A 57,671-nucleotide genomic window follows, 5' to 3' on the forward strand; every position below is an offset into this window, starting at 1 on the left:
GCGCCTAAATCAATAGTATCGCTGTCGTTAAGGGTAACATTTGCGCCACTGGTGACGGCTACTGTGCTGAAGTTATTGGCATTATCTAAGGTGATATTGCCATTGGCATTTAATCGGGTTTCACCCGTAACACTCAAAGCACCACTATCGGTAATCTCACCCACAGCAGTCACACCTAATGTGCCAGTAATACTAGAAGTGCCTAAATCAATGGCATTGCTGTCGTTAAGAGTAACATTTGCGCCACTGGTGACGGCTACTGTGCTGAAGTTATTGGCATCATCTAAGGTGATATTGCCATTGGCATTTAATGTTGTGACACCCGCAACAGTGAGATTCTCCAAGTCGGTGATAGCGCCATTAGCGGTGATGTTAAGAGTACCAGAAATGTTAAAAGGTTGGTCAAAAGGTGCTGATTTTACGGAACTTCCTAGCTGTATTGCAATGTTATCAGGATTATTGATATCGTCTTTGAGTGAGACATTGTTAGCACTGGTAACTAAAACTTCATTAAAGTTATTGCCGTCATTGTTGAGGGTGATGTTATTTGCTGCACCTGCTTCTAACCGGGTTCTACCACCAATATCTAATGTTCCAGCCGTTTGAGTAATCGCACCATTGGCTTCAATTAAAAGGTCAAACCCTCTAGTTGAAATACTTTGATTGAGTTGAACAGCACCCCCAGCATCGAAAACTAAGCTCAATCCATCCTCAGGCGTATTTGCCGTATCGCTATCAAATATCTGCCCGTTGATGATGATATTGTTAGCCGCTATCAAAGTTAGGATCTTAACGCCCTTGGTGTTGAAATCTAAAGCTGTGTCGAGGGTGATATTTCCCTCTTGAGTCCCTGCGGCTCCTGTATCCACAGTGACATTACCCATACTTAAGCCAGCTAAGAGGGTATTAATATTGAGTACGGAATCATTCGCCGCAGCGGTAAAATTAGGCGCGGTGCCACCAATGGTATTAGCCGCCCCACTAATGGTGATATTGTAAGGGTCAATGAGCCAGGTTCCCCCATCCCCTGCCGGTGCGGTGATGTCGGGCGCGAAAGGAACATCCAAGAATCCCGCACTACTGGTTTCGACAAAACCGCCATTGCCCCCACGTTCCCCACCTCTAGCGCTAATATGACCATAAGTGCGAGTCGTCTGATTTGACCAGACAATGATTCGCCCCCCCCTCCCCTTATCTAAAGCATCGGCATTAATCGTCGAGTCTTCACTAATAAAAGTCACATCAGCATTGGGAATCGGTTCTTGACCTTTTTCACCGCCGCCAATTCGTACAGTACCCCCGCCATGGCTTCCTGATGCGTCTATATTGGCGCTAATTAAACCTACCTTATTGCCAATGACATTAATCTCACCCCCAGTTAAGGATGAGGATGAGGGCGCACGTCGGTGCGCCCCTACGCTAGATACATCAATTTCACCGGATACAATAGCCACTCCTGTTTCTTTGGGCAAGGGTATGCCTGTATCTGCTAGTTCGACATCGCCCGATTCGTTAACCTCGACGCCTGTATCAACTTCTTCCCCCTTCCCGGTTAATAATTCAGCTAAATCCCCAGGTTTGACTGGCAATATTGACCCGTCTTTAGCCTTGGATGGTTCAACCTCCAGAGACAATAATCCCCCGGGGCGAGAAATCTTGACTAAATTAGAACCGGGAACCGCTGCTACGGTAATGGTTCCCCCTGGTGCGGTTAGTGTCCCTGTATTAACGACATTTCCAGCGAGTAGAGTTAAATTTTTCCCTTCTGATACCGCTAATTCGCCTGCATTGACAATACTTCCCGCCTCGGATACATCAAAGGCAAATTGGTTGGGTGTCCCGACTAAGTTCTGATAATTACTTGTGCCAATGGCATTAAACCAATTGCCATTGCCAAAACCTATACCTGTGGCGGTGGTGGCGATAAAGTCAGCCGGGACGTTTAATCTAGCATCTGCACCAAAAATCATCCCCGCCGGATTCATTAAATATAAGTTGGGATTGCCCCCGGTGACTTGAATCAACCCGTTAATCACAGAGGCGTCACCACCCACGACGCGACTAAGGATATTGTTTAAATTAGGATTTGCCAGAAAGTTGGCGATTTGGTTGGTATCTAAGCCAAATTGCTGAAAACTGTGGAAGAGGTTTGCCCCATCAGCCGAAAGACTACCACCAGAAATATCGATGCGGTTTCCATCCGGTGTGATAATTGTACCTGTACCGTCTGCGGCTGGGATAATTGGCTGCGCCAGAACTAGGACTTCAGAGGATGTGCCAAGGCTGAAAATCCAAAGCCAAAATCCGGTAACAGCGGCTTTTAAAACATGTACTCTGTTCATGGCTGATTCGTTGACCCAGCGCAGGTTGGGTTTCAAGGGGACTTTTAATAATACTCGCTTCGTTGCCGATCTACATATTGGCTCTAGCACATCTGCTAATCTGCGATCGCGCTCACTCTTTTTACGCTAACAATCTCACCCTACCGGCATGGTACAAAAATAAATTTTACAGGTTTTCTGGACGCTAAACTCTGGGCGTCAACCTTTGGCTTTGGGCGCAAGGATGGTGCCCCTACGAAGTCTCAAATTTTGGTATCACGCCACTCACTAGAGTCTGGCATTAGGCAATCTAGGGAAGCTGGCAACTTTACTCACAATACTCCTTGATGGCATGATAACCGACTTTAGTCAGATTAAACCTGATCGTCAAGCCGAATCGGAAAAGATTAACAATTCTCAAATTAGTCAAGTAACTATGTAACTTTATATTTAGAATGAATAGCAATAGTTGATTGAGATCATCCTAATCGGCACAAAATAAATTAAGTAGTAGAAGCGAGCCGCCCGGAAAAATTAACAACCGGAGTACAATCAATTTGAACTCCGAGCAGTAGGGGTTTGGTAACCAAACCCCTACTGCGGTCACTTGTCCTCAGTTCCCATTTTCAAGCCACCCCCTGACACTATCATAACTATCACCCGGCAACCCATTTGACTGGTCAGAATTCGCTATCATCCAATCATGGCTCTTTATCTGAAGAGAGTTTAATTTGGGCTAGTTATGTTATATTTCTTTACATATATACCCCGACTGTCGCTTACATCAATATGGTTGTGTCTATAAAAAGCCGAAACAAGCTTGATTGGCACTCAAGCGATCTAAAACAGGAGCAATCGGATACCATCATTGCTCAAGGGGTAACGATGGAATATAAGTCAGGCAATCAGCGCTATCAAGTGCTCAAAGGGATTGACTGGCAAATTAAGCGCGGCAATATTCAAATTCTCATGGGACCATCGGGTTCAGGGAAAACGACGTTACTCTCTATTCTGGCAGGACTACTGACGCCTTCACTAGGCAATGTATCCCTACTCGGAGAAGAGATAACAAAAATGTCCAGCGCCAAGCTAGCCCGCTTTCGGCGACAGAAAATTGGCTTTATTTTCCAGCATTTTAACCTGTTTCCGGCGCTAACGGCAGCGGAGAATGTGGAAGTTGTGCTGAATATAAAAGGGATTCGCGGGACGAAAGCACGACATCAAGCGCAGGAGTTGCTCGAACACGTTGGATTAGGCTTGCACGCCAATCAACGCCCTGCTAACTTGTCTGGGGGACAGAAGCAACGAGTCGCGATCGCACGTTCCTTAGCCGGTCATCCTAAGATTATTATGGCAGATGAGCCAACGGCAGCACTAGACTCGACCAGTGGACATCGGGTGATTGAATTATTGCGGCGGTTGGCAAAGGAGGAAGGGTGTACAGTACTTATGGTTACCCATGATCCCCGCATCCTAGATGTCGCTGATCGGGTAACCTATCTCGAAGATGGGATTGTGAAGACATCTGGCATAAGTTGACGCACAATAGTCTTAAGGTGAATGGCAGGCTCCAGTCAGCCCTGAATTAAAGTTTCTAGTCAGCCCTGAACTAAAGTACTCGAAGAGAAGCCGCTTCGCGTCTACGGGCTTAAAGCTTAAACCCGTTAAAACGGGTTCAACGACTGATATCATGTCCTGACGATTACCCATAATTGCAATGCTGTAATAACAAGGGTTTCAGGCGTTTTTATTCGGGGTGTTTGACCGGACATGATATGACCGAGTAAGCTCGATTTTATTTCTTGGCGTTCAAGTTGGCGACATTTCACTTAAGGAGCGTGACATTAAATCACTCCTAGTTCATCGTTGCGCTGTCTTCGCCCTAAACACTCACATCGCTGACTACAAACCTTAAAATAGGTTAGTCCATTTTAATGGACTTAAGCTTTTAGCCAAGAACTTGAGTTCTTGGCTGATACTAACGCTGTACCCTTTAACACACCCTAAGTAAAATTTATGCGGTATCTGATTACAAGTGCGTTGCCCTATATCAATGGGATTAAACACCTGGGCAATTTGGTCGGTTCTATGCTTCCGGCAGATGTCTATAGCCGTTTCCTGCGACAGGAAGGCGAATCCGTTCTATTTTTGTGTGCCACGGATGAACATGGTACACCGGCTGAATTAGCTGCATTAGAAGCCGGATTAGATGTCGCCACCTACTGTCAAAAACAACACGAACGGCAAGCCGAAATCTATCGCGGGTTTGGACTTTCTTTCGACTATTTTGGTCGCACTTCATCCCCAGATAACCACGAGTTGACCCAGCATTTCTATCAGCGCCTCGATGAAAATGGTTTCATGGAGGAACGGGAAATTCGCCAGGTTTACTCTCATGAAGATGGTCGTTTTTTGCCAGACCGATATATTATTGGAACCTGTCCCCATTGCGGATATGATCGCGCCAGAGGAGATCAGTGTGAGAATTGTACCTCGGTGTTAGATCCTACAGATCTAATTGAACCCCGTTCTGCTGTATCAGGCAGTACAAATTTAGAAGTCCGCCAAACTAAGCATTTATTCTTAAAGCTTACCGCCCTTAGCGATCAGGTGCGTTCCTGGGTGGATAATCAGCAAGATTGGACGACTCTGACTAAATCCATTGCCCTCAAATGGTTAAATGAAGGATTACAAGACCGCTGCATTACCCGTGATTTAAGTTGGGGTGTCCCTGTACCCCGTCCGGGATTTGAGGGTAAAGTATTTTATGTCTGGTTTGATGCCCCCATTGGCTATATTTCCGCCACCAAAGGATGGGCAAGTCAGCAATCTGAACCCGATGCCTGGAAACCGTGGTGGTGCGATGCCCAAGATATTTGTTATGTGCAGTTCATGGCAAAAGATAATTTGCCCTTCCACACAATTATGTGGCCCGCGATGATTCTGGGAACGCGGGAACCTTGGACAATGGCGGATGATATTAAGGGATTTAATTGGCTAACCTATTATGGTGGAAAATTTTCCACCAGTTCCAAGCGTGGCATTTTTTCTGACCAAGCCTTAGATAGTTTACCCGCTGATTACTGGCGCTATGCTTTAATTGCGATGGCACCAGAGTCTTCCGATTCGGCTTTTACCTGGGAGTTATTTCAAATTAAGATAAACAAGGATTTGGCAGATACTCTAGGTAATTTTGTTAACCGGACATTAAAGTTTGCCAATAGTCGGTTTAAAGGAGTAATTCCAGAAGGGGGAACGCCAGGAGAGGCGGAACAAAGGTTGCAAGCAAGTTGTGCTAGTTTGACGACTAAACTAAGTAATTGTTTGCAAAACCTGGAGTTTCGCAAAGCCGCAGAAACCCTATGTGCGCTGTGGACAGTGGGGAATCAGTATATTGACGAACGCGCACCTTGGGCGCTGTTTAAGCAAGACAAGGAAGAAGCAGCGTTGGTGATTCGCACCTGTATTAACCTGATTCGGCTGTATGCGATCGCGTCTAATCCTTTGATTCCCTTTACGGCTGAGAAAATCTTTGATGCGTTGCAGTTATCAGACACAGAGAGAACGATAAAGTTAACTCAGGCGGTGGATTTCAATGCATTGGCAGCGGGTCGTTCTTTTGATGTTCCACCTCCTCTATTTCGCAAGTTAGAGGATACGGAAATAGAAGAATTGCGCCAACAATTTGGGGGTGGGTAATTCAGGTTCCAGACGTTGCCTGAAATGTCTAATCATTTTCAGTTGGGGCGGGTTTAGTAGCATCTGGGTAAGGTCAGAATCGATGTTCTAGGATTGAGTTTTCATGATCCTGACAATCTCGCTAAGGGTTTGCGATACCGATCGCGGATTCCAGCCTAAGTCTTGACGTGCTTTGGTTGCATCGACGCGCACGCAACGATCATAGACGTAATGAACCCGTTCCCGACTCAGGGGCGGTTGCCAATTCAACAGGCGTCCGATGGGGTCAAGGAGGTTTCCAGCGAGTCTCACCAAGGGTTTGGGGGCTTCAGCCGGAACCGGAATGCCGGTGTCTTGACTGAGAAGGGTGAACATCTCACGGGTGGAAAGATCACCCGCCGAAATGATATATTTTTCTCCAGGTTGACCCTTTTGTGCCGCCAGAATCATGGCGTTGGCTAAGTCATCGACGTGGACAATCCCGGTAATGCGATCGCCCCCCGCCCATACCTTTAAACCGCCTTTGAGAAATTGCTTGAGTACCGGACCAAAATGGGGATCATCTGCACCAAAGATACCAGATGGGAGGATACTAGCAACGGGTAAACCTTGGGCGGCAAATTGGTCTACAATTTGTTGGGCTTGGTACTTGGTGCTGTCATAAGCGCTAGAAAAGTTGGTTTGCTGGCGTTGGCAGGTTTCATTGACGACTTGACCTTTGGTGTCACCAAAAACGCCAATGGTGCTACAGTAGACGAGTTTCGATACACCAACAGCTTGAGCCACCTCTAAAACAGCGCGGGTTCCATCCACATTCACCCGTTCCATTTTCTTGGCATCAACGAGTCCTAATTCCACATAAGCGGCGGTGTGAAATACCCAGTCTACACCCGTCATAGCTGTTTTCAGGGCGTCGCGATCGCTAATATCGCCGTAAACCAGTTGGACTTGGCAATCCGAGAGACGCTGAAGGTTGCTAGACTTGCGGACGAAACCGACAACGGTATCCCCCCGTTGTTCTAAGGCTTTAACTAAATGAGAACCTGTAAATCCGTTGGCTCCGGTGACTAGGGCTTTCATTACGCCTCCTGGCTTTTAAGTGACATTTAGGCATTCCCCACGACAAGGATTCTATAACTAGACTGGTGTTCTCGATAGTAGCGCTCACTGAGATTTACCGGTATATTAGTCAAAAAGCTCGCCGACTCAGCTATGGTTGCTCCTATCCCAGACAGTACTGAAATCGAGCGTCATAGGGCTGCAATAGTCCGCACTAACTTGTCGAAGCCAGTGCGATTAGCCCTAGAAAGTGCAATTCTAACTAAAGATACTTCCTTTTTTGACTACGGCTGCGGTCGTGGTAGTGACATTAACCGTCTGCGTCGGCAAGGCTATACCTGTGCAGGTTGGGACCCCTACTACCATGGCGGCAATTCTCTAGTCCCCTCTGATATCGTTAACCTGGGCTATGTAATCAATGTAATTGAAAAGCCAGGAGAACGTCGCCAAGCCTTACTGAAAGCCTGGGAACTCACCCAAAAGGTGCTGATTGTCTCTGCCCAAGTTTTAATTGATGACCGTAATTGTGGGCAAATTGCTTATGGTGATGGTATTGTCACCCGCCGCAATACATTTCAGAAATACTACGAACAAGAAGAGCTCAAAGCCTATATTGACCAAGTATTAGGTGTTGATGCCATTCCCGTTGACTTAGGCATCTATTTTATCTTTCGGGATTCCACTCAAGCTGAAAGCTTCCGGGCATCCCGCTTCCGTTCTCGCACAACTATCCCCAGAATCCGCCTCAGTGTGAAGCGGTTCGAGGACTATCAAGACATGCTTACCCCCCTGATGGCATTTATCACCGAACGGGGACGCCTTCCCAGCCCCTTGGAACTCCCCAATACTGAAGAAATTATAGAAGAATTCGGCAACCTACGCCGTGCCTTTAAGGTTATTTTACAAGTGACTGAGCAAAACGAATGGGATGCGATCGCAGACAAACGTCGCCATGATTTCCTTGTCTATCTCGCCCTGGCTAAATTTAATGATCGCCCCAAGTTTGGTCAATTAGATCCCTTAGTCCAAAATGATATTAGAGCCTTCTTTGGTAATTATCAACAAGCCTGTGCTGCGGCTGACTTAATCCTCTTAAGTGTGGGCAATCCCAGCTTAATTGCCAATTGCTGCCAGCGCTCTCGAGTCGGCAAACTCCTCCCCACCGCCCTCTACGTCCATGTTTGTGCCCTCGAAGCCCTCGAAGCCCCACTCCGACTCTACGAAGGGTGCGCCAGCCGTACTGTTGGTCGCTTAGAGGGGGCAACATTAGTCAAGTTTCATATTAATCAACCCAAAATCTCCTACCTGTTCTATCCCAATTTCGACACTGAACCGCATCCAGAACTACACACAAGCATGAACATTGACTTGCAGGATTTACAGGTTACCTATCGCCACTACGACACCTCGAAAAATCCCCCTATCTTGCACCGTAAAGAAACCTTTGTCACCCCAGATTATCCCCTGTACGAAAAATTTGCCAAACTTACTCGTCAGGAAGAAGATTGGGGACTGCTCGATAATACCCAAACTATCGGTACGCGCAAAGGCTGGCAACAATGTCTCCTCGACCATTGTGTCCAACTCCAAGGTCACCGCGTCATCTGGCGCAAAGATGCTGATCCTTACCGCCTTAAACTACGACAAGCAGCACGCCGTCAACGGACTAAACATAAGGTGTGATATCAAGTCCGGTAGCATCGGAGTCGTATAGTGACCAGAGGGTAGAAGGGTAATTCTTCCTTCGCCAATAACTATGGGTATGATAAATTCACTTTGTTATAGCTGTGTTGTTGTCAACAATTTTGCCCAAATTTCCGGAGTTTTCGCGAAAACCCTTGAATAAGGGTATTACACGACATTTTATTGATGCCGATGATTGAGCTGTAAAGCCATGGCATCTGTATGGGTCTGTTTGCCAGGTATCTTAGGGTCAAAACCTTATACCGTTTAAGTCAAGTCCATAAACAAGATGAGTGATTACTGTGGCAATTTCATTAATTTTCTATGCCATTTTATGGCTAATATTACTACTCGTATTTTGTTTAAATTTAAAAAATAATCATTAAATTGAATCCACAAAAAATATTAATTGGCTGCCAATATATTTCTATTCAATAAACTATCCGACCAGATTAGAATTGAAAAGTCTAAAAAGTAATTTTATTCTCCAATAATGTTATGTCTAATCAAGGTGTATTTTTCTTTGTCCAGATAAAAAACAGGTGCGGCTTCATTGAAAAAATACAAGATTTGGCTGATTTATTTGATAAATTTAGTAGCTATACTAGATCTTTGATACTTTCACTCATTTTTAGATTGGAATATAAAAATATACCCATCTTTCAAGAGTGATTAGATACTTTCTTTTCAAGAGATTGAAGCCACTAGAAGTCGGTAAAAGGTGATCATTTATATCTGTGGAAAACCTTATGAAATTAGCCCCAGTCCATATCTCAAACCTTGAGAGTCAAGAATTTTTACAAGAATCGTCTGAGAGGGTAGAACTGATTGAGCAGTTACTGGCAATTGGTACAGCCCTTTCGAGTAGTAATGATTTGGATGAATTACTCAAACTGATTTTATCCAAAAGCCGGGAAATTACGTTTAGCGATGCAGGTAGTCTTTATCTGATTAATCACACTCAGGCGGAACCGAGATTGTTATTCAAGGTGGCACAGAATGATTCGCTACCCCACAAGCCCTTCAACGAGTTTGTAATGCCTCTGAACCGTAAAAGTTTGGCGGGGTACGTAGCGCTAACGGGTGAAAGCTTAAAATTAGCGGATGCGTATCAATTGCCCCCCAACGTACCTTACGCCCTTGACCGCAGTTTTGACACAAACATGCCCTATCGGACTTGCTCGGTACTGGTTTTGCCGATGCAAAAGCCAGACGGGGAAATTATTGGCGTATTACAACTGATTAATCGCAAGAGTCGCCCCGATGTCACGCTCACACCAGAGAACGCTGTAGACGTGACCCAGCCCTATTCAGACTGGGAGGAGCGGATTGTGCGATCGCTGGCATCTCAGGCGGCGATTTCCATTGAACGCCATCATCTCCAAGAAAGTATCGAAAATCTGTTTGAGGGCTTTGTCAGAGCCTCTGTGCAAATTATTGAGACACGAGACCCGACAACCTCCGGTCACTCAGAACGGGTGGCAGAACTCACCGTGCGACTGAGTGAAGAGGTTTGTGCAATCACCCACGGTCCACTGAGTAAAGCCTATTTGAACGATCGCCAAATCCGAGAACTTCGCTATGCTGCCTTATTACATGACTTTGGCAAAGTGGGAGTCCCAGAAGCCATTTTGGGCAAGCGCAAAAAACTCTATCCCTCACAGCTAGAGGTAATTCTCCATCGCTTTGCTCTAGCACAGCGCACTCTGGAAATGGAATGCGCTCAAAAGAAGTTTCAGTATTTACTCGAACATCCTGACCATCGCCATAACAAGAATAGCTCAACCTCGATCTGTCCTCACTGCCACAAACTCGAACAGCTTGATACACAACTGGCTCAAGCTATTGAAACAATAAAGCATTATCGGGAATTTGTGCAAAAACTCAATGAGCCAGAGGTGCTGCTCACTCGTGATTTTCAGGCATTTACAGAGGAGACATTAACTCAACTGACCGCTCTGTCTCAATACACCTATCGAGATGTGGATGGTCAAATCAAACCCCTGATTACCAAGGCAGAAATGGTTCAATTGCTCGTGCCAAAAGGGAATTTAACCCCCGAAGAGCGTTTGAGTATTGAATCTCATGTTATTCACACCTACCACTTTCTCCAACGCATTCCCTGGACAAAGCATCTCAAAGGCGTTCCGATGATTGCCTATGGACATCACGAGAAACTAGATGGCAGCGGCTACCCTAGAGGCTTAAAGCAAGATGAAATTCCACTGCAAACCCAAATGCTCACCGTTGCCGATATTTATGACGCCCTCACCGCCAGCGATCGCCCCTACAAGCGTCGGCTACCTATTGAAACAGCCATGAAAATCCTGCGACAAGAAGCTGCCAAAAACAAAATTAACGGCGACTTAGTGGAGTTATTTGAGCAACGCCAGGTTTTTAGCGTTTTGGGTCATTCCCTCAACGTTGACTCTGTGGCTTGACCTAGGAAAATTCCAGAGCAATGTAAGTAGAGACGTGCCATGGCACGTCTCTACGGCTAACTGGGGTTACTGGAGCAACGCCCTAGAGCTGATCCTTTGTAGTATTGATCCATAGACGATCAAACAATTTGCAATTCTTATCTTTTAGCCGAGTTTTCCCCACTAGATTCCCCAGTATTTCCACATGAGATTTCCTAGTTTTCCACAAATTACCAACAGTTTTCCACAGGGATGAACGGCGGGATCGAGCCTATCCCTTCATGTTGGGGATTTTCCCTACCCAGGATTCGGAGGCGATCCTTGATGATATTTATGTGAACTTATGTAACAAATATCGGGTTCAAAGGCTGATTTTATCGTTAGCATTTAGGCAATTTGAGTGACCTTGCAATATTTCGTATCATTGACAACCCCACCCCATCTCAGTTGAGAATAGTGCGACCTACCCATAAAAAAACTTGAGACATCTCAAAGCGGCAAGAGCAGTGGGTGCTGTGTCTTTCGTCTATTTGCCGTAAGGTTTTAGCTACAGTAGCCGATTTCCACAGAAACGTAGAGAGCGAGCAAGGTGGCTTTTGTCCCAACACGCTATTCGATAGAGAGGTAACTATGAACGCAACCGTAAGCATTTTGGCAGAAATCCCTGAAGACCTACACGAGTCTCTCAAGCGCTACCTAGAAACCCATCCCACTTGGGATCAAGATCGGGTGTTTGCCGCAGCGCTATCGCTGTTTCTGCTTCAAAATGGTAGTGGCAAGACAGCCGAAGCCTCCCAGACCTATCGTGCTTGCGCTCGTGTCTACCTAGAATCCCTATTTCAGTCTCCTGCCTGATTGAAGCAGGGAGCAGTGTAGAGACGTGCCATGGCACGTCTGGGAGCTGGGGAGGACAAGGGAGAATTTCTCTACTCACCAATGAAATAAGATCATAAGCTGTTCCCTATTCCCTATTTCCTTTTCCCTATTCCCTGTTCCCTAAAAAATGAAAAATGACACATGACACATGACGAATGACACTTTAGTGATTCCTCAACTAATTGTAGGTTTGGGTAATCCCGAACCAAAATACGACAAAACCCGTCATAATATTGGTTTTGAGGTCGCCGATGAGTTAGCCCGTCGGGTGCAAATTTCTTGGAGCGAAAATCGTCGATTCCAGGCGTTGTTGGGGGAAGGACGTGGCTTAACAGGTGACAAACTACGTTTACTCAAGCCCCTAACTTACATGAATCGTTCTGGGCAAGCAATTCGTGCCGCGATAGATTGGTATAAAATTCCCCCAGAGTCAGTTTTCATCGTCTATGATGAGCTTGATTTACCCGTCGGGCGGCTACGTCTACGCCTGTCTGGTTCGGCGGGAGGGCACAACGGCATGAAATCCGCGATCGCGCATCTGGGGACACAAAATTTCCCCCGCCTACGCCTTGGGATTGGCAAGTCTGACCCCGACAAGAACACCGTCGGTCACGTTTTAGGCAAATTCTCTCCGGAAGAATCTAAGATCATCTCCGAAGTCATCCAACTCGCCGTTGACGCCATAGAACTCTCGCTTAAGCAGGGAGTCGAAAAGGCAATGAGCCTCTACAACAGCCGCATAATTTAGTTTTGAGTTTTAATTTTTCAGGTTTGTGTAGGGGCTGGTTTTACTACTATCGTTTCCTTTTCACAAGAGATTTGGAACAGTGACAAATGACGAATGATGAATGACGAATTTACATAATTTGATTCAAACAGGACAGATCAGCTCTGCCAAAATGAATACTAAAGGCAACATTCAAGTTTTCCAGAGACTTAATTAACCAGGGTACACCGTCTCTAGTTGAAGACTCATAATGATTGAACAAAATGGAAAATCGCTTTTCCAAATAGGGTTTAACTTTACGACACAGCAACACAATCTTGAGTAGCAACATAGTAGTAACCGTTGCGCCTAAATTCGTAATTAGATCGACAAAAACAAAATGTTTAGGGCGAACAGAACTCTCAACAACGAGAAAATTTAATAACTGGCTACAGGTTCTCAAAATCAGAAATTCGCTGGGCTTCTGATTATCGCTGTCAGGTAAGGTATTTTTCAGATGCTCATGCAACCGACTATTAAACTGCCGTTTTCCGTAGGCTGGATCAATGGAAGCCGTCAGATACTCATACAAATCGTCCTTAAAGTCTTTGTAGCAAGGCGCCTGACTGCTATGGGTTAGGAAACTTTGAGCCACATCCCGGCAAGTATGAGAGCCTTGGACTTTGCCAACAAACTGTTTAAGAGCCGTTCCCAACTCATGATCCGTTAAAAGGGTGGGATTTTTGACAGGCTGGATAATTTTGGTTGAAGCTTCTTTCTGGTTCCTACGTTTCAGTTGGGCGCATCGCACCTGATAAGTAACGTACTGTGATAAATCTAGCTCGAAGCGCCGCTGGAGCCGGGATTGAATTTGCCGCACGGTTTGCCGATGTTCGTAACTACTATCTTCACTCAGCAAACAGTGTTCGTACAAATAGGGGTATCGCTGAATGAGAGTTCCGACTTCTTTAGAAGTGGTGGATGTTTCACCAACCACCTGAGATAAGCGATGCAGGGTGAGATATTGCTCAGTCTCTTTGAAAATCTGTAGCAGGTGTCGTATACGCCTAGAACCGCGCGAGTAAACCCCGGTTGCTGGTGGAATATCATCAAGTAATGCCACCAACTCAGGAATAGCACCTTGCAGTTGCGGTTGTATTTGCCAACGGTTAATCAGGATGTGGCAACAACGATTCAGGATAAACTTGAACTCTTGCTCAGCCTGCTTATCCATTGCCAGCTTTTCCAATACCATCCAGATTTCGGGCTCTGGATATCGAGAGCCGTCCATGAATAGCTGTTTGAAGCGTTCGAGCGTCTGCGTCGGAGATTCTATCTGTACACAATACAGAAAATGATCGTACAGTTGTTGCTCTTGTGAGCTAGTTTGTCTGATGTCGGAATTTGTCCAAGTACTATTAGTCACTTCAGTCCGCCTCCCTACGCGCAAACGCCGTGGGCTGATCGATTTGAATGGAATGTGGCAGATCTAAGCTCAAATTTGACTTGCCCTGTACCGCAACAACCAAAAACCCTGATGTCCTTTATCAATTACCCCGCCTAAATGAGCTTGGTCAAGGATTGCTTAAATCTAATGAATTATATTATCTCTATATATAAGCATAATAAACTAAGTATGGATCATTCTGTAAAATTATGCCGCAAAAGTGTGAAGATTAGGTGAATATAGCGAAAAAACGCCAATTAGATCCCCGACTTGTTGAAGAAGTTGGGAATTGGGTAGGGGATGAGTGTTGCTCGCCCACTCCCACCACCATAACTAGCCACAACGTATTCACCACCCTGGAATTATGCCTTGTCAGCTTTCTTTAACTCAATTCGTTGAGGTACTCGCTGCTACCCCGGTTAATCTGTCAGCGCAGATGAGTGTTAACCCAGTCTGCGGTATAACCACTGATACTCGTCACCTCGAACCGGGTCAAATCTTTTTGGCGCTGCGAGGGGAAACCTTTGATGGGCATGATTATGCTGGAGTAGCGATTGAGAAAGGGGCGATCGCGGTGATTACCAACCGTGACCAAGCTCGCCAACTTCCGGGCATACCGCAGCTTCAAGTCGATGACACTCTACAAGCCTATCAGCAAATTGCTCGATGGTGGCGTGATCAGTTTGATATTCCGGTGATTGCGGTTACGGGTTCTGCTGGAAAAACGACGACGAAGGAATTAATCGCGGCGGTTTTGTCTACTCAAGGTAATGTTCTGAAAACCCAGGCGAACTACAATAATGAAATTGGTGTGCCAAAAACGTTACTGGAATTAAACTCAGACCATGATTATGCTGTGATTGAAATGGCGATGCGGGGTTCTGGGCAAATTGCCCTGTTGACCCAAATTGCCCGTCCGACGATTGGTGTGATTACAAATGTGGGAACGGCGCATATTGGGCTGTTAGGATCTGAGGATGCGATCGCAAAAGCTAAGTGTGAGTTATTGGCGCAAATGCCTGAGAGCAGTGTAGCTATTCTCAATCATGATAACCAACGGTTAATGGATACGGCGGCTACGGTTTGGCAAGGGGAAACCCTGACGTTTGGTTTAAACGGTGGCGATGTACAAGGGAAACTTATTGACCTGTTTCGCCTAGCAGTAGATGGTATGATGTTTCCCTTACCCTTACCGGGTGAACATAATGCCCTCAACTATTTAGCCGCATTAGCCGTGGCAAAACATCTCCAGATTGACTGCACACCCCTAACTCAAGGATTAGCGGTTCAGATGCCTGGGGGGCGATCGCAACGCTATGAGTTACCCAATGATATCGTGATTCTCGATGAAACCTATAATGCTGGATTTGAAGCTATGATCGCGGCGTTGCACCTCCTCGCCCAGACGCCCGGTAAGCGACGCATTGCTGTTTTGGGTTCAATGAAGGAATTAGGAGATCATTCGCAACAACTACACCAGCAAGTTGGACACATTGCCCAGCAACTCCAATTAGATGCGGTGTTGATTACTCTTAAGGATCAAGAAGCCGAAGCAATTACTAGGGGAATCTCTACATTACCCAGCCAAGGCTTTGCCCAGGATGACGCTTTGGTGCAACATTTACAGGAATTGGTTCAACCGGGCGATCGCATACTATTCAAAGCCTCGCGTTCTGTTGGTTTGGATCGGGTTTTGCATCAGTTTCGAGAGTTGATGTCTGGCTAATTGAGTCAGGAATCACCCCGAATTTCGGAAAAATTCTACATTCAACTCAAACGAGGCTTGGCGGCAAATTTTAGTTCTAAGGTTAAGCGATCATTGCTGCTAGGAGAGATTTTTTTATGGAAGCAACGGGCATCTTCCACAAATCCAAAACCCGCCTTACCGCAAATAGAGGTTATATTGGGATAGCCATAATACTTGCTGATTTCTTGGAGTGAATAGTCTTTCTTCACAAATCGATAGGCAAGTTTTTTCTTCCGGTGACTCTCCAGCACACAAACGTGAGGATTACTGCACAAATCCACATCTGTTAAATAAAAGTAAAAAGTTAAGCTTCGAGGGGTATTAGTGCCTCGATAAAACCTCTGAGTCGCTTGGCGTCGCTCATAGAGAGTTGACTCTACAGCAAAACTCCACCAAAGCTGAGTGTTTTGGTGAATCGGTTCGGCGTTTAGATAGGTTGCGGCAATTGCTAATAGTATTGGATCGCTTTCTAGTTTCTTAATCGTTGGCTCTAAACATATACTAGGGTTATAAATACCCCGAACTAATGGTTTCTCAGTTTGCATCATGACTTGTTTCTTTTCAGATGCATAAAAACTGCATTGGGTATTGTTGGGTTCATGGCAAGGACTTGCCAGCGCTAAGTTTTGGATTTCTTCGATAACCTGTAAAGGAAGGTTAAGGTTTAGGGAAATTCCTTTCTGCGTGAGTGAGTAAATAGTCTCATTCAAATCAATATCATTAAAAATTGAATTGTGATAATTTTTAGACTGAATTTCAAGCCAATTATTGGTATTAATTACACTTTTGAAAAGACGGTGCAGGCTAATACCATTAATAGGATTTTTGTCTTTTATAGTTTGAATGTAGTCTGAAAAAACTCTGAAATCTTTGAAAGGATTAGAACTTACATCAATTACCATTATTTTTGGGTATATCTTTCAATCCGAGGTCACAAACAATATAGGCTTCCGAGGAAATAAATTGGGGATTGATGCATGATACACCCTTAAGGGTAAATCCTGGTCAGTCATAAATAGTCACTCTAGCGAGATTAAAGAAATGAAATTTTTTGTCGCTAATATTGAGGATTTTTATGCCTATGTCATGGTAACCAATTACCCATAAAAAGGATAGATATTCGATTCTAGTTAGTCAAATCTTTAATTATCCGCAGAGAGTTTAAAGTTTTAGTAAAGCAGTTATCCCAGATAAGCAAGTCGTCCAATAACAAAGGACAAAGGACAAATGACCAATGACTTATTGCTTGTGGGCAAATAGCAACAATCCTGCAAGTAGTGCCACAATTGCCGCCGCATAGAACACCCACTGTAAACCGCAATAAGCTAACACCGGTCCTAACAAAATGGGGGATATAAACTGTCCCAAAAACCCCGCGCCTGTCCCAGCAGCGAGTACACTAGATTTCAAGTCTGGGGGAGCTAGATTCGCTAGAGTGCCGTAAAGTGTAGGAAGTACCAAACCAAATCCCACGCCAAAGAAGATAGCCGTAACCAAAATCCAACCCAGTTGATGCAGTACGGGAATGGTACTTAAGGTTAACGCCATCAAACCCAACCCGATCGCAACCGTCGTGCGTTGTCCCAAACCCTGGGCGAGTCTTTTGGCGCCAAATGCTGATATAACAGCCGCGCCTATTGCCCGTGATGCTAGAACGACGCCATTCACCACGCTCGTGGCGTCAATGGTTTGTTTGAGATATTGTGGTGCATAAATGACCACCGCGTACATAGCAATGGATACCAAACTGAGTGTACATAAGAGGCGTAGGGTGTAGGGGCGTCCTAAAACCTGACGCAGTTTACTTCCAGCATCTTTAGCGTCTCCCTTGGTTTTTGGGGAGGATTTTTTCGGTAAGAACCGTGCGGCTAAGATTGCCATAGGTAGTCCTATCCCATACAGACCAAATGCCCATTGCCAGTGAAATGAACCCACCCAACCCCCAAGTAGAGGAAAAGCAATGCCCATAATGGTCAGTGTACTGGTTGCGTACCCCAACGCCTGCGATCGCGCCTCACCTTCATACATATTCCCCAAAATACCCAAACTCGCCGCCGCAATACCGCCACTGGCGGCGCCTAATAGTCCCCGCACCACTAACAACGGCATCAGTGAGTGCATAAAGGCTCCAGCTGTGCCAAATAAGGCGTAGAGAATTAACGATGGGATCAGCACCCGCAGGTGCCCCATCCGATCTGCCAAGATTCCTAGCGGCGGACTAAATAGAGCAATGGTTAAACAATGCAGGCTGACCAAATTCCCCGCCAATGCCGGATCGAGGTTAAGTTGTTGGATCATCTCTGGCAAAATTGGCGCCACCACTCCCCCAGCCATGGTGGTGAGAGAGCCGGCGATTAGCAGCACGAACAGCCGAGGATCACGTAACATAACTTAAAATACCTAAATAGTTTGACAACTATAGCGCAACTAAACACTCAGACCTAGCCGGCTAAGTCTGGAACCTGCTCACCCTTCTCCCCCTATGCATTGACTGCCAAAAAATAACAGGATAGATATGTCAAATGAATCGACAACAGAGGCTCCGATATGGAACTGGCGACAACCCTAACCAGCCAAAACGTTCAAAACGCGATTAGAGAAGTAGGGATTAACCCCAACTACTGGTATCCAGTGGCTTGGGCAAATCAAATCAAACCCGGTCAAATATTGCCTGTCAAGATTTGGCAACAATCCATCGCCGTTTACCGGACTCCCAAGGGTCAACTCCATGGGTTAGAAAATGCTTGTCCTCACAAAGGCGTGGAACTGCACAAAGGCATTGTTCAGGATGAATATTTAGCCTGTCCTTATCACGGCTGGCAGTTTGATGGTGCGGGCAATTGTGTAGGCATTCCCTACTTTCCCCCACAACAGAAACTGCCCTGCGCCCAAGTCCGTACCTACCCGATTCAGGAAAAATACAAGCTAATTTGGATCTTTGCGGGAAATCCGGCATTAGCAACAACCTGCCAACCGCCAGATATGCCAGAATTTGACCATCCGGATTGGTTTATGGTTCCCGTGAGTGCCAGGATGAAGTCTCATTTTTCTATCTGTAATGAAAATACCATGGATGTTTTTCATGGATTTTTGCACCAAAACCTTCAAGGATGGTTTGATCCGGTTCTTAAACGTTTGCAGGAAACGGAAAATACTGTCTGTGCGGAGTACGATGTCTCCTATAAAGGGCGTATGGCTCAATGGTTAGGGTTGAGCGATCGCGCGGATCAAGTGACTCGGCGCACCATATCGGTACAGTATCGCTATCCCCATTATTACAGTTCTCTAGAAGGCGTCTCCAATCTCTACCTGATGCGCCTCCCCATAGGACTTACAGAAAGTCGCTCCTTTGCTCTATTCTTTTTTAAGGTTCCCCTACCCCAATGGTTCCGCCAGCTCTTTGCTCCCATCTTGTCTACCGTACTGGAACGGTTTGTATTTATGCGATTTCTCAACCAAGATATCGAAATGATGGAAAGTGAGCAGCGAACCTATCTGGCAAATCCCCAGCGTCGCTACGTGGAAGTCAATCCCGCGATCATTGCCATACAGCGGCTGATTATGCGTCAATTTCAACAACCCTGACTTAGCTATCGCTTGAAGTCAGGGATTGTCGGACAAACGACAATTTAAACCGTTGAATATCCGCATAGAGTCTCGGTTTGGTACGGCAAGATTTGACATCTATCCCTCTCCGGGTTGCTTCGCGCTCACCCGGAGTCTCACGAGGTATACGATGAACGGGCTTTAGCAACCAAACCCTAGACATGGAGCTGGAGATGAAAACAAATCCAGCAGGGGGTTGAATTTTATGCTACCCTGCTAGAGCAGAAATTAAAAACGCACCAACAACAGCGTTCGCCAATGTGCCAGCGTTATTGTCTGTCATAAGCCGCTCAGTCCAATCACCATGTATTATGTAGGATTACCGTGTACTCTATAAAACCGCCAACATGGAGCTTGCTATTCAGTCGGGATAATCACTTAAATTTAAGAGAAAAACACACGTTTTTATCTAGAAGCGGTAGTCTATCTAGGAAAAGGTGAGAGGAGTAAGGTTGTGGAAGTTGTCAAAGAGTACGTTCAGCGGTGGTACGAAAGTGGATTAGCGCCCGACGAATATGTCTGTCATCAAAAGCAAGGTAATTTAGTCGAGATAGAATCAGTCGCCACAGGAAAGCGTCAGACGGTTCTAACGTTCTGTACGAATGATGTTTTGGGTTTGGTTCAGAACGAGGCGGTTCGCCAAGCAGCGGTTGATGCTATCTTTCAATACGGTACGTCCAACAGTTCAACCTCAGTCCTGAGTGGTCGCATTGATTTACATCGACAGCTCGAACAAGAGATTTCTGAGTTTAAGCACCTGCCCCATACCCAACTCTTTTTAAATGCTTGGATGGCGATGCAAGCCTTGATGGATGCCTTCTGCCATCTAGCTATCCCGGTTGCTGGTTTTCAGCATACCCGTGAGACGCTGATTTTGACCGATGTCCTTAACCATGGCTGTATTCTCTCAGCAGTCGTCAATGCGGGAACTCGTTCAGGAAAGTTATTTGGTCATAGTCCGCGTGTGCGGGTGAGAGCCTATCGCCACTGTGATACAGAGGACTTATCCCGTAAACTGCGTCGTTATGCTCGCCCCCATGATCGGATTATGGTGATTTCTGATGCAGTGTTTTCCATGGATGGGGATATTGCCCCACTCCCCGATATGATCGAGGTGCTGCGAAATTACGAAGGCAGTGTCTTGGTTATGGATGAGGCACATGCAAGTGGGGCGATAGGGGCGACGGGTGGCGGTGTTTACGAACATTTTGGCATCCTACCACAATACGCGATTGAGCAAGGTGTTGTGCCGCTGATTATGACTACATTCTCTAAGTTTGCCGCGTCAGCGGGGGCAGCAATTAGTAGCCATGTGCCAGAATTGATTCCTCTGTTAAATGTTTCTCCCACGTCTATCGGCACCGTTTCCTTGTCGCCACCCCTAACAGCCGCTGCTTTAGAGAGCGTTCGTCAGGTGCGCCGTCATCCCGATATGGTGAAAAAGCTTCAGGCAAATACTCGCTACTTGCGATCGCGCTTAGTTGAAGCGGGATTTGATGCCATTGGTGAAACTAATGTTATCCCGGTAATTTTACCCTCAGAAATTAATCCAAAATTATTTGGTCGTTACATGTTAGAGAACCATGGGATTTGGGTGTCACCCATCTGGTTTATTGCCAAACCTCGCATCCGGATGACGGCAAATGCCCTGCATACCAAGGAGGAAATGGATAAATTAGTCGCCGCGATGGTGGCAACACGGGATTTATTATATAAACCCATGATTAGTGCCTAACTTGTCCTGGGACAAATGAAAAATGACAAAGGATAAAATTCGGGCTGTAGCAACTCCAGCAGACCAGGAATTGTTTCTGGATGTACCCGCACGAGTCTATGGGAATGACCCTAATTGGGTGCCACCCCTGCGTAGCGATGTGGCGAAGCAGTTTGCCCCCGATAATCCTTTTTTTAGCTACGGAAAATTACAGCAATTTATTGCCATGGACTCGTCCCACCCTTCCCAAGCGGTGGGACGAATTGTGGCGGCGGTGAATCAACGGTTAATTGAACGAGAGGGCAAAAGGGTTGGTTTAGTTGGGTTTTTTGAGTGTGTCAAAGATTTTGCGATCGCGCAATCTCTCCTAAATGCGGCTTGTCAGTGGCTGCGGGAACAAGGGATGACTGTGGCGCGGGGACCGATTGATTTGTCAACCCACAATAATTGTTTATTTTTGGTCGATGGCTTTGATACACCGCCCATGGTAATGATGCCCTATAATCCCCCCTACTATCCCGAATTTTTGGAAAAAGAGGGCTGGCAGAAAGCTAAGGATACTTATGCTTATGATTTTCCCCTAGATAAGCCTTTATCGGATAAGTTCAAGAAAGCCTATCAGATTGCTTGTAAATCGGGTATCACCTTTCGTCCAATTAGAACCAAAGGCGAAGGATTTGAACAAGATTGTAGCAGCCTTTATCACCTTTTTAACCGTGCCTTTGCCAACAACTGGAGTTCTGCGCCGAGAACGGAAGCCGAATTTTTAGAAGAAGCCAAGTCATTACAGAGTTTAGTTGATCCAGATGTTTTTCCCATAGCCGAAGACAAGGGTGAAATGATCGGCTTTTTTATGGGATTACCGGACTATAATATTCCTCTAAAACAGGTTAAGGGGAAACTAAACTGGCTAGGAATTATTAAGTTTCTTTGGTATCGTCGCCAGATTGACCAAGGACGGGTAATTGCGATTGCTTCATTGCCAGAATATCGCCGTAAAATGGTGCCTCTGGCGTTAATTTATTTGGGAATGCAAGGGGGAATTAAGAAAGGCAAGCCCTATAAGCGAGCAGAATTGGGTTGGGTTTGGGAAGATAATTTCCCGTCTCGTAAGTTGATTGAAGCGTCGGGGGGGACAATTTATAAGACGTATCGAATTTATGAAAAAACGCTGTAGTCAGTATCAGCCTAATTTTTTTGACTATTAGATGATTATTTAGTTTAGTAGAGACGTTCAGGCGGAACGCCAGTGTCATCATTCTTCCTCTCGCTGTAGGATAGAACGACTGGCATGATCTCCAGCCTTGCAGGTTTTCTGGGCGCAAGCCTTGCGCCCCTACAATTCTAATTGACCCAATTACGGTGTGCCACGCACGCTACTAGTAATCTAGTTCATAGTTTTATAGTCAAGAAAGCTGAGTATAATTTTTAAGATAAGGTCTATTAGATTGATTTTTGCCGTCACGAGTGCTGTTTACATCTTTCCATTTTTCTACGGTTGGTCTGTACCACCAATATTCAAGTAAAGATTTATCAACAAAATTTATTAGCTCTGAGTCTGGCCAGATATGAAGTTTTTCGATACAACCTAATTTATCTGCTGCATCCTCAATTTCACCCCACTGTCTTATAAAGTGCTTTGCCCAGGATTTTTTTTCCATGATTAAGTCAACAAAGTCTAATCCAGCCGACTTCATTCTTCGCCCATTACTACCACGGGCATTTATTGGCTCCCAAAAAATTACCTCGGGATCAACCTTCATTAAATGCTCTAAGCATTCAAGCAAGTCTTTAAAGGTTAACTGAGGTGGAGTCGGGGCCACGGCGATATACAAGCGACATTCATGTTTGTATCCCTCTAAAAGTGCTTTGTATCGTTCGCTAGGAGGAGGGGAGTGAGGTTCAATACATCGACTAAGTTCATCATCTATAAAAGGAATACTCATCCCAACAGTTACATTTGGGTGATTGAGGATATCTATATCTTCGAGCCATAATGGACTACGAGTGAGAATCCTAATTCGCTTATCATATTTCAGTAACACTTCAATGGTTCTTCTAGTTACATTAGCAGTCTCCTTGTTCTGATAGGGATCAGTTCCAGAACATAAAAGCACAACCCCTCTTCCAGAAGCCGTCTCACGCCAAACTTTCTTTCTGCTTAATTTTTTCTCTAATTTTTCGGGAACCTCTTCTCGAATAAAAAGATACTGTCCCCAGTTCATTTGGGGATTAGCTACCCCTTTCTCTGCTAAGTGAGATTGTCTCGCTCGAATAACTGGTGTAGACGGAACATAGCAGAATGTGCAGCCGTGTAAGCATCCTGACGCAATATTGATAACGTAGTCACAAAGTGCTTTCTTGTTTAAAGCGCTTTCTTGAAGAGGATTAGTAATAGCTTCGGTACCTTTGACAACTGCCATTATGGTATAAATATACTATCTATGTATCCTAATATTAGGGTAGAACCTTGGCACTTACAAGTTCGACTTTAACTCAAAATCAAGTGTCTTTAACTGTTAAGTTAAGTAAATTACACTTGACATTAGCGTATGACTTGGGCAAACCAAGATTATGTAAGCATTGATCTCTATAGGATCTATCCAAGGGGATACTGAGACAGAGAACATGTAGTATTTTATACAAAAAATATGATGAGCAAGAAGGATAGAGCAAGCCACAACAATAGTTGCTACTGGAGTGCTGATGGTACTCACTTACCTGAGATACAGCCTCATACTAAAATCAAACATCAGGTACTTGGAGATTACACTCAGAGGTGGGTAGAGACGCTAACGGGACATGGCAAATATGGGGTTAGAACTGTCACCTTAGTGGATGGTTTCTGTGGTGGAGGAATGTACACTGATGGGAACCAATTATGGGAAGGTTCGTCGCTTCGCATGATCCGCAAAGTTGAAGAGGGACTGAGGAATGTTCAGGAGCGTAAGCCTTATCAGGAGCTAGATGTTAAATTTATCTTCATCGATAATGACCCAGACCATACTGCTTGCTTAAATTTACAGCTTAAGAATGCAGGTTTTGAGAACTATATCGAATCTGGTAAATGTGAAATTATTACTGGTAATTTTCACGAAAAACTCGACTATTGTTTACACCGTATTATAGAGAGAAAAGGTCACTCTTTTTTCTTCTTAGATCCCTTTGGGTTAGATATTACTCCAGAAATTGTTAAAAAAATTATTGACCTAGGTCGATCAGAAGTACTCTTCAATCATATGCTATCGGGTCTAGTAAGAATATTAGGTAGAAGAGATGATCCTATATATCAGAATTTTCTTAAAGAATTTGGAGTGGATGACTATTATAATAATATTCCCGATTCAAAAGATTTTCAGCATAGGCAGGGATATCTTAGAGATCAAGTTCTAAAACTATTCCGAGAAAAAGGCAATGCTCAAATTCTACACACTTTTGCCTTGATCAAGGATCGTCAATCTGTTTACTATTATCTCATTCATGCTTCTAGCAATGCAACAGCCTTAAGCGTCATGAAAGATACGACCTGGCTTCAGAATAATCTAGAGTATCAGTTCCACTATGGAGTATATGGTATTGGCTACAGGACTTACGATGATCTTGTTAAAAATTTTAGGATTTTTGATGTCAACAAACAAAATCGAGAATATTGTGTTAATAGATTAAATGAACAACTAATAAAGTTTATATACGAAAATGATAATATTTCCTTTAACTTTAAAGAGCTATTCAACAAAACTCTACAAGAAAATCCGGCGACTAAGCTGATGTATGTGGATGCAGTGAATTATCTTCTAGATGATGGAGAGATTCTCGTCATGCGAAATGGAAAGATAACAACAAGTCGGTCAATTCAACCAAAAGATATCATCATGAAAGCGAAACATAAACAGACTATTCTGTTTAACGACTATGGGGTAAAGCCAGTAAATCGAAGAGAAAAAAAACACCATAAAAAAGCTACAAAAAAAACAAATAGTGTCGTCTCTGACAGCAAACAACTAAATCTATTCGATAGGTTAACTGGTGATTAGTTGTATTGTTCTACGACAGTTTTCTGGGCGTCAGCCTTGCGCCCCTACAATTGAAACAGTTAATAATGGTGGGTTAGACGGTGACAACAACATCAACAACAGAACAACCGCAAGTTCGCGCTGAACCAATCGTTACACTCAGAGGGGTTAGTTGGCAAACCTATCAAGCTTTAATGCACGATGTAGGAGATAATCGGGCTTGGAGGATAGCTTATGACCAGGGAATATTAGAAATCCGGATGCCACTACCCAAACACGAAGAACCTAAACGACTGCTAGAGAGTTTTATTGAAGTTATAGTAGACGAACTCGGCATTGAGTTGAGAAGTCTTGGTGCTTTAACATTGGAACGGGAAGACTTAACCCGTGCTGTTGAACCTGACACCTGTTTTTACATTCAAAATGAAAGTAGGGTCAGAGGTCAAGACAAAATTAATCTACCCGATGACCCACCGCCTGACTTAGTAGTTGAGTCCGATTATAAAAATTCTTCCATCAATAAATTTAAACTCTATGCCGAGCTTGGTGTTCCAGAAATTTGGCGATATCACCAGAATAGGCTTGAGGTTTATCAACTGATAGAGGGACAATACGAAAAAACTCAGCAAAGTCCGACGTTTTCATTTCTACCCATTAACGAAATTCCTGGATTAATTGAGCAGAGTAAGAAAATGGGACAACGAGCAGTCGTGCGTTTATTTCGCCAGCGAATTCGAGAAACTTTGGTAAATCAAAGTTCGGATTAAGAGGAATGGCACTAACACCCACGTTCGTAGTTGCGCTGTCTTCGCCATAAGCGCTTGCATCGCTGACTATAAATGCTTAAGTCAGTAACATTCGTTTTAGCTTCCAAATGCTAAAGTAGTATGGATACTACAAATTGTTTCAGCGTCTGCTTCATTGAGAATGGACTCCCCTAACTTCAGCAATCCACAGCAAGAGCGAATCTATGGCAGGCTCAACTCCCTTGTCAGTCCCGGAGCGGCTGCTTTTTGGCGTGACGCCTGCCGTCTCATGGAGATGGAGCTACCACTGGAATCTACAACACACTTTGTCGGTCACTCATTGCGAGAAATTGAGAGTTCCCTGCGTGCAGTATTAAAGCCTTTCTGGGAGCCATCGGAGCAGCCATCAAAAAAGAAGAAAGCTTCAGGTGACGATACGCACAAGGCTCAAATTAAGGCTGTGTTACAGGCACTCGAAATTCCTGAAACATCGGATGTAGCTAGGAAGTGGTTGAGCTTGCCTGGTAGAAATAGCGAGTATGGACTTCACAGACGCGCACATCGCGATGACCTAGCATCACCACGTCCAGTTGATGAAAAATTTAGGCAGTTTTGGAGTGATATACAAGCTGTTTTAGATCAAGTTCTTGACAGATTTGAAACTCGCTACTCTGACATCCGTCGTCTGTTAGACGAGTTGCTGACAAAATCTGAGCCAGAAAAAAAAGATCTAGATACACTTCGTCTTCATATTCCCAATAGTCGTGCTGGCCTGGGATACTTCTTTGAGCAGTTAAAAGCTCCAGGATGGCTAAATCCACTTTGGCAGAAAGGTTTCTTTAAAAATCCGCCTGAGCCAGAAGTAGACCTTGAACGTGGTGGGATAGGTTGTCCCCCTTGGTCTCAGTCCCGCTACCTAGTACGGATGGCTTCTCAAAAACCCGAAATAGTTCTAGAGATTGCCCAGGAAATTCTAAAAACGGGGACAAAAAATATTTTAGTACATGAAGACTTGGCAGAAGCAGCTTGTGCAATGCCACCAGAACTAGCTGCACGTTGGGTAGAACAAGAAACAAAGTGGCTCAAAGAGCAAGATAATCTTTACTTCAGCCTTCTAGAAAACTTAGGTGAGCTGATTGTCTATCTTGCTGAAAGTGAGCAAGTGGATGCTGCGCTGGAGTTAGCTCGTGAACTTCTCGCTGTGATGCCAAATCAAGAAGGCGACTATCTGACGCGAGTACGCACACGCTGCGATGACTACTATTACAGGCAAATTCTCACCGAATACGTACCCAAATTACGAGAAGTAGCAGAAGAAGACACCTTAAAACTGCTGTGTGAACTACTTGATAATGCAGTTCGTCTATCGCAATCTCATAAAGAAGATGATAGCTCCGAAGATCACTCTCGTAGTTGGCGATCTGCTATTGAAGAGCATCATCAAAATCTTTCAGATGTAAGAAATCTGTTAGTAAATGTAGTCCGAGACATTACAGAAAAGATTGCTAAGAATGAGCCAACCAAAGTGCGAGGTTTGGTACAAAGTCTTGAGAGCTACAACTGGCGGATTTTTCAGCGCATGGCGCTTCACCTAATTCGTCAGTGTCCAGATGTGGCTCCAGACCTTGTTGTTGAACATCTGACCAACCATCAGCGATTCAGTAACTCAGACTTAAAAGAGGACTATGAATATGTACTTCTGTTAAAGGAACGTTTTGCCTACCTTGCTCCAGAGGAGCAGCAGAAGATTCTCAGTTGGATTGCAGAGGGTTTTGATTTGAACAAACTCTCTCTGAGGAGCCAGAAAAAAAGAGAGTTGCACCAGAAATATTGGCAGCGCAATAAGCTAACCCCTATCAGTGAGCATCTTTCCTCAGAGTGGCAACAACAATATCAAAATTTAGTTGACGAACTTGGCAAACCTAAGTTTCGAGAACTTGTGTTTGATGTGTATACTCCAGACCAGGAAGATTATTCAAGTCTAACAAAGGCTACAGAACTGGCTTTGATGAGTGATGAAGAGCTGATTTCATACCTAGACACATGGCAACCTTCATCTGGAGAATTCTTCCCCGATCAGTTAAGCGAAAAATTGAGACAGGAATTGACAAGGCTAGTGGAGAGCAATCCTGAGCGTTTTGTTCTCCAAAATGAAAAGTTCAAGGATTTAAAACCGAGGTATATAGCTGCTATTTTTTCGGGGCTACTAAGTGCATTACGTCAAGAAACAGGAATAAGAGAAGAGGAAAAGCCCCAATTATCCTGGTCATTGATGCTCGACTTCTGTAGTTGGGTATTAGAACAGTCAAAAGCCAACTCTGAATACTCTAATTCAGAAGCTCGCCACAATTCAGATTGGAGTTGGGCTGGTGAGGTAGTGGTTGACTTGCTTAAGGTTGGTCTCGAAGTAACAGGTAAAAATGAAATTCCATTTCACTTACGTCGTGAATTTTGGGAAGTACTCAGACCACTATTCAATGACCACTCAAAGTCTATTCTTTGCGACAATAGTTACCATAGCTCTAAACTGATCAATCTATCCTTTAATATTACTAGCAGCGCGGCAATGCATACAGTCATTCACTATGCTTTTTGGGTACAACAGCACTCAGATGGTGAGGGACAGGCAGTGCAGAATTTTGATAAAATGCCGGAAGTGAGGGAAATTCTGGAGTCTCATCTAGTTAGCAACAAGGATTCATCCCCAGTAATCCAAGCTGTCTACGGCTATAGATTTCAGTCTCTATTGACCCTAGACTTAGACTGGACTACCCAAAACGTGGAGATGATTTTTCCTAAAGATGAATCCCTTCGAGAACTGCGCGACGCTGCTTGGGAAGGCTACATTACTTACCATTCTCCTGATGCCAAGCTGTTCAATATCCTGCGAGAAGAGTATAGTCATGCCATTGAGCAAATTGATAAGTCTATTTACGAATGGCAGCATCTGCCAGAATCTGGTGAAAGTCTAGCTGAACATCTGATGCAGTTCTACTGGAACGGAACTCTGAATCTTGGTGAGTCGGATAACCTACTTGAAGGCTTCTTTGCAAAGGCTCCAGAGCAGCATCGGCAATACTTCATGAGGCGTATCGGATGGCTGGTGTCCAATAATCAATCCACGATTGAGCCTGAGTATTTAGAGCGGCTGAAACAGTTTTGGGAATGGCGCGTTAGCATGGCTCGAAGCTCACCAGCCCCTGATTTACACACATCGGAACTGAAAACGTTTGGGAAGTGGTTTGCTTCAGGAAAGTTTGATAATAACTGGGCTATCACTCAGCTAAAAGAAGTTCTAAGATTAGCTAACTATGTAAATAATGATTCTATACTCCGCCATATTGCTGCCCTCGCTCCCTCCCAGCCACTGGATGCATTTGAGTGCTTGCGCTTAATAGCTGATAGAACTCTTGACCTGATTTACCTGGATCAGGAATCTAGCCGCATAATTCTATCTACTGCGCTTCAATGTGAAGACGAAAAGACTCGCAAAGCAGCAAAAGACTTAATCAACCGCTGGCTAGTTCGTGGCATAGACTTTCGGAATTTGCTATCAGACGAAGAGGTTTGAATAATCTATACACATACGGGGACTCTTGAAAAAGAGACTTGACAAACCAATTCTGCAAATTGTTCTCCTGATGTCCAAAATAAACCATGACAACAACAACTAAATTACTCACCCTAGCTGACTTTCTAAAACTTCCCGAAACCAAATCTGCTAGCGAATTTATTGACGGTAAAATCTATCAAAAACCCATACCAAAAGGGAAACACAGCACTCTACAAATATGCCTCGCAAACACAGTAAACGAGGTGGGATTTCCTGAAAAAATCGCTTACGCTTTCCCCGAATTACGCTGCACGTTTGGCGGACGCTCTATTGTGCCAGATGTTGCCGTCTTTCGATGGGACAAAATTCCCTTCGATGCTGATGGAGAAGTGGCAAACGTATTTGAATGTTCTCCAGATTGGACGATTGAAATCCTCTCACCAGACCAGTCACAAACAAAGGTGACAGATAATATTTTATTCTGTCTCAGACATCAAACCAGGTTGGGGTGGTTGATTGACCCCGATGAGAAAGCCGTAATCTGTTTTTACCCCAACCAATTACCAGAAATTATGCGACAACCAGAGGATAGACTACCTGTGCCAGATTTCCTAAGTCTACAGCTAACCGTTGAACAGGTATTCTCCTGGCTGAAACTGGGACAGCGTTTGTAAATCATAACAAATCCGGGTTAGCTATCCCCGTTATAACCCAGTCCGCGCAGGCGGACTTTGTTTGTGTAGCAGCGATTTCAATCGCCGTGGCAAAAGGGGGTAATAAAGGCGGATTTGGTATCACAGGTGTGCGATCGCGAAAATCCCTTTGCGCCAATTTCCACAGTATTGTTAATTAATATACTACAAGTCTTGTGATTGGTGGGTTACGGCGGACACCGAATTAAATGGTGATTTTTTGAATTGAATTACCGCCTAACCCACCCTACCTGGTATTATATTTTATTGCTCAAGGCTCTAACTTATGCTTGTTTTATTCAGCCGGATAGCTGTTTCTATATCCAAAATGATTTAACCCTTCCGGTTCCTCATACTCTACCGCCACATCTTTCACCACAGCAGCAGCAGGACCTTGATGGCACCAATTAATCATTTCCTCAACTCCTGATTTATTCCCTTCAAACACCGCTTCTACTCGACCATCGGGTAAATTTCGCACCCAACCATTTACACCACATCGACGGGCTTCACTGACTGTTGAAAGACGATAGCCAACGCCTTGAACTTCTCCAGAAATGAAAACGCGGGCGCTGATTTGTTCCTGTGATTGATTCTGCATTTTATATCAAGTTCGATTGAATACTTACTAGAGATAGGGCAGAATGCTTCAATACAATAAAAACTATTTAGAAGATTATCATACTCTAAATAAGAGCAGTTTGTTTAGCAGTTTTAGGTTAAATTGACCGGGTTAAACCCGCCCCAGCACTTGACTTAGGAGTTATAAATATAACATTATTGTTGACTTTGGTTCAGCTTTGTTGTAGTTCTTCCTGAAGAATCCGCTGATAAATCCCCGGTAAATATCGAGACATTGAATTCGTTTCTATACCATAACCTAAACTCGTCCAAGTTCCCGATAACCGCCGCAATACTTGATCCACTTGACCTTGGCGCAATTGTTGGGAAATATCCATTCCCCACGCTTGCGGATCACTCAGCCAAGCATAAACGACTGCATCCTGATATTGTGGCTCAAAGCTATAGTTACTCCACCACAACAATTGCCAATGTTGAGGGTGATAGCGTTTGGCTTTGTCATACCAAGTCGTGTTAATAAACTGATACCGTCCGGCGGCGGTGGTACAATTCCCCACATTGGGACCTGCCACAATGGGCACACATCGATTGGGATGATCACTCAAATCCCAAACATGCTCCCCTCCATACAGTACCGAATAAGGTTGAGAAACATTTGCCTCACTTGCCGAAATTGTTCGCATCAGCGCCCGAATATAAGGATCACCGCCTCGCATGACTAAAGGTTGAGTCCCCTTTTTACCTCTGGGATTGTGAAAACTCCATTCCCCTTGTTGATATCCTTCACGCAGTTCGAGGAATAGGATCATTAAAATTAATATATTAATCCACTGAATTAGACGTTTCATAACATAAGGCTTAAAATTCGATCCCATAGACTGTAGAGACGTTCGATGTAACGTCTCTACAGTTGGATTAGGCGACATTTGCAAATAGTTCTTGCCAAGTGCGATCGCTCCCTTGTGGACGGGCAATCACTTCGACAATCTTATTACGCGCCTCGGCTTGAAATAGCGCCTCGACACAAACCTGTGCCACTTTCGTGCGCGGGATACTCCCATCAAATAGTGTATCCGCTGATGACATGACCACAGGATCAGGAGTATCTTCATTTTTCAGCCCCCCAGGTCGCACAATGGTATAGGTCAAGCCGCTTTTCTGGAGGTACTCCTCAGCCTGCTTTTTCCACACCAAAATCAGCCAAAACAGATTTAGGGGATGTAACAGTTGGGAGACACAAAGTGAGGAAACCATGACAAAATGCTCAATGCCCTTGGCTTTGGCAACATCGACCAGATTCTTCGTCCCCTCATAGTCTACTTGGTAGGGTTCTAGGGGGTTGAAGCTAGGAGTAGCACCTGTCGCACAAAAAACGACAGTGCTATCTCCCAAAGCAGCGCTGAGACTCTCAGGCTTCAATACATCCCCAACGACTAACTCAGCTTCAGGGGGTAAAATTTCCTGTCCTTTCTCCAAGTTCCGCACCAAAGCGCGGACAGGGATATTGCGTTTGACCAGTTCGTTGACGATTCGGCGTCCTGTTTGACCTGTCGCTCCGGCGACCAATGCTTTCATCTAGAAATTTCCTTCAACAGTGAGAGTTGACGGCAAGATACACAAGTTATGCTGTAAAGAGCCCGTATTTTTTGATTCGATACCTTAACATTCTCTTTTCAATTCTATAAATTATCAATGAAGTTTTACCAGATGTGCAGATTTATACCGTAAATTCGTGAAGATGAAAGAGAGAATGAACAATCGCCAGTGGGCATCCTAGCAATAGGCACCAACCCTAACTGACACCGTGGAGCAATTATGCAGTCCCAATTCCTTAACCAGCAACCCATCGCAATCGAGCCAGTGCATCTAGATACCCAATCCACTTTTACCGAGGATGAGAGGGACGAGTCCCAATCATGCCAATTAGCGCCTGAGTTGACTCAGTTTTACGGTCACTTCCAAAATGGTGTAGAGATGTATGCCGAACCGGAACAAGTAACGACTTATCTGGATACTCACCAGGAGTGGTTTCGTGACTGCGCCCAGCCGATGAATGCTGAACCGATTGGAGCCAATGGTTATGCTTTAACGATAGGGCGCTTTGGGTCATTCGGCTACGAAGTTGAGCCAAAAATTGGACTAGAACTACTCCCGCGCCAGGATGGGATCTATAAAATTCAGACGATCCCCGTTCCCGGTTACAATCCTCCCGGCTATGAGGTTGACTTTCAGGCGACTCAAGGGTTTGTGCCGATTCCAACTCACGAGTATTTTTCTGAGCAACAGCTTGAAGGGATAGAACTTCCCCCCACCATTACCCGTATCGAGTGGGAGCTTGATTTAACTGTTGGTGTGCGGTTTCCCAAGTTTATCCACAAATTACCCCAATCCTTGATCCAGAGTACAGGCGATCGCCTATTGGGGCAAATCGTCCGACAAGTGTCTCGCCGCTTGAGTCACAAGGTACAGGAAGACTTTCACAATCGGATGAATATCGTGATCCCCAAAAAATTAAAGCGACGTTGAGTCGGGAGAAAAACTCAAGCTAGCGGTGGGGATGTCATTTGTTGATTGTTCATGGTTCATTGGTAATTCCCTCCCCCGGCTTCCCCTGCTCCCAGACGTGCCATGGCACGTCTCTACAAGCTCCCCCATCTTCCCACTCCTCCTATCATCCTTGCTCGGCGGCGATAAATTCCCGTAGTCGCAGCAAATTCAGGGTTTGAGCGAGATTTAACGGCAACAGAGACACACCTTCTAAACGAGACTGTACCCATCCTTCACCCCAGCACCATTCGTGATAGCCATCGATTCCCTGGCTCAATAGCAGTCGCAACCCGTTAGACTCAGCCACCTCCACCTGATGTTGGATGGAAACTGGACCTATCCAACTGGTGAAGGTTAATCCTGGATGGAGTTGTTCCGGTAGTCCGGCGCAAAGGCGCTGAGTCGGCAACCACTGGCGCAGTTTCTGTGAATGCAGCAGACTGTCTCGGATCACATTATGGGGGGCTTCGAGTTCAATGCGGAGGTGACTTTGTTGAAAGGTTCCCAACATAATCTTTGTCCAAAAACGATAGGTCTGTTGCTGTTGAGTGTAAACCTTAACTATAGCAACCTCTGACATCGGTTAGGACACAGAAGAATTTAGTAGAGAGGTTCCGGCGGAGGAGTCTCTAGGATAAACGAACACTTCGGTAGAGACGTAAGGCTTCTAATGGTCTGGCTAAAATAAAAAAGGAGTATGTTAAGAAGTGTAAGGTTTTTCCATGGCTGATCAGTTAATTCGCGCCACAGCAGCAGAAGGAGGTATTCGTGCCGTCGGTGTGATTACCACACGCCTCACCGAAGAAGCCCGCCAGCGCCATCAGCTCTCTTATGTCGCCACTGCTGCTCTAGGGCGCACCATGTCATCCGGCTTATTGTTGGCGTCTAGTATGAAGCGTGAAGGGTCAAGAGTAAATATTCGGGTGAAGGGAAAGGGTCCTTTGGGCGGGATTTTGGTGGATGCAGGATTAGATGGTACGGTTAGAGGATATGTGGATAACCCTGCCATTGAACTACCGCCCAACGGATCTGGCAAACTCGATGTTGGCGGTGCAGTTGGGCATGACGGTTATCTCTATGTAATCCGGGATGTGGGGTATGGCTATCCCTACTCCAGTACCGTAGAACTGGTTTCGGGAGAAATTGGTGACGACATTGCTCATTACCTGCTCACGTCCGAACAAACCCCATCAGCACTGATGGTGGGTGTATTTGTCGGTGCTGAAGGCGTAACCGCCGCAGGAGGGTTATTAATCCAAATCTTACCCAAAGCGGCGACAGACGAGTCCTTGGTGCAAATTTTGGAATCTCGCATTGCTAAACTATCCGGATTCACACCCCTGTTGCAGGAAGGTAAAACGTTACCGGCTATCTTTGAACAGATTTTGGGTGATTTGGGCTTGGTCATTCTGCCAGAAATCCAAATGGTACGTTTTGACTGCGGTTGCTCGTTTGATCGGGTGTTGGGAGCGCTGAAGATGCTAGGTGAAGCCGAACTTCGGGATATGATTGAAAAAGACGAAGGCGCTGAAGCGACTTGCCATTTCTGTGGAGAAGTTTACCAAGCGAGTGGAGATGAACTGGCTCGACTGATTGATGATTTAAGGGCTGAGTCCGTTTCATCGAGATTGGGTTAGGGGAATTGGGAATGGGAAAGGTGAGAGTTGACCACCTCTAGTCTGTCTATATCTGAACCCCAATTTTGATAGTTTTCTCTCAAGGAGGTATGGCATTAGCCATTAAACTTATGACCAATCTTCCTCATCGTAACAGCGGTTGCCCTTGCTCCCATTCCCAATAAAGTCTCAAAAAGAGTATGGATTTTTCTGTCTAACGAGAGTAGGATGGCAAGAACTGAGGGTGCTATAAAACCCACAGCATTAGGCGTAGCGAGTGGTGGAGTGAGTTATGAGTAGAAAACGAGAAGTGCCCGATCATTGGCATGCTACCTGGTCTGCCCAACCCAGTTGGAGTCAAGATTTGCAACACCAGAGGAGTGCTGTCAATCCTCATCAGGTCGGACATTCAGCGTCTTATCGTCAAACCACTCCCCCAAAGGTGGCGACGAAGCCAGCCCCACCCTCTCCCAAACAGCCCAAAGAACCAAGACGACGCTTTACGTTCGGCGGCTGGGCATTTTGGGTGGCGGTGATTATTCTGGTTTCGGGTGGGATAGGATTTTCCGCCGTTGCCCTTTTGCTGAAGCTACCTGCTGTGCCAAATTGTCCCTCGATTTTTTGGCCCACAGCTTCGGCATCAGTGCGTCTGTATTGCGCTCAGCTTGCGGCAAATAAACGCACCACCAAAGATTTGTTAGAAGCGATCGCGCTCATAGACGCTTTACCTAAAGACCACCCCTTGCGCCCGGAAATTAACCGCCATATCGAAGAGTGGTCTGTAGAGATTTTAGCGATTGGAGAAGAAAAGTTTCAAGCCGGTCAGCTAGAGGAAGCGATTGAGATTGCCAACCGGATTCCGAGAGATGTTCCTGCGTTTAAATTGGTCAAAGAACAAATTGAGGCGTGGCAAACTCTATGGCAAAAGGCTTCAGGGATTTATGAACAAGCCGAGGAACAACTCAGACAGTCGAATTGGACGTTAGCGTTTCGAGAAGCGGTTAAGCTGACAACGATAGATAATCAGTATTGGGCAGCCGTTAAATACAACCAACTCGTGGATTTGATTCAAATCGGACGAGACGATAGTCAGAAGTTGGATGAAGCCTATCGGTTGAGTAAAACGGGTCGAGTCGATGATATTTTAAAGGCGATTGAAGCCGCTGAGAAAATTACGCCCAAGAGTTTTGCCTACAAAGAGGCTCAAGATTTGATTGCTGAGTGTGGGAATAAGTTACTCAAACTGGCGACAAGTCGCTTAGAACAGCGGAATTGGCAAGGGGTGTTAGAGATTGCCAATAAGTTGCCCGCTAGTGTGAAATTACCAGACGTCAAGGCAGATTTGATTGACTTAGCCAACGCCCTATCCAGTGCTGAATCTGGAAGCGTTGGGGATTTAGAAATCGCGATCGCCTCAGTTCAGAAACTGGGTACTGATCGTCCTCTGTATGATAAAGGTCAAGAATTAATTGATCGATGGCAACGGGAAATTGAGGATGTGGCTCGACTGGAACGGGCAAGGGCGTTTGCCAGTTCTGGGCTAATTAGCGATTTACAGATTGCGATCGCAGAAGCTCGACTGATTCCCAACCGCAATCCCCGCTACCAGGAAGCGAGGGCTGAGATTAGCCAATGGACTCGTCGCATTCAAACCATAGAAGATCAACCCTATCTTGACCGCGCCACCCAACTTGCCAGCTTTGGCGGGGCAGAATCGTTACAAGAAGCAATCCAAGAAGCCCGTCGTATTGCTCCCAATCGCGCTCTTCACTCAGAGGCGCAAAGTAAGATTAATGACTGGACGCGCACAGTTCAACGTTTGCAAGACCAACCCTATCTTGACAACGCTCGCACCCTTGCCAACTCCGGCAATCTTCCCGCCGCGATCGCCGCGGCTGAACAAATTAAATCGGGACGGGTACTCTATGGGGAAGCACAAAGCCTAATTAAGGGCTGGAAAACAGAAGTTTTGGGACAACAGCGCTTGCAACAAGCCTATCAAGCTGCCACTCCCGGAACTCCTGAAGCCGTTGCCGAGGCAATTCGCTTAGCCAGACAAGTTCCCAGTTCAGCTAAGGTTAGAGGTGATGCTGTCTCGGCGGTTAATCGCTGGAGTTATCAACTGTTGGCTCTAGCTCAAGATCGAGCCGTTTTTAGCTTAACTGAAGCGATTCGACTGGCTAAAATGATTCCTTCGGGAACCGAAGCCTATAATGCAGCTCAAGTGCAAATTCAAGGGTGGCAAAAGATTTTAGAACCACCCCCTCCCCTTGTCGTGGTTCCTCCGAGTACAGATGCTCCACTTTCACTAGAACCACCCGAACATGAATTGCCTCTGGATGATAATTAAGCGGTTGAGGATTCTAGGCGCAAGAAAGCCTGAAAATATAGTCTTGCCACACCACCACTCTGGAATAATATGTCAACCCAAAAACTCAAATTGGACATTAAACTGACAAGAAAGTTACCTGAACTTCCAGAAATTCATCATGGTTAGAATAAGACGTATGATCAACCGATGTTGGAAACCAGATGCACTGTTTTAACTTATACCACTACTGATGATTCATCTAATCTGTTCTCGTGCTACCCAAGAACAAATTGACGAAATGCTTGAGACTCTTGGTTTGTACATTAAGCTAGCAGTAGATATTCAGCGTGGAATTCTCGCTGGTGGTGGAGAGTTCCACGCTGATTGTGAAACAGTGCTACTCGAAGACGGGAGTGAGCAGGTAAACATTTGGGGAGCCGACTGGTATCCGGATAGCCAAACGGTAACCTATGAATCTCTAATTAATATACGTCCGAGACAAAACAACCGTTCAATGGAAATCCTTGATCTAGGGATTCGGGAGCAAGTTGCTAATATTGTTCAGAATTTATTAGGAGGCGTATGAAAGACTGGAAGGCTTTACAAGGGCGGTATTTAAATGACGAAGTACCAACTCGTCTAGGTGGATTAGCGGCTAACTTGGCTCGAATTAAATCTCTGACTAAGAGTGGAGTTAATGGCAATGCTGTGGAATATCTGATTAGAGAAAGCAAGTTCTTTATTGAGTGGACAGCTATGGATGCTGGAATGGATCATGCAGCTGAGTTGGTTGAGTTGCAAGTTCAACTCGCTCGGTGGCAATTCCATTGGTCAAAGATTTGGGCAGATGATGCAAAACGCATCAATGTTGCTGAACAAGCAAGGGTTTGGACGGAGCGCGTGTTGGAGATGTCAGGACTTTTGTCGGAACCTGTGGCTAGTCCTCATCAAGGTTGAATCTGAATTTGTAAATATACCAGCGCGAAGCGCTATAACGCTCTTTTGTCACTTTCGGAAGAGCGAAGGCTGAAACCCTGACACTGAGAGAGTTTGACAATTTGCCCCTAAGACATGAGTTTCTATTAGTTTCTGAGTACCCAAATGCTTAACAGCAAAGGCTTCCAGCAATCAGCTTTGATAGTTCTTTTCCCAGATTGACAAAAGAGCGATAAACTTCCTCTGTTCTTTGTCTATTTCACTATTGCCTATTGTCTCCCCTCACAATAACACTTATTCAGCCAGCTCAATATTAGCTTTTAGCAGTTTTCCACTCGTCGTACTGCTTTTTCAACCGTTGTTCAATAGTCTCGATTTGAGCCTCGTAATCAAAGCCGTTGAAACTATGCTGAGCCACTTCTCTTGCTTTCATAATATTTGCCCATACAGCAAAATCGTGAAAAGGGTTCAAACCAATCACATTGCCTGCATTCATATCAGTAGGAGTAGGAGCCTGTACAATCGCTACTAGTTTGGAGATCGCTGCGTCAACATCCCAATCAGTTATATAGAGTAACAATGCAACAAAAGCTGATACTACACCTGTTGTTATACCTAGGCGTAGGTCTTGTTCGGCAAAGTACTGGTTTCGCTCAAATAGACGTAGGTTCCGCACCATAAAACAGGCTAGTTCAATAGTCTTTTTATACTGTTTTTCTAGTTTCGTCACGTCAAAAACAGTTTTACCCTGAGTTTGCTCAACAAACTTCAAGGCTCTTTTCTCTATCTTTTTGTCATAACCCCACCACCGATCACGGACTATATTGATCAAGTGGCGGTTCTCTTCAACAAACTGTAGAATAGCCGCGTGTCTCCAATCAAAATTAGGCAACTCTGCGTGAATTGGTTTAAATGGTATTCCACGATGAGAAAACAGTCCGCTTATTTTGAAAATCCACTGAAGAGAATCTTGAGACACATCCATAGTGAATTGATGTCGAATTTTAGTATCGAAAAACCATTGGCGCATGTCACGAATAGTTTGTTGTGAAATAATTTTTTGTTCAATACCTTTCGCAACGAGTTCACGAATTATCCTGGTTTCAAACGATCTATCATTGCCGAAGTCGATTAATTGTTCTTTTTTACTCTTGATACTGGAATCGTCATAGTGGTCACATAGTGGATGATGGGCACTATTATTGTCGCCCGCCAAAAAGCGAAAGTGAGGCTGTCTCAGCGCTTTGTTGCTCTTCGTAGACTTTGAGCGCGACACTATCACGCCACCACTTACACCGCATTCCGGACACAGCAAATCGCGATGAATTTCATCACGCAGTTCTCCTGATAAATTCTTGAGGTCAGGATCAGATTTCAAGTCATATCCAAGCAGTGATAACAACTGCTCAGGGTCTAACTCCCGTTTGAATCGCTGAGAATAGGCAGTCTTGGGCACTGGTCTTCACTATAAATAATGCAGGTTTTAAGGTTCTACACCCTAGTCTAACGACAAAACTCATCCCCGGCAAATGAATCCCAATAACACACAGCAATTATATCTTTTAACAAGCTCGTCTGGCATAGGATTGGATCAGAGTTTTAGTCCATTTTAATGGACTTAAGCTATTAGCCCGGAGTTTGAACTCCGGGCGGGTATCTGGGCTTACTTCTCTTAATCGAGAACTTGCTTATTTATCTATTATGAATCCCAATCCCACATCACGGGATTATCATCTAGGTGATCCGTGACAATACGCCCGATCGCGTCAATTTCTTGCAATTCCTCTGGGGATAGCTTTACCTCAGCCGCCTTAGCGTTACTAGAGGATTGTCCTTCATGACGCGCCCCCGCGATCGCATTCGTTTGCGGTTGGGCAATTAACCAGGCGAGGGATAATTGGGCAAGACTGCAATCATGGCGTTCAGCAATGGGGCGCAGTTTATCTAAAGCTTGCTGCGCTCGTTTATAGTTTTCCCCTTGAAACAGACGATTCTTGGCACGATTATCCCCTTCTCTTAATTGATGATCGGGTCCAAATTTACCCGTGAGCAATCCTTGAGCAAGGGAGGAGTATGCCAGGATTGATATATTATTCTCAATGCAGTAGGGTTGAGCATCTTGCTCAACTTTCCGCCAAAACAAGGAGTAGGGGGGCTGTAAACTGTCAATCTTCCCATACTGAGCCGCTTCTTCTAACTGTGTACGGGAGAAATTCGATACACCAATTGCCCGAATTTTGCCTTGTTCCTTAAGTTTATTCAAGGCGCTCATTGGCTCCTCAATCGGCACTACCTCAGTATTAAATGTTCCGGGAGACCAATGAATTTGATACAGGTCAATATAGTCCGTCTGAAGATTTTTCAGAGAGCGATCGCAGGCTTCGATAAGTTTATCGTGTTTCAGATTCCCCACCCATACTTTGGACGCATAAACCACTTGCTCACGGACATCGGATAATGCCTGGGCAACAATCTGCTCGGAATGCCCATTGCCATAGATTTCTGCGGTATCCACCGTCGTGATACCCGCATCAAAAGCGGCTCGGATGGCTTTAATCGTTTCAGCGTCTTCAATCCCCACCCAGGCACTCTTACCCGCCTGCCAAGTACCCATTATAATTGGTGTGATTTTGATATCGGAAGTGCCTAAAGGTCGCGTTTCCATAACAAATTCCTGTGATGTAGACAATTTTAACTGTAATTAGCCCAGGGATTAACCGATAAGCTAATCCCACCAAATCTTCTAAGTTTTGGCACAGTCTTGGCGTCTATCCCAGGTACAATTAGTTTGAACCTCTAGGCAGTAGGTTACTGAAAACCCTAGTTTTCGGGAACTCATAGGCAGGGAACACCTCCCTTGATTGGGCTATATGCTGTGAAAAGTAAGCTTATCCCTTCCCTTCTAAGATTTCTATCAGCCTATCTTCCATGGCATTCCGAGCCGCCACATCTGAACAATGATCAATGAGAGATTTTGCCGCCGATATCGCGGCTTGAGCTGTAGGGAAATCAAAACCGCCAAAGGGATCAATAATTGTCGGTTCAAGCAACTGTTCTGATTCTAGCCACGTTACTGTCCAACGCCCTGTTTTCCGTTCCCATATTGGAATAATTAAATATTCATCCCAATGGGTCTGGTAACGTTCTGCTTGATCAAAGTTTGCCTTATAAGAGTGGCGTTTATAAACGTTGTCCACTACTTTTCAATCCTCCCTGATTCTTGATCCTTCACTAAATCCTGGTTTAGAGTCCAGGGTTTTTCTTTGAACGGTAATTTCCCCATAGCTTAAGGAAAGGCAATCTCGTCTTTTTGCTTTCGTCGTACTATCAAATTTTTGACATGATTAGTCGATTTTAGCTGATTTGGGCGAGGTTTCCCAAGCCTTTATTTGTTAAACTTTATATAGCTCCCGCTTTTGTGGGCTACCTGCTGTTTTTCAGCTTAAGCGAGATAATTGGGACCTCACCCAAACACAGAGTCGAACCCGTTATTGTATCATACAGGGACACTCAGGGGTTGACCATTATCAGCAGGAGTCAATTGCAGCAGGAAGGGAATTGCTTGTTTGACCCAATCTTGGATAGCCGTATAAGACGCCGCTGCTTCGCCATAGCAAACTTCCAGCATATCAGTATGGATAATACCGGGACTCAGGGGAATTGCCGCCATTCCTTTGGGCAATTCTTGAGCTAGCGATCGCGTCATGCCTTCAATTGCCCATTTAGAGGCACAGTAGGATGAGACTTGAGGAGAGGTTGAGCGTCCCCAACCCGAACTCAGATTGACAATTATACCGCTTCCCCTGTCAATCATTGCTGGGATAAAATGGCGAATTACATTGGCGACTCCCTTGATATTGACATCAATCAGACGGGAAAAATCCTCGCTGGGAATCTCCCACAAAGGCGCCAAATCATTAATAATTGCCGCATTATTAATCAGCAGATCCGGTGGAGTGAACTCATTGAGGAGGAGTTTTGCCCAAGCCATGACCTGATCTTCATCGGCAACATCGAGCACGGTAAAATTATGGGGAGGACCAAAGGTTCGATTGAGATCCTTAATTGCCGCCTCTTTTCGAGCGCAACCTAGAACTGTATGTCCTTGGGCGATAAATCCCTCGGTCATTGCTCGCCCTAAACCCCGGCTGACACCTGTAATCACGATTACTTTTGTCATGGTTACTATTTTCCCTTGATACCTTTCCTCTAATAGATTAAGGCGATACGGGAATCTGCGATCGCGTACAAGTTTTTCCGGAAGCTGGGGCGTCGTTATCTCTCCTACTGGTAAGGATTTTAAGTTATGTTCGAGCTTTAGTATAGAATTGCTCACTAGCAACAATCACCTACAGAATACCCTTTAAATGCAACACAAATCCCGGTAACACATCTTCTCCTGACAGAGTAGCCGGAGAGTTGAGAATTTCTACATCCTCTCCTGGACGATAAATCTCAACTCGCTTATTTTTACGGTCAATTAACCATCCCAATTTTGCCCCGTTATCCCTATATTCTCTCATTTTTTCTTGTAATTCTTTCAGGGAATCGGTTTCCGAACGCAATTCGACGACAAAATCTGGACAAATCGGGGCAAACTGCTTTCGTTGTGTCGGAGTTAACGCTTCCCATCGTTCCCGGCGTATGCAAGAGACATCGGGGGAACGCTCGGCACCATTGGGAAGTTTGAAGCCAGTGGAGGAATCAAAGGCAATCCCTAAATTATTCTGGCGGCTCCAAGCTTGGAGTTGATAGGCGAGTTCAATATTGCGATTTCCCGTTTCACTACCCGTTGGTGACATGATTAGTAATTCCCCTGATGTTGTCCGCTCAAATCGGTAATCTCGGTTTCTCTGACACAGATTAAAGAACTGATCATCGGTTAAATCGATACTCAATTTTATCCGAGAAGGCAGAGTAATAGTTGCTACATTCATACAGGTATTACCACAGCATATTTTATCGAATTTTTGAAACCCACCCATGCAGATTTTATGGCGTTTCTCCTAAAAGCGATCGCCAATCTTGAATCGCCTGCTCGGACCAAAGCCAGTTCTGGCTCAGGGCGTCGGGTTGAAAATTTACGGGGTCATCTTGGAGAACTTTTTGCCGCAGTTTCGACGATTCATTTAAAAGATTTGTGCCCTTTTCGGCGGGCTGTTGTTGAGCAGATTTCCAGAATCCTAACGCTAATCCCGCATAAGCCGTTAGCGCTTCTTTCTTCGCCTCGTTTCCCGCCACATCTGCATCGATTTCCTCTTGTTCGATTAAGGTGAGAGCATCTAACCAGGCATTGTTAGCTCGCTCGAAATCTCCTTCTGCGTAGTAAGCAAAGCCAAGGGCATTATTATATTTAGCCGAGTCAGGTTGGGCTTTAACTGCTGTTTCCCAATACCGTCGCACATCGCTGATATTATAGTTTGTATCGCCAGTTTGAAGCGACTGCCAAGCCAGACGCCCTCTCAAAAAACTGATGGTTGGGTTATCCAATTGGGAGGGAGAAACATTCGCTAGTGCAGCATCGGCTTGAGACAAGGCACCTCGATTGAGCAAAGCTTCCACAGCTTCTGTTCCGGCTTCGATCTTCCCTTGACCTAATTGTGCGATCGCTAAAGCCGTGACGTCATTGGTTTCGGCTTTGTCTAAGTTGATCTCATCTAAGTCTAAGGGTTGGGGTAGACTCGGCAGAGACTCAGGCGATGTAATTAACCCACCCGGTTGCGGCTGACGGTTCCAAACCAAGGCGAAACTCAAAAGTGCGATCGCGACAGCACCGACGCCTAATCCAATCCCCAGTTTAGGCGCAACCCGCCAGGAACGCCACCCCTTTTGATTCGGTTGCGCTGGCTGGGGTTTAGGTTTAACCGTCTGTTGAGATGATGGCGTAGCTGTTTTTGGGGGAGGTGTTGGTACTGGCGCTTCTGAGAGAACCGTGGGTTGTTGAGGCGGCGGGATTAATACGTCCTGATTTGCTTTCCCTGGCGTCGTTGTAGGTGGATGCTTTGCGTCTAAGGGAGGTAACTTAGGTTCCTCGATCTCTGGGTCACTATCCAGTTGTTCGAGTAAACTCTTAATAAAGCTAGACGGATCATCCCCATCATCGTCTGAGGGAGTCTCATCCAAGGAATTTTGGCTCGATGTATACTCATACTCAGCTAGGGGAAATTTATCCTCTAGCAGGAATTCATCCTCATTCTCTAACGTTGTGTTTAACATAGGTCCTGTGAATAGTTCGGCGTCACTTTCGTTAGAGACTAAAGGCATGTCTGGTGGTTCCGGTAACTGTAATCGTTCTTCCCGATTGTGATAGTCATCGTCCACATTAGTTAGGAATCCATCAAATTCGGGATGCAGATAAAGCACGGGCAGCGCCCAATATAATTGGTTGGAACCATAGGCAGAAATTAGCCCCTGTCGCGCCCGACTCAGACTCAGATCGATGGGATAGCCTTGATTGAGATTCCGATAAAGTAGGCGAGTCAGGGTAAGTGCCACTTCATCAGGAATTCGTTCTGCCATTGCCAAGACACCGGGGATACCTCGCTTGACCAAGGCTTCGGCTAAATTGCGTTCTTTGCCATTGTTTAGGGAGTCTGATGTGGCTGTATAGGCGCCACGACAGGAGTTAAACACTGCCAATTGCACCCCGTTATTTGCCAGCAATCCGGCTAAGTCATTGCCGTTCAAGGTTTCCGTTAACCCCGTTTTATTACTGACCAAATAAACATCACCGCCAGAATCCCCCAGACTACTGTGACCCGCATAATGGAAGACTTGATATTGACCTTGTTCTAAGGCTTGGGTGAGTTGTTCTCGTCCCGGTTGTTCGAGAATGGTGAGTTGAATCGCTGGGGGTTCTTGGCGAGAACGGCTTTTGAGTTCTTCTTGTAAGTGTGCGGCTTCCTGTGCTAGTTCTAAACTCTCTTGGTCACTCGGTCCGGCAATTACCATGAGAATTTTCAGGACAGGATTGGGTTGAGGGGGAAGGGAATGAATCGGTCGCATCAACCCGGCGCTAAGTTGGTAGCGGGAGAAGGCGACATCCGTCCCCGTTGCCAAAGGGCGATCGCCGGCATGGAGAACTTCCCAGGGTAAGCGGGGTAAGCGATTCCCTTTGAGTCCCAGGCGCAGTCGCAATACGGTGCGTTGATTTTGCGCGATCGCTTGTGCCATCATCCAGCTATCACGCAAGCTCCCTTGAAATAAAGCATTATAAAGTTCCTGACCCAGCGCCACCAGGTTTTTACAGGATTGACGCACTTGCTGATCTGAGTTAGGCAAAAAAAACAGCTCATCCATACCGCCAGACCCCCCTTGTAACAAGCCGAGGAGGGGATCATTCATCAGTTGTTTAGCTTGCGCTAACCACTCATCCATGGGCCAACGGACTTGTTCTTCTGCCAAAGGCACCCCAGGTGCGACTCGTTCAATCCGCACTAGATGCTGCTGCTCGTCCCCCAAAGGGGTCACAGAGAGATGGAATTCCTGTGCCACTGCTATTGCCTGGTCAAGTTTGCTGAATGTCAAGGGTTTTTACTGGGTTTTCAAGGTTTATCGCATTCATAGTGTCTTTAGATATAGATTGATTTAATTCTGTGAAAGTTTCCATAGAGAGTTTAGGCACATAAGGGCGAGTCACGGGTATTCAATGAGACATTTTGAGTTTATGGAGGAGGGACAAGAGGTTAATCCTGCTTGAAAACCCTGGAATTTTTCGGTTCTGGATGTTACTGAACTCCAATTGAAGAACGGCTTGGCGAATTTTTCCGGATAAACCCCGCCTATTCCCGAAGAGTGAAATGGTAGATGCACCCTGATTGACGTTCCCTGGCTCACTGATTTGGGCTAGGGATTTTTTTTAGCCATAGTGGTTAAGGAAAATCCAGCATTTTTCCGTTACATCGGTACATCGGGATGAAAGCGTTTTTAAGGGATGTAGGGGTGGGTTTCACGATTATCGTTTTTTTCCGCCCCGATTTGACTCAACCTGCCCCTAAGGTAGTTTTTCAGTTTTGATTGTACAGACTGGCTCCCTTGCGGTGGGGTTAAGTCTCTTTTATCTTAACAATGGTTGCACGATAGGGAGATACCAGAAAATTACTCTGAAAAAGGGAGAAGTGATACCAAGTTGCAGTCAAAGAGGTAATCTGTCAGGGTTGGCGAAACCCTTCACTTATGAAACCTGCATCTGTAGGAAACATGTCATGCCCCTACTCTAAGCTTTTTTTGACCGCTCAGTGTGATTACATCGATTGACGCTCTAGGGATACACTAAACGATAGTGCATTAAGACCACAAGCAGGAGGGGAGAAGTGGACGTTAAAGCAGCTGTCGCCTACGAAGCAGGTAAACCGTTAACGATTGAAACGGTTCAGCTAGAGGAACCCAAAGCTGGGGAGGTATTGGTCGAAATTAAAGCCACAGGTATTTGTCATACCGATGCCTATACCCTCTCTGGCAAAGACCCAGAAGGACTATTCCCGGCTATCTTAGGACATGAAGGTGCAGGTATAGTCGTGGAGGTGGGAGAGGGGGTAAACAGCGTTAAACCCGGTGATCATGTCATTCCTCTCTACACACCTGAATGCCGGAACTGTGAGTATTGCTTAAGTTTGAAAACCAATCTCTGTCAGGCGATTCGGGCAACTCAGGGACGAGGAGTCATGCCCGATGGCACAAGTCGGTTCTCAAGTAATGGCAAAATGCTACATCACTACATGGGAACTTCTACTTTTGCCAACTATACCGTATTACCAGAAATTGCCGTGGCGAAAATTCGAGAAGATGCGCCCTTTGAGAAGGTTTGTTATATCGGCTGCGGCGTAACCACGGGGATTGGTGCGGTGATTAATACTGCCAAAGTTGAACCCGGTTCCAGAGTTGTAGTATTTGGACTGGGTGGGATTGGCTTAAATGTGATCCAAGGGGCGCGAATGGTGGGCGCAAGTCAAATTGTTGGCGTTGATATTAATCCAGATAAACGGGAATTGGCAGAAAAGTTTGGTATGACAGATTTTGTCAATCCGCGTGAAGTTGAAGGGGATTTAGTTCCGTATTTGGTGGAGTTAACCAAAGGGGGCGCTGATTATAGTTTTGAGTGCATTGGGAATGTCAATGTGATGCGCCAAGCTTTGGAATGTTGCCATAAAGGATGGGGCGTGAGTGTGATTATTGGCGTGGCTGGTGCAGGAGAAGAAATTAGTACGCGCCCGTTTCAATTAGTAACCGGACGAGTTTGGAAAGGAAGCGCGTTTGGTGGGGCAAGGGGACGTACTGATGTTCCTAAAATTGTGGATTGGTATATGGAAGGTAAGATAAATATTGATGATTTAATTACCCATGTCATGCCCTTGGATAAAATAAATGAGGGGTTTGATTTAATGCACAAAGGGGAATCAATTCGCAGTGTGGTGACATTTTAATGCAACCGGGTGGTAGGGGCGGGTTTTACCGATAACGTTTTGGAAACAACTCATAACTTGACTAAACCCGCCCCTTTCTTTAGCCACAGAGGAGCGAACCTAATAAGGTAAAAACGCCCCATTGTAGAAGTCATTGGAACATGGGAATAACAGCTCTAAGATTATCGTACTAGAATTAAGCGTAATCAGGGAGCGCGATCGCAATTGTCTGTTAATTGGGTATTGCGCGATCGCGACATTTTATAGAGTGAGTATTGCTGTGATTTTATACTTGGTCAAATATTAGGACGCACGACAATAATAAAGGGCGCACGTCGGTGCGCCCCTACTGTCTTAATAATGATAGCGACAAGAAATAATCGTTAGATAATTATCATCTACCGCGTAGACAAGACGATTATTATCATCAATACGACGTGACCAAAATCCCGATAAATTTTCTTTCAACGGTTCAGGTTTGCCAATCCCCTCAAAGGGAATACTTTTAGTTGCCTTGATCAGTTTATTAATCCTTTTAAGCGTTTTCTTATCCTGATTTTGCCAATAAAGATAGTCCTCCCAAGCTTCATCAGTCCAGGCTAACTTCCGATTACTCATCTAATAAATCTTTCTCGGTTACCTGTCCTTGTTTGTATTGGGCAATGGAGCGTTCTAAGTGGGCTGCATTGGCTGGAGATTTTAACAAATGAACGGTTTCTAGCAAACTATTGAAATACTCAAGAGACATAACGACGGCATCATCAGCATCCCGTCTGGTGATTATAGTATAGTCAGCATCATTAACCACCCGATCCAAAATGGCTTTCAGTTTATTTTTAGCTTCAGTAAACGTTACGACTTTCATTCCTAAAAGCTGTCGGCTTAATTGTACAAGTATAGCCTAGCTGATCTGAGTCTAGCAAGAAATCGGCAGACCTAGCATACCGCTCAAAGGCATGGTGCGATACGTTCCTTTGGAACAGGCTTCGCCAACGCGAGATTTTAGTAGACTGAGTATTGCTGTGATCTTATAGTTAGTTAATATAGGGCGCACGACAATAATAAAGGGCGCACGTCTGTGCGCCCCTACCGTCGAACAGGGAAAGATCGCATCCACTGAAAGTAAGCGCGATCGCGTTAGAATAGCAGTCGGTTAATCTGAAGCTGATTTTAGATGTTTTAACGGAGCCGTATTGACTGGATAATTTTCTTTGGTGCCTGTTGGGGCTTCGTGAACGTGCAACCATGTTTTATAATAGAGAATCAAACTTGCTGAAAAACAGGGATGGAAAAAATTAAATTTATTGATTTATTTGCTGGAATTGGTGGATTTAGAATTGCCTTTGAAAGAACGGGCTATAAATGCGTATATTCTTGTGAAATTGATCCCAAATGTCAGGAAGTATATTTTAATAACTTTTCAGATAGACCCGCAGGTGACATTACAAAAATAGACATTAATATTATTCCTAATTTTGATGTTTTAACGGCTGGTTTTCCTTGTCAGCCTTTTAGTATATGTGGTAAAAGAAAAGGTTTTCAGGATACAAGAGGTACATTATTTTTTCGTATTTGTGAAATAATTGCAGCAAAAAAACCTCCAGTTATTCTTCTGGAAAATGTAAAACATTTAATGTATCAAGATAAAGGTAGAACACTAAATGTAATTTTGTACTCTTTAGAAGATTTGGGATATAAAGTCAATTATAGTCTGCTGAATTCTAAAGATTTTGGAGTCCCCCAAAACCGGGAAAGAATAATTATTGTTGCTACCAAGAACAAAAAATTTAATTTTAATAAATTGAAAACAATAAATTCTAGAGCGAAATTAAGAAATTTTCTATCCGATTCTGAAAACTTTGAATATTTAGAGCCAGACAGCTATACCTTAATAGATCAACCCAAACAACAGCAATCGGGATTAATTTTTGTAGGATATCGGAATAATAAGAGTATTTGGAAAAAAGGAGTTAGACCCAATACTCATCATTTATCTAGGGTTCACCATCAACCCAATAGAATTTATTCAGTAGAAGGTATACATCCTACAATACCTTCTCAAGAAACCTCGGGGCGATTCTTTATTTATCTTCCTGAAGAAAACGCCGTTCGCAAATTGACGATTAAAGAATGTTATAGAATTATGGGATTTCCAGAGAATTTTAAACTCTACAAGAATTTAGGAGAATGTTACAAGCAGGTGGGAAACTCAGTTTGCATTCCCATGGTTTCTGAAATTGCTTATCAATTAAAAGAACAAATATTTTTGGGGAGTCACGAAGAAGAAAAGGATAATAATTTTATAGGGGATCAAAAAATAGGCGACTGATATCATGGACACACGAGAAAGGGCGCAAGCCTTGCGCCCCTACCGTCGAACAGGGAAAGATCGCATACACTGAAAGTAAGCGCGATCACACTTCGGGAAAGTATAGATGCGATCGCGTTAGAATAGCAGCAGGTTAATCCAAAGCTGATTTGAGTATGCCAATTACATTGCCACCAGAACTGGAACAGTTTATCAACAATCAGGTTGCTAGCGGCAAGTATGCCTCTACTGATGAAGTCTTCTTGGCTGGTATTAAGCTGCTACAGGAACGAGAAAATCTTTATAAAGGACGATTTGAGGAATTACGCCGCGAGATTATGGTTGGAGTTGAAGAGGCTGAACGAGGCGAATTGTTAGACGCAGAAACCGTTATAATTGGGCTGCAAGAGAAATTGCAACAGCGTCGCGCTTAGGCTAATTGATGAGCAATGTTTGCCGAATTACACCGACAGCAAGCCGAGATATAGAGAGTATTATGGACTATCTCGCCCAGAAAGGAAGTATTGAAACGGCAGAGCGTTTTCTTGAGAAGATTGACACGAAGTTCAAAATGCTATCTCAGTTCCCCCGAATGGGACGTCAACGAGATGAACTCTATCCTGGCTTGCGGAGTGTACCGTTAGAGGATTATCTAATTTTTTATCGTCTGGTTACAAATGTAATCGAGGTGATGCGGGTAGTGGGCGGTTATCGCGATCTGGAGGCGCTATTTCGGGAAGATGATCAAGACTAAGCGATCGCATCCACTGAGGCACAAAGGCGATCGCTCTGTGTATATTGGACTTAGGGCAAGAGCATTACAACAGAAAGTATATGTCTACTTATCATGAAGTACGTCGTCTAGCGGAAAACCTTACTCCTGATGAGCAAATGCAGCTGATAGAAGAATTGTTCAGCTTAATTCATCAACGAGTGACGTTAGCACCTAAGCCCAAACGTAGCATCTTGGAGTTGCGAGGGCTAGGTAAAGAAATTTGGAATGGCATGGATGCTCAAGACTATGTTAATCAGGAACGAGACTCATGGAATGGATAGCCCAGTTACAGGGGCAAGTCGTTGGTTTGGATAGTGCACCACTAATTTACTTTTGATGCGCGTTTACCTTCTTTACCAGGGTTGGCAGTTTTGGTGTTAGAGGAATTGAGAGCTTGATTTTTAGTGGAGAGCGATCGCACTTCAGTCTTTATCAATTAAGCGAACATCAAGCAACCTTTGGGTTCAGGAATCGGACGCCCTAACTCGTTGGCGGTTTCAATAAATTATTTCTTATTTTTAGATTATTTAATCATTGTAAATTACATCCACAAATTTGCTGGATTGTCTTTGTCATCTTCCCATTTAGCCGGATTGTTGATAATATAGTCTCGAATTCGGTCTAATGATCCATCAGCGCGAATGATGTGGTCATAAAATCGCGGTTGCCAAGCAAAAGATGAATAATTATTCCTTTTACACCACTGACTAACTGCTGCTTTGTATGATCGAATTATGGCACCCAGAGAACCTGCTTTCGGAGACATTTGTGATCTTGCGCGATAGAACTCGGTGTCGCTACGGAATGTAGAGACGCGCCATGGCGCGTCTCTACAATGGTCATGTCACTTTCACCCTAATGCTTTTAGTGATGTGCGTTTTACATTTAATTCGTCCCACCTACTTAGCTGATCTGATTAGACAAAGATACTGGAGAGATTGTTTTGGATGACACTAGCTTGCGTCCAATTTACCACAGCTAGGCGATCGCTACCGGCAAAAATTTCTGCTCCATTTGTGCTATCAAAGATAGACAGATCATCTGTGGTTAAACCTGCTCCGAGTTGGAAGATGGTTTGATCCAGTTGGAAGTTGTGGATGCTATCGAAGCCATCGCCTAATTCTAGGATAACCGTATCTTGACCGCCACCGAGCCAAATAGTATTGTTGCCTAAACCACCATAGATGATATTGTCGCCATTACCCACGTAGATGGTATCGTTTCCAGCACCAGCATCGATGAAATTATTACCGTCACCAGTGTCAATCCGGTCAATTCCAACACCTCCATAGATGATATTGTCGCCATTACCAGCGTAGATGGTATCGTTTCCATCCCCAGCATCGATGAAATTATTACCGTCACCCGTGTCAATCCGGTCAATTCCAGTACCACCATAGATGGTGTTATCACCCTGATTGGCGTAGATGATATCATTTCCACCTAAACCATCAATTATATCGTTGTCAGGAGTACCAAAAAGGATATCCGATTTTTCTGTCCCGACAATTTCGAGAATCTCGTTTCCATCGGTGACACCAATTGTAAATTCCTTCCAGAAAATGCCACCATTACCATCAGAGGTTTGGACGCGAATGTTATAGGAATTCTGGGTTTCGTAATCGAAGGAGGCTTTGGTTTTTAGGGTATTGCCGACAATTTCAAATACGTTATTGTCCGTATCTCCTGTGCCAGAAACTAAACTATAGGAATGGGTTTCTCCTAACTCAGAATCTACAGAAGAAAGAGTACCAACGGCTGCACCAATCGGTAAATTTTCGGCGACTGCAGTATTCGTCAGAGCAATATCAGTAGGATCGGCGCTGAAGACAAGTGCTGTATCAATCTGGTTTTGTAAAGCTTTACCCGTGTTCTCTTCTATGGCTTGGGTAATGGTTTTCTTTCCGTTGAGAACATCTTGGATATCTTGTTTGGTTTCAGCCAATGCTACTTTTTCTACTTTGGCAAATTGCACTTCCAGAGATTCTATGGGCAACGTATTCGCAAAATCCTGAATAGTTTGGTTGGCGGCGGCGATGATTTGAGCGAATCCTTGGATAAGGCTGGTGTTTCCAGCTGGAATTCCGGCGCCATTGGTGATAATCGGTTCCAATTGGGTAGGATTCGTTAAATCTAAGGGTTTACCACTTTGGATTTTATTGGCGATTGCCCCTACCAGATTATCCAGGATTTGACTTGGGGAGGCGTTGGCGAAGTGTGAAACAATGGTAGCCGCTTGGCTGATTAAGATGGCGATTTGGCTATGGGCGGTATAGGCGGTAACGGCATCAGCTTGATTATTATTGATCGCCTCTACGGGATTGAAGGTATTGATGTCAATGGTATTCGGAATTGAGAAGGCGTTAGTGAATAAATCATTGGCTTGCTGTTGCGTCAATCCGCGTCGGATTAATTCAGCGATGACAGTAGTTAATGGGGTTACTACAGAGGCATCAGGGCTGGCGATTAAAGCGGTGTCTTGTGTTAATCCTGTGGCGGTGTTAATTCCACCCAGGGAGACGATTTGACCTTCAGAGATGTCGAGAATTCCGTCACTATTGGTGTCATAGATAAGTAAGTCATCGGTAAAGGTAAAGGAGCCTTGGGCATCGGTGATAGCGAAGGATTCGTTGTTGTCTAATTCTCCGTTACGATTGGCGTCGAAGAAGACTGTTGCACCAATAATGTCGTTGTTGGTTACTTTTCCAAGCAGATCAATCGTAAAGTCAAAAGTATCTTGGACATCAAAATCTATACCCGCCGGATTATTAGTAGTATCTGAGTCAGATACTTCGACACTAACGGTATAGCCTCCGTTGAACAAGAACCCGAAAAATGGTTTAAACTGAAACTCAAGATTAGTTAAATCTATTGAATCAAAAGGATTGAATAGATTGTTGACTCCTGATGTCGAATCATATACTGTCAATGGTCCTTTGTTCACAATCACATTGTAGGTTAAGTCACCACTCCCCAGGTAAGGCAAGGCTGTAAACGTTTCACCTGCAGCACCTGTAACACCAGTGTTTGGTGGTAAATTACCTGACATACCATCTAACAAATCTAGAAATGTATGAAATTGTTCTTGAAGATAAGGTTGTGTTTTGACTTGAGCATCATCCGTCAGCGACTGAGAGCCAGGTAAGAATTTAGCACCACCTTCAGAACTGGAATATTCTTCTAAAATGGCTGTATTGGTAATGATCGTCTCGTCGGCAAGCTCATCATCTACTTCCAAGTCGTAAGTTATGACTACAACGTTATCGCCACTGGTAGAATTATACGCGGCGATCGCACCTGTAGCAGAATCATTTAAGCGAATCCCATTACCAAAGAGATCATCAGGAGTACCGCTTATTCCGTCAGGACCACCGCCTAAAAAGCTAATGCCACTGGAATTAATCAAAGCACCATTCCCATAAGCCACTTGAAGATTTAGCCCGCCGATGGGTATCTTTAATCCTGTGGGCAGATTATCTTTAATCAGTACATCAAATGCACCATTAGGACTTGTGCCAGTGTTTTCCAGAATGATGGCATAGGTGACTAAATCCGCTATTAAATTATTATCTCCATTATGAGCTGGATTACTACCCGGAGCATCACTCAAATCAGCCGTTATATCACTATCGAAATAATTAGTGGTGCTAAGAGTCTCGGAGTCAATTGTTCCAGTGAATCTTACCCCTGGGGTTCCAGGAGCAGTAAATCCAAGGGTGGGAGGATTGGGAGAATTTCCAATAACAGGGAAAAATTCGCTAAACACAGCCTTAGTGTCGCTGGTTGCGACTACACCCTGAGTAATCTTGAGTTCTGGTTGCGCTAATTCAAGTAAGGCATATTTAGCAAAGGCGCGAGAACCACCATTGGTACTACCCTCTTGTTCATAAACCAGATTAGTTAGTAACAGGTTATTTTCGGTTACCTGATCTCCTACTTCTAAGGTATAGAGAAGGTCAATAGTTTGGGGTGCAACGGTGCCAGGATCGTCAAAGTTTCCGTAGTTGAACAGCAAAGAATTGTTTTGACGCCCAACAGAAAGATTTGGACCTGTCGAGGGTATGATTGGATTGACGCTACCATAAAAGGTATTAAGCGTATCCATCGGACCATAAACGATTTGCTCTAAAACAGGTGGTCCACTGTGTACCGTTGTTATATCTAATCGACTGAGACTTTCATTGAAAACAGGTAAAGGAAGGAAAGATGTAAATTTTAGCTGTTCTATGTCGGCAAAAGGCAGAGTATATTTGATCCGATAAGTAACTTCATCCCCAGCTACAACAGTATTACCAGTTTTCAGATTCCCATCACTGTCCTTAATCTGAAAAACGCTTACTTCATAGCCATCATCTTGTCCCGAATTGCTATTAAATTTACCACGAGGTAAGTAGAAGTATGTGCGACTAGAATCTGACTCATTGAAAGGTAAATTATTTCCAGTGTCGATATGAGGAGCGAAGTTTTGACCAGGATTAACATTTAAAACATCCCCTGTAATTGTGGCAGTATTCCTGAAAAAGTCACCATTGTCAACCGATGTATCAGGAAAACTTCCCGTAAAATCTTCCTGTATTACTGTGCGGAATTTTATTTGCCCTGTAGTTGCACCAAAAGTAGCACCATAACCACCTGAGTCAAAAATATTCCCACCTAATAATTTATCATTAGGATTAGACTGTGGAGCTAATGACAATAACGCTTGAGAAATATCTAAGTTAACTGTGCCACTACTACCCCCACTTGGATCGACAAAAGTGAAGTCTCCAGAGTTGGTAAATGAACCGGTAGTAACGACATTATGCTCGTTAATTGTAAAAGTCGGGGTGAAACTGGTATCGAATTTCTGACCATCGGAAAATATATCATTGATATTGACATTCCCGAAGGCGAAATAATCAGACACCTGGAAATTCATGGTGTATTCAATCACATCTCCCGGACTTAATCCTAGTGCTTTGGTATCACCATTTGGTAATACTCGATTCCAGGTTTTTTGAATAGCGAGTGACCGATCATATAGAGTATGAGTTGCATTGGGTTCAATGAAGGTGGTGGCAGTATTATCTGGAGGATTGTAGGGTCCGGCGAAAGGTTGACCATCTCGTGGATCTAGCGGATTCCATACAAGACTTGGATCTAATTTAGCGATATCTGTTGAAGTAACTGCATTCCCAGTTTTAGGTTTGATAACGTCAGTAGTACTGTTGTCTAAGAGTGGGATATAGAAATCAAAATTGAGGCTGGCATTACCTGTTACAGGATTAGGAAAGGCAGCACTTAGAGTACCACCTGAACCAGGGGGAGTTTTAGTTATAGTAGGTGTACCGCCACTCGTACTAACAACACTCTTAAACTGGAGATTATCGGGCAAAATATCCTGAATTGCCAGGTTATCGATTGTCTGTCCCGGCGCAATACCCACTGAGATATTGTACTGTTTACTGAAGTTTTCTCCAGTGACAGTTTCGTTTTCCGGACCTGTGTAGTGTTTACTAATTCGGTACAGCAGCGGTTTTAAATAATTTTCGGTAACGTCGTCATTTGATTCCATTATTGGATCAATTGGCTGACTGTTCGATACGGCATTTGCACCCAACCGGAAACCACCGCTAGTAGAGAGCTTGAGCGGCTGATTATAGTCAGCTAAATTACTGATCTGAACGTCAATTTCAAGTTTAGCATCGGGTTGATCTGGGGTAAAACTACCTTGAGGTAAGGGTATTACATATAATGTATCTCCTTGATTAAATCCTGATGGAACTTCGATTGTGCCAGCATAAGGATGATCTACTACAAGATTTCCAGAGTTATCAAGGTAGATGGTTGCTAATATTGGTTGTATCCCCAAAACACTCAGAGGAACCGAATGCAACCCATCGCTAATCGTATTACCAGTATCAGGGTCAACAACCGATGAAATATCTTGGTCAAGAATGTATCGTATGCCGTTAGGAATCAGGGTAAGACCATCATAAGTATCTGTCATTACCCCATTGTTATCAGCCATCCCATCAGTACCAGTGGTATCGAGGTACAAATTGACAAAAGGAGCATAACCGACATTTCCGGGAGAAGAGGCGACGTTGTCGAAGCTAACTATAAATGTGCGCCTTTCTCCAATTAAGGGGTAAGCACCTGTGATATCAACAACGGTTGTGTCTGGAATGGGTTTATCGGTTTCTTGACCAAGGACAACATAATTAGTACCCACACCACCGTTAGTACCGGATGCGCCAATTAAGAAGTCATCAATTCCATCACCATTGACATCTCCGGCATCACTCACTGAAAACCCAGTTAAATCATTATCTGCAAGACCATCAATTTCAACGAACCAACCCTGATCTGGTGCTAAACTATTAAGATCAAGTTTTGGATTTGAGCCAAAGCCTCCTTGACGACCATAAACTAGATATACTTGACCAGAATCGTTGAGACTATTGGTATCTGCATAAGGTGCGGCAATCAGGAAATCATCAATTCCATCACCATTGACATCTCCGGCGGCGCTAATTGCGCCACCTAAGGAGTCATTGTTATTCAGACCATCAATATAAAAGCCATCTGTACCAGTACCATTAATTATGCTGCTAGTAGTCAGAGTTGATGGGAAGCCTGAGTTGTTGCCATAGACGACATAAGCGCGACCTTGAAGATTGAGAGCTGGTGAAGGTGCAGAAACAATGAAGTCGTCATTGCTATCTCCGTTAATATCGCCGGCGCTACTGACTTTCCAGCCTAATATTTCTTGTGAAGCGCCTTTAAATATAAAACCATTGGCACCAGTTAAACTTGTAGTAGACGTAGCTATACTCCCGCGTGTGCCATAGCCAAAGACTACATAAGTTTCCCCATTGAAATTATTAGTATCAGGCGCACCGATAATTACATCATCTTTATTGTTTCCATTGATATCTCCACTTCCCACTGA

General features: G+C 44.6%; 44 protein-coding genes and 1 pseudogene (1 of these 45 running past the window's edge). 25 read left to right on the top strand and 20 right to left on the bottom strand.

What is annotated here, in order from left to right:
• On the bottom strand, positions 1-2,342 hold a 2,342-nt coding region (locus RIM23_RS04865), incomplete at its 3' end, for a two-partner secretion domain-containing protein (RefSeq protein WP_446364944.1).
• A gap of 768 nt (positions 2,343-3,110) precedes the next feature.
• On the opposite strand from RIM23_RS04865, the gene RIM23_RS04870 reads away from it, so the two are divergent.
• Together RIM23_RS04870 and metG are read left to right on the top strand one after the other, a co-directional pair.
• Positions 3,111-3,860 (top strand): ABC transporter ATP-binding protein, encoded by a 750-nt coding sequence (locus tag RIM23_RS04870; RefSeq protein ID WP_446364946.1) that lies wholly within the window; start codon positions 3,111-3,113, stop codon positions 3,858-3,860.
• A 477-nt stretch (positions 3,861-4,337) separates the two neighbouring features.
• Positions 4,338-6,020, top strand: a complete 1,683-nt coding sequence (metG, locus tag RIM23_RS04875; protein ID WP_446364948.1) for a methionine--tRNA ligase — start codon at positions 4,338-4,340, stop codon at positions 6,018-6,020.
• An 87-nt stretch (positions 6,021-6,107) separates the two neighbouring features.
• Here metG and RIM23_RS04880 read toward each other — a convergent pair whose 3' ends face one another.
• Entirely contained in the window at positions 6,108-7,079 is a 972-nt protein-coding gene (locus tag RIM23_RS04880; RefSeq protein WP_446364950.1) for an NAD-dependent epimerase/dehydratase family protein, read from the bottom strand.
• Positions 7,080-7,211: 132 nt separating this feature from the next.
• Here RIM23_RS04880 and RIM23_RS04885 point away from each other — a divergent pair, with 132 nt between their 5' ends.
• From RIM23_RS04885 to pth, 4 genes are all read left to right on the top strand, one after another.
• Positions 7,212-8,741, top strand: coding sequence for a DNA phosphorothioation-associated putative methyltransferase (locus tag RIM23_RS04885; protein WP_446364952.1), 1,530 nt, complete (start codon positions 7,212-7,214; stop codon positions 8,739-8,741).
• A gap of 749 nt (positions 8,742-9,490) precedes the next feature.
• Positions 9,491-11,182: an HD domain-containing phosphohydrolase gene (locus tag RIM23_RS04890; protein WP_446364954.1), complete on the top strand. Its 1,692-nt coding sequence runs from the start codon at positions 9,491-9,493 to the stop codon at positions 11,180-11,182.
• Positions 11,183-11,791: 609 nt separating this feature from the next.
• Positions 11,792-12,016, top strand: a complete 225-nt coding sequence (locus tag RIM23_RS04895; protein WP_446335727.1) for a DUF2811 domain-containing protein — start codon at positions 11,792-11,794, stop codon at positions 12,014-12,016.
• Between the two features lie 169 nt (positions 12,017-12,185).
• Positions 12,186-12,785, top strand: coding sequence for an aminoacyl-tRNA hydrolase (gene pth, locus RIM23_RS04900; RefSeq protein ID WP_446364956.1), 600 nt, complete (start codon positions 12,186-12,188; stop codon positions 12,783-12,785).
• Between the two features lie 109 nt (positions 12,786-12,894).
• Here pth and RIM23_RS04905 read toward each other — a convergent pair whose 3' ends face one another.
• A complete protein-coding gene (locus tag RIM23_RS04905) occupies positions 12,895-14,169 on the bottom strand; it encodes a hypothetical protein (protein ID WP_446364958.1) in 1,275 nt (424 codons plus the stop codon).
• A 385-nt stretch (positions 14,170-14,554) separates the two neighbouring features.
• Here RIM23_RS04905 and RIM23_RS04910 point away from each other — a divergent pair, with 385 nt between their 5' ends.
• A complete protein-coding gene (locus RIM23_RS04910) occupies positions 14,555-15,916 on the top strand; it encodes a UDP-N-acetylmuramoyl-tripeptide--D-alanyl-D-alanine ligase (RefSeq protein WP_446364960.1) in 1,362 nt (453 codons plus the stop codon).
• Positions 15,917-15,957: 41 nt separating this feature from the next.
• Here the strand turns inward: RIM23_RS04910 and RIM23_RS04915 are convergent, their stop codons facing one another.
• Positions 15,958-16,647 carry a hypothetical protein gene (locus RIM23_RS04915; RefSeq protein WP_446364962.1) on the bottom strand — a complete coding sequence of 230 codons (690 nt, stop codon included), beginning with the start codon at positions 16,645-16,647 and terminating at the stop codon, positions 15,958-15,960.
• 529 nt (positions 16,648-17,176) lie between these two features.
• Complete coding sequence (locus tag RIM23_RS04920; protein WP_446364964.1) at positions 17,177-18,325, bottom strand: MFS transporter; 1,149 nt, start codon at positions 18,323-18,325, stop codon at positions 17,177-17,179.
• A gap of 159 nt (positions 18,326-18,484) precedes the next feature.
• Here RIM23_RS04920 and RIM23_RS04925 point away from each other — a divergent pair, with 159 nt between their 5' ends.
• The 3 genes from RIM23_RS04925 (at position 18,485) to RIM23_RS04935 (ending at position 22,434) form a co-directional block, all read left to right on the top strand.
• Positions 18,485-19,522, top strand: coding sequence for an aromatic ring-hydroxylating dioxygenase subunit alpha (locus RIM23_RS04925; protein ID WP_446364966.1), 1,038 nt, complete (start codon positions 18,485-18,487; stop codon positions 19,520-19,522).
• Positions 19,523-19,997: 475 nt separating this feature from the next.
• On the top strand, positions 19,998-21,278 hold the full coding sequence (locus RIM23_RS04930; RefSeq protein WP_446364968.1) for an aminotransferase class I/II-fold pyridoxal phosphate-dependent enzyme: 1,281 nt from the start codon (positions 19,998-20,000) through the stop codon (positions 21,276-21,278).
• Between the two features lie 22 nt (positions 21,279-21,300).
• Complete coding sequence (locus RIM23_RS04935) at positions 21,301-22,434, top strand: hypothetical protein (protein ID WP_446364970.1); 1,134 nt, start codon at positions 21,301-21,303, stop codon at positions 22,432-22,434.
• Positions 22,435-22,663: 229 nt separating this feature from the next.
• On the opposite strand, the gene RIM23_RS04940 is transcribed toward RIM23_RS04935, so the two are convergent.
• Positions 22,664-23,680: a radical SAM protein gene (locus RIM23_RS04940; protein ID WP_446364972.1), complete on the bottom strand. Its 1,017-nt coding sequence runs from the start codon at positions 23,678-23,680 to the stop codon at positions 22,664-22,666.
• A 228-nt stretch (positions 23,681-23,908) separates the two neighbouring features.
• On the opposite strand from RIM23_RS04940, the gene tcmP reads away from it, so the two are divergent.
• The 4 genes from tcmP to RIM23_RS04960 all read left to right on the top strand — a co-directional run bounded on the left by tcmP (position 23,909) and on the right by RIM23_RS04960 (position 30,243).
• Positions 23,909-25,291 carry a three-Cys-motif partner protein TcmP gene (gene tcmP / locus RIM23_RS04945; protein WP_446364974.1) on the top strand — a complete coding sequence of 461 codons (1,383 nt, stop codon included), beginning with the start codon at positions 23,909-23,911 and terminating at the stop codon, positions 25,289-25,291.
• An 80-nt stretch (positions 25,292-25,371) separates the two neighbouring features.
• Positions 25,372-26,037 (top strand): Uma2 family endonuclease, encoded by a 666-nt coding sequence (locus RIM23_RS04950; RefSeq protein WP_446364976.1) that lies wholly within the window; start codon positions 25,372-25,374, stop codon positions 26,035-26,037.
• A 160-nt stretch (positions 26,038-26,197) separates the two neighbouring features.
• Positions 26,198-29,587: a hypothetical protein gene (locus tag RIM23_RS04955; protein ID WP_446364978.1), complete on the top strand. Its 3,390-nt coding sequence runs from the start codon at positions 26,198-26,200 to the stop codon at positions 29,585-29,587.
• An 86-nt stretch (positions 29,588-29,673) separates the two neighbouring features.
• On the top strand, positions 29,674-30,243 hold the full coding sequence (locus RIM23_RS04960) for a Uma2 family endonuclease (RefSeq protein WP_446364980.1): 570 nt from the start codon (positions 29,674-29,676) through the stop codon (positions 30,241-30,243).
• A gap of 313 nt (positions 30,244-30,556) precedes the next feature.
• Here RIM23_RS04960 and RIM23_RS04965 read toward each other — a convergent pair whose 3' ends face one another.
• The 3 genes from RIM23_RS04965 to RIM23_RS04975 form a co-directional block, all read right to left on the bottom strand.
• Positions 30,557-30,862 (bottom strand): acylphosphatase, encoded by a 306-nt coding sequence (locus RIM23_RS04965; protein ID WP_446364982.1) that lies wholly within the window; start codon positions 30,860-30,862, stop codon positions 30,557-30,559.
• A 193-nt stretch (positions 30,863-31,055) separates the two neighbouring features.
• The gene (locus RIM23_RS04970; RefSeq protein ID WP_446364984.1) at positions 31,056-31,691 is read right to left on the bottom strand and encodes a glycoside hydrolase family 24 protein; all 636 of its coding nucleotides are present in this window, start codon (positions 31,689-31,691) and stop codon (positions 31,056-31,058) included.
• 67 nt (positions 31,692-31,758) lie between these two features.
• The gene (locus RIM23_RS04975; RefSeq protein ID WP_446364986.1) at positions 31,759-32,418 is read right to left on the bottom strand and encodes an SDR family oxidoreductase; all 660 of its coding nucleotides are present in this window, start codon (positions 32,416-32,418) and stop codon (positions 31,759-31,761) included.
• 240 nt (positions 32,419-32,658) lie between these two features.
• Here RIM23_RS04975 and RIM23_RS04980 point away from each other — a divergent pair, with 240 nt between their 5' ends.
• Entirely contained in the window at positions 32,659-33,369 is a 711-nt protein-coding gene (locus RIM23_RS04980; RefSeq protein ID WP_446364988.1) for a DUF1997 domain-containing protein, read from the top strand.
• A 145-nt stretch (positions 33,370-33,514) separates the two neighbouring features.
• Here the strand turns inward: RIM23_RS04980 and RIM23_RS04985 are convergent, their stop codons facing one another.
• A complete protein-coding gene (locus RIM23_RS04985; RefSeq protein WP_446365063.1) occupies positions 33,515-33,901 on the bottom strand; it encodes a hypothetical protein in 387 nt (128 codons plus the stop codon).
• Positions 33,902-34,112: 211 nt separating this feature from the next.
• Between RIM23_RS04985 and hslO the strand changes: the two genes are divergently transcribed.
• The 4 genes from hslO (at position 34,113) to RIM23_RS05005 (ending at position 38,274) form a co-directional block, all read left to right on the top strand.
• Positions 34,113-35,027 (top strand): Hsp33 family molecular chaperone HslO, encoded by a 915-nt coding sequence (gene hslO / locus RIM23_RS04990; RefSeq protein WP_446364990.1) that lies wholly within the window; start codon positions 34,113-34,115, stop codon positions 35,025-35,027.
• Positions 35,028-35,298: 271 nt separating this feature from the next.
• The gene (locus RIM23_RS04995; protein WP_446364992.1) at positions 35,299-37,356 is read left to right on the top strand and encodes a chromosome segregation ATPase; all 2,058 of its coding nucleotides are present in this window, start codon (positions 35,299-35,301) and stop codon (positions 37,354-37,356) included.
• A 211-nt stretch (positions 37,357-37,567) separates the two neighbouring features.
• Positions 37,568-37,903 (top strand): DUF5674 family protein, encoded by a 336-nt coding sequence (locus tag RIM23_RS05000; RefSeq protein ID WP_446364994.1) that lies wholly within the window; start codon positions 37,568-37,570, stop codon positions 37,901-37,903.
• A complete protein-coding gene (locus tag RIM23_RS05005; RefSeq protein WP_446364996.1) occupies positions 37,900-38,274 on the top strand; it encodes a hypothetical protein in 375 nt (124 codons plus the stop codon). Before RIM23_RS05000 ends, RIM23_RS05005 begins: the two co-directional genes overlap by 4 nt.
• 292 nt (positions 38,275-38,566) lie before the next feature.
• On the opposite strand, the gene RIM23_RS05010 is transcribed toward RIM23_RS05005, so the two are convergent.
• The 6 genes from RIM23_RS05010 to RIM23_RS05035 all read right to left on the bottom strand — a co-directional run bounded on the left by RIM23_RS05010 (position 38,567) and on the right by RIM23_RS05035 (position 45,780).
• Complete coding sequence (locus RIM23_RS05010) at positions 38,567-39,709, bottom strand: hypothetical protein (protein ID WP_446364998.1); 1,143 nt, start codon at positions 39,707-39,709, stop codon at positions 38,567-38,569.
• A gap of 243 nt (positions 39,710-39,952) precedes the next feature.
• Positions 39,953-40,918: an aldo/keto reductase gene (locus tag RIM23_RS05015; protein ID WP_446365000.1), complete on the bottom strand. Its 966-nt coding sequence runs from the start codon at positions 40,916-40,918 to the stop codon at positions 39,953-39,955.
• 223 nt (positions 40,919-41,141) lie between these two features.
• The gene (locus tag RIM23_RS05020; RefSeq protein ID WP_446365002.1) at positions 41,142-41,450 is read right to left on the bottom strand and encodes a hypothetical protein; all 309 of its coding nucleotides are present in this window, start codon (positions 41,448-41,450) and stop codon (positions 41,142-41,144) included.
• A 299-nt stretch (positions 41,451-41,749) separates the two neighbouring features.
• The gene (locus RIM23_RS05025) at positions 41,750-42,433 is read right to left on the bottom strand and encodes an SDR family oxidoreductase (RefSeq protein WP_446365004.1); all 684 of its coding nucleotides are present in this window, start codon (positions 42,431-42,433) and stop codon (positions 41,750-41,752) included.
• Between the two features lie 169 nt (positions 42,434-42,602).
• Positions 42,603-43,190: a Uma2 family endonuclease gene (locus RIM23_RS05030; RefSeq protein ID WP_446365006.1), complete on the bottom strand. Its 588-nt coding sequence runs from the start codon at positions 43,188-43,190 to the stop codon at positions 42,603-42,605.
• Between the two features lie 55 nt (positions 43,191-43,245).
• Entirely contained in the window at positions 43,246-45,780 is a 2,535-nt protein-coding gene (locus RIM23_RS05035; protein WP_446365007.1) for a CHAT domain-containing protein, read from the bottom strand.
• Between the two features lie 785 nt (positions 45,781-46,565).
• On the opposite strand from RIM23_RS05035, the gene RIM23_RS05040 reads away from it, so the two are divergent.
• Positions 46,566-47,675 carry an S-(hydroxymethyl)glutathione dehydrogenase/class III alcohol dehydrogenase gene (locus RIM23_RS05040; protein ID WP_446365009.1) on the top strand — a complete coding sequence of 370 codons (1,110 nt, stop codon included), beginning with the start codon at positions 46,566-46,568 and terminating at the stop codon, positions 47,673-47,675.
• Positions 47,676-48,008: 333 nt separating this feature from the next.
• Here RIM23_RS05040 and RIM23_RS05045 read toward each other — a convergent pair whose 3' ends face one another.
• Together RIM23_RS05045 and RIM23_RS05050 are read right to left on the bottom strand one after the other, a co-directional pair.
• Positions 48,009-48,272 (bottom strand): Txe/YoeB family addiction module toxin, encoded by a 264-nt coding sequence (locus RIM23_RS05045; protein WP_446365011.1) that lies wholly within the window; start codon positions 48,270-48,272, stop codon positions 48,009-48,011.
• Positions 48,265-48,519, bottom strand: a complete 255-nt coding sequence (locus RIM23_RS05050) for a type II toxin-antitoxin system Phd/YefM family antitoxin (RefSeq protein ID WP_446365013.1) — start codon at positions 48,517-48,519, stop codon at positions 48,265-48,267. Before RIM23_RS05050 ends, RIM23_RS05045 begins: the two co-directional genes overlap by 8 nt.
• Positions 48,520-48,939: 420 nt before the next feature.
• Between RIM23_RS05050 and RIM23_RS05055 the strand changes: the two are divergent.
• The 4 genes and pseudogenes from RIM23_RS05055 to RIM23_RS05070 form a co-directional block, all read left to right on the top strand.
• A pseudogene (locus tag RIM23_RS05055) lies at positions 48,940-49,920 on the top strand (DNA cytosine methyltransferase); the annotation flags it as partial.
• Positions 49,921-50,138: 218 nt separating this feature from the next.
• Complete coding sequence (locus RIM23_RS05060) at positions 50,139-50,396, top strand: type II toxin-antitoxin system ParD family antitoxin (protein ID WP_446365015.1); 258 nt, start codon at positions 50,139-50,141, stop codon at positions 50,394-50,396.
• A gap of 8 nt (positions 50,397-50,404) precedes the next feature.
• Entirely contained in the window at positions 50,405-50,716 is a 312-nt protein-coding gene (locus RIM23_RS05065) for a type II toxin-antitoxin system RelE/ParE family toxin (RefSeq protein ID WP_446365017.1), read from the top strand.
• Between the two features lie 80 nt (positions 50,717-50,796).
• The gene (locus tag RIM23_RS05070; protein ID WP_446345341.1) at positions 50,797-51,018 is read left to right on the top strand and encodes a hypothetical protein; all 222 of its coding nucleotides are present in this window, start codon (positions 50,797-50,799) and stop codon (positions 51,016-51,018) included.
• A 260-nt stretch (positions 51,019-51,278) separates the two neighbouring features.
• Here RIM23_RS05070 and RIM23_RS05075 read toward each other — a convergent pair whose 3' ends face one another.
• Complete coding sequence (locus RIM23_RS05075) at positions 51,279-51,503, bottom strand: transposase (RefSeq protein WP_446365019.1); 225 nt, start codon at positions 51,501-51,503, stop codon at positions 51,279-51,281.
• 53 nt (positions 51,504-51,556) lie between these two features.
• Here RIM23_RS05075 and RIM23_RS05080 point away from each other — a divergent pair, with 53 nt between their 5' ends.
• The gene (locus RIM23_RS05080) at positions 51,557-51,688 is read left to right on the top strand and encodes a hypothetical protein (RefSeq protein WP_446365021.1); all 132 of its coding nucleotides are present in this window, start codon (positions 51,557-51,559) and stop codon (positions 51,686-51,688) included.
• Here the strand turns inward: RIM23_RS05080 and RIM23_RS05085 are convergent.
• On the bottom strand, positions 51,654-57,671 hold the 3' portion of the coding sequence (locus RIM23_RS05085) for a hypothetical protein (RefSeq protein ID WP_446365023.1). 687 nt of this gene lie beyond the right edge of the window; the window shows 6,018 of its 6,705 coding nt (coding positions 688-6,705); the start codon falls outside the window, past its right edge; it ends in the stop codon at positions 51,654-51,656. The genes RIM23_RS05080 and RIM23_RS05085 overlap by 35 nt on opposite strands.

The organism is Coleofasciculus sp. G3-WIS-01 (genome assembly GCF_040223135.1).
Classification (GTDB): Bacteria; Cyanobacteriota; Cyanobacteriia; order Cyanobacteriales; family Coleofasciculaceae; genus Coleofasciculus.

What these genes read in the sequence shown, in the direction of transcription:
- RIM23_RS04870 (WP_446364946.1), top strand. Translation starts at nt 3,111, where the DNA reads ATGGTTGTGTCTATAAAAAGCCGAAACAAGCTTGATTGGCACTCAAGC.
- metG (WP_446364948.1), top strand. Translation starts at nt 4,338, where the DNA reads ATGCGGTATCTGATTACAAGTGCGTTGCCCTATATCAATGGGATTAAA.
- RIM23_RS04880 (WP_446364950.1), bottom strand. Translation starts at nt 7,079, where the DNA reads ATGAAAGCCCTAGTCACCGGAGCCAACGGATTTACAGGTTCTCATTTA.
- RIM23_RS04885 (WP_446364952.1), top strand. Translation starts at nt 7,212, where the DNA reads ATGGTTGCTCCTATCCCAGACAGTACTGAAATCGAGCGTCATAGGGCT.
- RIM23_RS04890 (WP_446364954.1), top strand. Translation starts at nt 9,491, where the DNA reads ATGAAATTAGCCCCAGTCCATATCTCAAACCTTGAGAGTCAAGAATTT.
- RIM23_RS04895 (WP_446335727.1), top strand. Translation starts at nt 11,792, where the DNA reads ATGAACGCAACCGTAAGCATTTTGGCAGAAATCCCTGAAGACCTACAC.
- pth (WP_446364956.1), top strand. Translation starts at nt 12,186, where the DNA reads ATGACGAATGACACTTTAGTGATTCCTCAACTAATTGTAGGTTTGGGT.
- RIM23_RS04910 (WP_446364960.1), top strand. Translation starts at nt 14,555, where the DNA reads ATGCCTTGTCAGCTTTCTTTAACTCAATTCGTTGAGGTACTCGCTGCT.
- RIM23_RS04920 (WP_446364964.1), bottom strand. Translation starts at nt 18,325, where the DNA reads ATGTTACGTGATCCTCGGCTGTTCGTGCTGCTAATCGCCGGCTCTCTC.
- RIM23_RS04925 (WP_446364966.1), top strand. Translation starts at nt 18,485, where the DNA reads ATGGAACTGGCGACAACCCTAACCAGCCAAAACGTTCAAAACGCGATT.
- RIM23_RS04935 (WP_446364970.1), top strand. Translation starts at nt 21,301, where the DNA reads ATGACAAAGGATAAAATTCGGGCTGTAGCAACTCCAGCAGACCAGGAA.
- RIM23_RS04940 (WP_446364972.1), bottom strand. Translation starts at nt 23,680, where the DNA reads ATGGCAGTTGTCAAAGGTACCGAAGCTATTACTAATCCTCTTCAAGAA.
- tcmP (WP_446364974.1), top strand. Translation starts at nt 23,909, where the DNA reads ATGATGAGCAAGAAGGATAGAGCAAGCCACAACAATAGTTGCTACTGG.
- RIM23_RS04955 (WP_446364978.1), top strand. Translation starts at nt 26,198, where the DNA reads ATGGACTCCCCTAACTTCAGCAATCCACAGCAAGAGCGAATCTATGGC.
- RIM23_RS04960 (WP_446364980.1), top strand. Translation starts at nt 29,674, where the DNA reads ATGACAACAACAACTAAATTACTCACCCTAGCTGACTTTCTAAAACTT.
- RIM23_RS04965 (WP_446364982.1), bottom strand. Translation starts at nt 30,862, where the DNA reads ATGCAGAATCAATCACAGGAACAAATCAGCGCCCGCGTTTTCATTTCT.
- RIM23_RS04970 (WP_446364984.1), bottom strand. Translation starts at nt 31,691, where the DNA reads ATGAAACGTCTAATTCAGTGGATTAATATATTAATTTTAATGATCCTA.
- RIM23_RS04975 (WP_446364986.1), bottom strand. Translation starts at nt 32,418, where the DNA reads ATGAAAGCATTGGTCGCCGGAGCGACAGGTCAAACAGGACGCCGAATC.
- RIM23_RS04980 (WP_446364988.1), top strand. Translation starts at nt 32,659, where the DNA reads ATGCAGTCCCAATTCCTTAACCAGCAACCCATCGCAATCGAGCCAGTG.
- RIM23_RS04985 (WP_446365063.1), bottom strand. Translation starts at nt 33,901, where the DNA reads ATGTTGGGAACCTTTCAACAAAGTCACCTCCGCATTGAACTCGAAGCC.
- hslO (WP_446364990.1), top strand. Translation starts at nt 34,113, where the DNA reads ATGGCTGATCAGTTAATTCGCGCCACAGCAGCAGAAGGAGGTATTCGT.
- RIM23_RS04995 (WP_446364992.1), top strand. Translation starts at nt 35,299, where the DNA reads ATGAGTAGAAAACGAGAAGTGCCCGATCATTGGCATGCTACCTGGTCT.
- RIM23_RS05000 (WP_446364994.1), top strand. Translation starts at nt 37,568, where the DNA reads ATGATTCATCTAATCTGTTCTCGTGCTACCCAAGAACAAATTGACGAA.
- RIM23_RS05005 (WP_446364996.1), top strand. Translation starts at nt 37,900, where the DNA reads ATGAAAGACTGGAAGGCTTTACAAGGGCGGTATTTAAATGACGAAGTA.
- RIM23_RS05015 (WP_446365000.1), bottom strand. Translation starts at nt 40,918, where the DNA reads ATGGAAACGCGACCTTTAGGCACTTCCGATATCAAAATCACACCAATT.
- RIM23_RS05025 (WP_446365004.1), bottom strand. Translation starts at nt 42,433, where the DNA reads ATGACAAAAGTAATCGTGATTACAGGTGTCAGCCGGGGTTTAGGGCGA.
- RIM23_RS05030 (WP_446365006.1), bottom strand. Translation starts at nt 43,190, where the DNA reads ATGAATGTAGCAACTATTACTCTGCCTTCTCGGATAAAATTGAGTATC.
- RIM23_RS05045 (WP_446365011.1), bottom strand. Translation starts at nt 48,272, where the DNA reads ATGAGTAATCGGAAGTTAGCCTGGACTGATGAAGCTTGGGAGGACTAT.
- RIM23_RS05050 (WP_446365013.1), bottom strand. Translation starts at nt 48,519, where the DNA reads ATGAAAGTCGTAACGTTTACTGAAGCTAAAAATAAACTGAAAGCCATT.
- RIM23_RS05060 (WP_446365015.1), top strand. Translation starts at nt 50,139, where the DNA reads ATGCCAATTACATTGCCACCAGAACTGGAACAGTTTATCAACAATCAG.
- RIM23_RS05065 (WP_446365017.1), top strand. Translation starts at nt 50,405, where the DNA reads ATGAGCAATGTTTGCCGAATTACACCGACAGCAAGCCGAGATATAGAG.
- RIM23_RS05070 (WP_446345341.1), top strand. Translation starts at nt 50,797, where the DNA reads ATGTCTACTTATCATGAAGTACGTCGTCTAGCGGAAAACCTTACTCCT.
- RIM23_RS05075 (WP_446365019.1), bottom strand. Translation starts at nt 51,503, where the DNA reads ATGTCTCCGAAAGCAGGTTCTCTGGGTGCCATAATTCGATCATACAAA.
- RIM23_RS05080 (WP_446365021.1), top strand. Translation starts at nt 51,557, where the DNA reads ATGGCGCGTCTCTACAATGGTCATGTCACTTTCACCCTAATGCTTTTA.